This window comes from Iodobacter arcticus (genome assembly GCF_042664895.1).
GTDB lineage: Bacteria > Pseudomonadota > Gammaproteobacteria > Burkholderiales > Chitinibacteraceae > Iodobacter > Iodobacter arcticus.
The window spans coordinates 1-57,671 of record NZ_JBHTBQ010000004.1 but is presented as its reverse complement, the minus strand read 5'-3'; the positions used below and the strand labels follow the sequence as shown (position 1 = coordinate 57,671).

Sequence of the window (57,671 nt, the reverse complement as noted above, 5' to 3'; positions counted from 1 at the left end):
GCATCCAATGATCAATTACCGATTCTGGAGGGCCCGGAAGGCACAGAAAAAGTAATGATTGATGGCTTTGCAGAGCTCCACAAAACACTGCAGCCCTTAGGTAAAAAAGCCACCCATGTTTGGCTTTCTGAACGAAGGGCCTGGCGTTTTGAGCTGGATCATCAGCTGATTATTGAAGTAGGCAGAGATGAAGCCGTCGCCAGAACAGCGCGATTTGTAACGGCCTACCCCAACTCGCTGGCTTTGCTAAAGCAGCCTTTTGAATATGTAGATTTACGTTATCCCAATGGCTTTGCTGTGCGATTGCCAGAGTACAAGCCAGTAGAAAGTAAGCCCGTGGTGAAGCCAGCCGTACCGGCCAAACCTGCAGTAGCAAAACCGGCATAACCATGTCGTTTTTGAAAAATGGTAAGGCGGGTAAAACCTGCCACACACAGAAAATTCAGCGATACGATTTTCATATCAGATCGTTTTTAAAAAGTAAGACATTGAGTAAAGAGGTTGTCAGGTGACCAGAGATAGCAAAAACATCATTGTCGGGCTGGACATTGGCACATCCAAAGTGGTGGCTGTTGTCGCCGAGATCAAAGAAGACGGCGCACTCAATGTGATTGGTCTGGGCTCAGCTGCCTCACGCGGCTTAAAACGTGGTGTGGTCGTTGATATTGAAAAAACCGTTGCCGCCATTCAATCGGCACTGGGCGAAGCTGAGCTGATGGCCGATTGCAAAATCAGCCAGGTCTTTACCGGTATTGCAGGCAGCCATATCAAGAGCATTAACTCCGATGGCATGGTGGCGATCAAGGATAAGGAAGTCACCTCGGCCGATGTAGACCGCGTGATCGAAACCGCCAGCGCCGTCAATATCCCCACCGACCATCAGGTACTGCACATCTTGGCGCAGGAATACATGATAGACGGCCAGGAAGGCGTGAAAGAGCCGATGGGGATGTCGGGTGTGCGTTTGCATGTCAACGTGCATATCGTCAGCGGTGCTGTCAGTGCGGTGCAAAACATCACCAAATGCGTACGTCGCTGCGGTTTAGAAATCGAAGAAGTGGTGTTGCAGCCACTGGCGTCCTCTTATTCGGTACTCACCGAAGATGAAAAAGACTTGGGCGTTTGTCTGGTTGATATTGGTGGCGGGACCACCGATCTGGCGATCTTTATTGGCGGTGCAATCCGCCATACCGCGGTGATTCCGATTGCGGGCGACCAAGTGACCAACGATATCGCGATGGCGCTGCGTACCCCCACATCAGAAGCAGAAACGATTAAGTTGCAGCATGGCGTAGCGCTGCGCCATATGAGCGATCCAGCGCAAATGATTGAAGTACCGGGTGTGGGTGAGCGCGGTGCCAGACAAATGAGCCGTCATACCTTGGCGGAAGTCATTGAGCCGCGTGTTGAAGAGCTATATGGCTTGGTTCAACAAGAACTTCGCCGCTCTGGTTTTGAAGGCCGCCTATCCAGCGGCATCGTCATCACCGGTGGTGCCGCAATGATGCCTGGCATGGTTGAGCTTGGTGAAGAGATTTTCCATATGCCGCTCCGGATGGGCACGCCAAAGTATGTAGGTGGCCTTGCCGAAGTGGTGAAAAACCCACGTTATTCCACCGCCGTGGGTTTGCTGTTAATTGCACGTGAACAACTACTAAAGAACCCTGTAAACCGGGGCAAAGATGGCTCTATGGGGGATATTTTTGGTCGTATGAAATCTTGGTTTCAGAATACATTCTGACCTTTCGGGTAAGTGTTAAAAATCGGGTAATGCAAGGAGAGTAATCATGGCTTTAACTTTCGAAGTGCAAGAAGTTGCACATCACGTCAACATTAAAGTGATCGGTGTGGGTGGCGCAGGCTGCAACGCGATCAATAATATGATTGAGCACGCATTGAATGGGGTGCAGTTTATTGCTGCCAACACCGATGCACAGGTGCTGAAATTATCCAAAGCCACCGATGTTGTGCAGTTAGGCACCACCGGTTTTGGCGCAGGTTGCGATCCTGAAGTCGCTCGCGAAGCGGCCGAAGCCGATCGCGAACGCATCGGCGAGCTGATCAGTGGCGCAAATCTGCTGTTTATCACCGCCGGTATGGGTGGTGGTACCGGTACAGGCGCATCCCCTGTGATCGCACAAATTGCCCGTGAAAAAGGCATTTTCACCGTGGGCGTGGTCACCAAGCCCGGCCTTGACGAAGGCTCGCGCCAGAAAGTGGCTCAAGCTGGGATTGACGAGCTTTCACGCGCAGTTGATTCGCTGATTATCGTTTCCAACCAAAAGCTGGAAGAAGTACTCGGCGAAGACGTCACCGTCGATGAAGCCTTCCGCGCAGCTGACGATGTACTACGTAATGCCGTGGCATCGATCGTAGAAATCATCCAGTATCCAGGCTTGATTAACGTTGACTTTGCTGACGTTAAAACCGTAATGCAGGAAAAAGGCATGGCGATGATGGGCTCGGCTTTCGCTGCTGGCGAAAACCGCGCTATCCGCGCAACCGAAGAAGCCATCAGCTGCCCATTGCTGGATAACATCAACTTCAAGGGTGCGCGCGGTGTATTGCTCAATATCAGCGCCAGCCGTGCCAGCCTGAAGAAAAGCGAAATCACCCGCGCACGCGAAATCATCCAATCGCATGTGAGCGACGACGCCATGGTTAAACACGGTGTGGTTTACGACGAAACCTTGGGCGAGCAAATCCGCATTACGATTATCGCTACCGGTATGGGCAGTAATGCCAACAAACCACAGCTTTCTGTAGTGCAAACTCCGCAGCTTAAAACCGGCACAGACAACCACTCTGGCGAGCCAGATTGGGGCGCTTACGATTTACCTCCGGGCTTTCGCCCAAGCAATCGCAGCGCACGCGCAGGCGGTGATGTAGCAACGGCAACGCGCGGGGCCACATCCAATGTTGATATGGATATCCCGGCATTCTTACGTCGTCAGGCAGATTAAGCATGAAAAACATCCTGTAGGGTGGGCACAGCACATCGAGCCCGCTCTACAAGCTGCAAACGACTGTAAGTAGATGGAGATAAAGGCATTGCCTATTGGCAAGATTGCAAAGATCAATCCAGCACACTACCCGGTGCTGGTAAGATTGAGGTCTGTTGATTAACGAGACCAGCATGTTCCAACAACGCACTCTAAAAACGACTATCCGCGCCGTTGGCGTGGGCCTGCATTCTGGCGAGCGGGTTACCCTCGTCTTAAAACCGGCCCCGGTTAATAGTGGGATCGTGTTTCAACGTGTCGATTTGCCCGAGTCGACACCATTTAGAGTGACGCCATCGCTTGTCAACGACACGCGGCTCTCCTCCACGCTCGTCAAAGACGGCGTACGTGTCGGTACGATTGAGCACATCATGTCGGCATTTGCAGGGCTAGGCATTGACAATGTTATTGTTGAAGTTGACGCCCCGGAAATGCCGATCATGGATGGATCGGCAGCGCCTTTTATCTATCTGCTGCAATCAGCAGGTATTGTGGATCAGCAGGCGGCCAAGCAATTTGTCCGCGTGCTGAAACCCATCGAAGTCATCGACGGCGATAAATGGGTTAGATTACTGCCGCATGATGGTTATAAAGTGGCACTCACCATCGACTTTGCCCACCCTGCTTTCAAAAAGTCAGCCCAAACCATCAAACTTGATTTTGCTAACACCAATTATGTAAGCGAAATCGCCCGTGCCCGCACCTTTGGTTTTATCCATGAAGTGGAATACCTACGCATGAACGGCTTAGCCCGCGGCGGCAGTATGGATAATGCCATTGTGATTGACGAATACCGCGTACTTAACGACGGTGGTTTGCGCTTTGAAGACGAATTTGTACGCCACAAAGTACTCGATCTGATTGGCGATTTATATATCCTTGGTCGCCCACTCATTGCCGCTTTCGAAGGCTATAAATCGGGTCATGCCATGAATAACAAGCTGCTGCGCGCCCTGCTGGACGACGAATCGTCCTACGAGATTGTCAGCTTTGAAAACCGGAATGACGTGCCCAGCTCATTCCACGATCTGCCTGCCTTAGGAATCTGATGTTTATTGTCTTACGCCTGCTATTTGTCATCGCCGTCCTGGGCATCGCCTACTGCGCATTCAAATACCAGCGCAGCAAAGACCCCAGCTGGCTACGCATCATTAAATGGATTCTGTATTCCACACTAGGTTTGCTAGTGATATTTTTTATAGGGCTGGTGGTGGAGCGGCTGTGGGTAGGTTAGTGCCGTAGGTCAGGCGTCACCCCAACCCTATAAAAATTTAAAGGTAAATCGTCGCTTGAATTAGCAGTCTGCGTGTGAGGTTTGCCTCACTCAGCGATATATTACGTAACCCAACCTACAAATGCCTTCTTTCCCGAGTTTCTCCATGAAGCTCCGTATTCTCTGGCCCGTGGCTCAAAAATGGGTTTCACAGCTTAACATCACTCCTCCAAAGCCCTCAGTAGCTCTGCCATTCTGTCGTCTAATTCTTTAAGTTGCACTGCATCAATCGCAGCCAAAATCCTGTGCTCGTTCGCTACATGTGCCTCTACCGCTTTATCAATCAACTGAAGCCCTGTGCTGCTTAGCTGAACCAACATGCTGCGGGCATCGCTAGTGCTGGGCAGCCGTTCTATCCAGCCACTCGCCTCTAATCCCTTTAGCCTGTGTGTCATCGTGCCAGAAGTAATCATCAGCGATGAAAACAGCGCGGTTGGCGCGAGGCAATAAGGTGCGCCAGATCGCCTGAGCGTGGCCAGCACATCAAACTCCCAGCTTGTCATTCCAAACTCTGCAAAAGTGGCGTCCATCTTACGTTGCAGCAGGGTGGCACAGCGCCTAATACGCCCAATCGGCCCCATCGGGCTTACATCCAGATCCGGGCGCTCTTTGTGCCATTGCCCAAGAATGATATCTACCGCATCGGCCTGTTGCGTGCTCATATACAACTCCATCTATCTTCAACTCAAGATTAATTACCTTGAACTCAAGACATGTGTTATCTTCAATTCAAGGCATTCTGCTAAGCCTGCAGTTTGCCAGATTTCGGCAAGATAGGTTGGGCTAAAGGTTTATCAGCCCAACAATCACCTGCAGCAATGTATTGGGCCGATAGCCCTATGCCCTTATTTCTATTGAAGGAATCGCAATGAACGCCTCAAAAACCTGGATGGATAGCCTAATCACTGCCCTCGCTCCGGCGATTTGGGGCTCTACCTATATTGTCACCACCCAGCTACTTCCGCCTGATCGGCCCTTTACTGCCGCATTACTGCGCACCTTACCAGCAGGCTTGCTCTTGATTCTATTCAGCCGTGTGCTTCCCCCCAAAGCCATGTGGGGCCGCTTGCTCATCCTATCTGCGCTTAATATTGGTGCATTTCAAGCCCTGCTTTTTATTGCCGCATACCGGCTGCCGGGAGGGCTGGCCGCTGTTGTGGGTGCAACGCAGCCCTTAATAATCATGGGGTTGGTATGGATGCTAGAGCGCCGCCAACCTGCTCGCCTTGCTCTTTGGGCCAGCCTATTTGGCATTCTGGGCATGGCCGCCCTGCTTTTAGCGCCGGGTGCAAAATGGGATTCAATCGGCATGGCTGCAGCCTTAGCAGGAGCGATTTGCATGGCGCTGGGCACTTATCTGGCAAGACAATGGAAATCACACATCCCTTTGCTGGCCTTTACCGGTTGGCAACTCTTACTCGGTGGCCTGCTCTTGCTACCTGTTGCCTTGATGCTTGATGCGCCTTTGCCAAGCCTCAATACCACGCAAATCCTTGGCTATGCCTATCTGTCTATTGTTGGGGCGCTGATTGCTTATGTACTTTGGTTTCGCGGCATTGCCCGGCTCTCCCCTGTTGCTGCTTCGTCTTTAGGCTTACTCAGCCCCATCACAGCGGTGGCACTTGGCTGGATTTTGCTCGGCCAAAACATGACGCCATTATCCTTAGCAGGTTTTGTTACCGTACTAGCCAGCGTACTGGCCGTGCAATGGAGCGTCCTTCGCCAACCAATGACACTTTCCCCATTTTTCTCCAAGAAGAGTCCAGCATGAATCTCAACACCTTAATTGAACAACGCAGCTCCACCAGCCACTACGATGCCAGCAAGCCATTGGCAGACAGCCAAATTACCGAGCTAATGCGCTTAGCGACTCTCGCCCCTTCTGCCTATCATTTCCAGAACTGGAAGCTGATCGCCGTGCGCTCAAGTACAGCCAAGGCACGCTTAAAAGACATTGCCATGGGGCAAACACAAGTTGAGAGCGCGGCGGTTACCTTTATTATTTGCGGCACCTTAATGCCACATCAGCAATTAACCACAGCACTTCGCCCATCACTCGATGCAGGGGCTTTACCCCAGGAAATTGCAGATAGCTGGGTGACCTCTGCCAATGCATCCTACGCAGACAACCCACAACTGCAACGTGACGAAGCCATACGCTCGGCATCCTTAGCCGCCATGACGCTCATTCTTGCGGCCGAAGGCATGGGCTTATCCACGGGGACAATAGGTGGCTTTGATACACCAGCCATGATTGAAGCATTTGCACTTAATGCCGAGGAAATACCTGTGATTTTGGTGACCGCAGGCTATGCAGCAGAGAAAAGGCCTCAAAAACCACGACGACCACTTAGCGAGGTGGTTGAGCTGGTATAGATTGGCAGCAACAACTCAGCTGGCCAGCACAATTAGCTAAAATAAGCCCTCGGAGTTTTGCCGGTCCGGCTTTTGAAAAATGCAATAAACGCACTATCACTGGCAAAACCCAAGGCGCTGGCTGTCTCTGATAATTTTCCCTTTTCTGCCAGCATTTCTACTGCACGTAATAAGCGCCATTGCTGCCGCCACTCTTGATAACTCATCCCCGTTTCACGTTGAAATATACGGCTCACGGTTTTTTCACTGGCTCCGATCTGCTGCGCAAACAGATTGAGCGGTAAAGGCAATTGCTCTAAGTTTTCCCACAAACAAGACACGCGCCGGTCCAGCGGAAAAACCAGCAATAAAGGCTCTTGCCTAGCCTGATTCATCTCTTCAATACATACAGAGAGCAAATTGGCATAACGCACCTGCTGCCAATCGGTATCAAAATCCGCCATAGCCAGCCGCTCCAGTACAGCTCTTAATAGGGCATTAACCTCGATCACCTTCACTTCGCCCGGCAATGCAGGGAACTGGCCTAGATCAAAATAGAGAGAGCGGTAATCCACCACCTGCCGCATTTCTGCCCGGTGCTTTATCCCCGGCGGAATCCACGCCGCCCTTGATGAGGGCAATAAACAAAGTAAGCCATCCAAAGAGATGCGAATACACCCCTTCCTAGCAAACAGTAATTGCCCCATTTTATGCTGGTGCAGGCCCGAATCATGATTGCCCAGCAAAGAAGCAATCCCCACCATGGCAGCCCCAAGCTCGTCGGGGTTAAAAGCATCGTTCGGGGCTAAATAAGCCATATTTGTCCGATTTTAGATATTTATTGTTCTTATCATTGTAATGCGTCATTTGAATTTTTTATAACATCGCAGCAAGTTTAAGAACAAGGAAGAAAAAAATGTCTCGCCCATTTAGTTTAATACTCGCCACCCTGCTGATGATGTTTCCGCAAATTGCAGAAACTATCTACAGCCCAGCATTATCAGATATCAGCCACCATTTTGCAGTGAGCCCCGAGCTTGCTGCGCAGACACTCTCACTCTATTTTTTAGCATTTGCTGTAGGTGTGGTTGTTTGGGGAAGGATGTGTGACATCTATGGCAGACGCCCGACCATGATAGCTGGCCTGCTCATTTATGCTGTGGCCTCTTTGATCGCGCTTTGCGTAAGCAACTTTAGTTATGTTTTATTAGCGAGGATGCTCTCTGCCTTTGGCGCGGCAGTTGGTTCTGTGGTCACACAGACCATGCTCAGGGATCTATTTAAAGGTAAGCAACTTGCCCATGTGTTTTCATTAATGGGTATTGCACTAGCAATCAGCCCTGCCATTGGGATGTATAGCGGCTCTCTACTCAGCAGCCATTTTGGATACAAAGGCGTATTTACAGGCTTATTTTCTTTAGCATTCGTATTGCTTATCTGGGCGTTTCTAGCTCTACCAGAGACAAAGCAGGCAAAAGAAATTGCAGCGGCTCCGCTGCTAGCAACAGCAAAGATCATGCTTAAAGATCTGCAAATTTGGCAAGTTGCATTCTTGGTGGCCTCATTCAATGTCTGCCTGTTTGCTTATTACAGCTTAGCGCCATTTATGTTTGAGCAACTGGGCCTCAGTACCCGTTTATTCGGTTATACAGGGCTGATTTTGGCCTTGGGTGCAGGTGCAGGCTCGCTCTTAAATAAGCAACTACTCCAGCGTGGAGCCTGCTCACCTAAGCTGGTACTGCTGGCATCTGTGCTGACTATATTAGGTGGCATTGGGGTATTGCTATTACAACAGAGCGCCCTCTTTGTCTTGCCTATGCTCTTAGTCGTTACTGGTTTTGGAATCGCTATTCCAAACATTCTTAGCTCAGCGCTACATGCCTATCAAGACCGAACCGGCACAGCAGGAGCACTCCTGGGGCTGCTGTATTACATGCTGATTGGCGGTGGCTTAATGCTGGCAGCATGGAGCCAGAGCCTGGGCGGAGTGATTTTGATCTGCGGATCACTTGCTACGTTGATATCTATACAAAGGAGTTCAACTTAGATTTTATTCACGAGCAGCAAGGGCAACCTTGCCGCCCTCTTACTGCATCACCACCCGCCGCATTTTCTGCGCCGTGTAGCTCAGGCTTGCCAGCAAAATCACCACACAAACCAATACGGGAGTGAGCACTTCTGCAGCGCTTAAGGTTTCGCCATTCAGAATTTTGATAATCAGCTGGTTTTGCGCCAAGAGCGGCGTCCAGGAAAACCATACTGGATCTGCCCCCTGTTTTAACATGCCAATCACCAAGGCCAGCGGCGCAAGCAGCATCAGCATGGAGTTTCTGGCCTGTGCTTCCTTATGGCTTTTCCCATTAATCGCCACGGCGATTTGCAGGGCGGCAATGGCTAGCGCCAGCGGGCATAGCACGGCTAAAAACACAAAAGCATCTTTGATTGAAAATTGAAAAGCGATTTTTAATACTTCGTTTTTAATTAAAAATAGCGATGGGAAAATGCTCATTACATTAAAAAACAATACACAAACGGTGAGCGTACCCACCGCAGCCCATTTGCCCAAAGCAAAATGCCAGCTCGATACCGGATTCATCATTAAGGGCTCTAAAGAGCCGCGCTCTCTTTCCCCTGCCGAAGTATCAATCGCCGCATACATGCCCACGCCTAATAGCGTCATGATAAACATAAAGGGCAGCATTTCTTTAAGCCCCGCCCCCTGCTGATTTTGCGCCCGGCTTAAATGGCGCTCTTCTACTTTTAACACGCTAAGTATTTCGGCAGAAATACCACGCAAGCTTAGATTTAAACCTGCCTGCTCCTGCATAAAGCCTTGCAATAAAACCTTAATTGGCCGCACGCCCATTTGCGTATCTTTATTCGCCAGATCACTGACAATCTCTACCCTAGGCGCAATCCCTGCTGCATATTGACTGGCAAAATTTTTCGGCAATAGCAGCACTGGCTCGGTATATTCTTTGCTGTGTAATTTATTTGCATAATCTGCCCCTGCAGTTTTAATCTCAAAACCTTGCCGGGCAATATAATTGATTAACTCTGGTGCGTATTGGGCCCCAACCACGCGAATAAAGCGTTTCTCATTTTGCTCATCCATTCTGGAATAAGCTTCAGAGCTGATAAATAAAAAAAAGGGCATGCCCATTAAAGAAGACAAAATCACCACCAGCATCGTGCGCTTATCTCTTAATGAATCAACCCATTCTTTTTTAAATATTTCCCAAATCATCATGCGATATCCGAGTGATTGTCTAATTCTAGAAGTTCAAAAAGATCTGTAGACACAGAGCTAAATGAGAACACAAAGCACACAGAGAAAACCAAAACAAAAGGAATCCTGTAATTACTTATGTACCCTATGTCTGTGCAATCCTATCAATTCAAACAAAACGTTTTCCGTAGGGCGGGTGAAACCCGCCGTTTATTCGTGTTTGAGACATAAATCTGGCGGGTTTCACCCGCCCTACAATGATTCACTGCTTGTATATAAGGAGATAAAAAACATGAGATACAAGAAACGCATCTCTCATTCATTTTTCTCTGTGTGCTCTGTGTCTACAAATCTAGGCTATCAAGATTTAAGGTTTTCAAGCAAATGCCAATTTCACAAAGGCGTCTTCAAAGTTGCTTTCTGCGGCCTGATCTAATAGCTCGGCTACCGTGCCCTGTGCGACGGTTTCGCCGCCTGCCACGATCACGACATGATCGCAAAGCCGCTCTACTTCTTGCATGATGTGTGTCGAAAACAGGATGCATTTACTACCACCAGCTGGCGATTTTAGCCATGCCAGAAACTCGCGCAGCGCTCGGGTAGCTAGTACGTCGAGGCCGTTGGTGGGCTCGTCCAGAATGATGTTTTGCGGGTCATGCACCAGCGCCCTGGCCAGTGCCGTTTTCATTTTCTCGCCCTGACTAAAGCCCTCGCAGCGCCGCTCCATTAAGGCACGCATATCTAGCGCATCGGCCAGCGCCGTGGCTCGCTCATTAGCCTCATCCCTAGTCATGCCGTGCAGCACACCGTAGTAAGCAATGTTTTCACGGGCGCTCAGCCTTGGATACAAACCCCGCGCATCGGACAACACGCCCATCCGCGCTTGCGTGGCCTGCTTGCCTGCCTCCACCTGCACACCATCGACCAACACCCGCCCCGAATCCGCAGGCAGTAGCGCGGCAATCATGCGCAAAGTGGTGGTCTTTCCCGCACCATTCGCACCCAATAAGCCTGTGACCACGCCATCTGCCGCGCTAAAGTGAATATCCTTCACCGCCTGCACCACGCTTTTAGATCGGCGCGGCCAGGCGGATTCACGAACAAATTGCTTAGATAATTGCTCGACAATAATCATAAACAGCCTTTAAAAAACTTTTAAAAACCTAAGTTCTGTAGACACAGAGAACACGGAGAAGGGCAAAAACGAGAAAAAACTTCGAGATAAATGAATCCAAAACCATGCTGGATACTTGCTGCGAGCCTGGTTTTACTCCGCCTTTCTCGGTGTGCTCTGTGTTCTCATTTAGCTCTGTGTCTACAGATCTTTTTAACACCCCAGCTAAAACAGATCGAATATTTGCTGCGAGTCTGGTTTTACTCCGCCTTTCTCAGTGGGCTCTGTGTTCTCATGTAGCCCTGTGTCTACAGATCTTTTTAAGCTATTTAGGTAAGACCCACACCATAGGCCTTGGGATGGGTTTTACGCAGCTTAGGTCTACTTTCTGCGCGTCTTCTGCGTTCACAAAACGATACACCAGATCATCCACACAGCTCTGCATCAGCATGCCGTGGCCGGATTTGCCCAGCACCACGTGCCTCGCCTTAGCTCCCAACGCTTTGGCGACGTGTGTCGCGTGCTGGGGCGGCGTAACCGGATCAAGCCCGCCACTCAGTAGCAATACAGGCGCAGCGCTTTTAGGCAGAGTATAGAAAGCCTCAGGCACGGTGCCACGTGGCCAATGGGAGCAGACTTTGCGATAGGTTTCGCTGCGAAAGCGGCCAAAATCATCATCCACGACCGGCAAGCGGCCTGCTTCCTCGGCGCACCATACCGAGTAATGCATGCCTGCAAAAATCTTGCCCGCATTGGGCAAGACGGTCTGCCCGCTAAGCGCCAACAGCGGATTAAACCGCCCTGCCTTGGCCTCTGTAATGGCAAACGGTAGGCCTGCGCTATTCACTGGCGAATACAGCACGGCCGACAGCATGCCCAGCACACTGTCGCGGCTGATAGTCACATTGGCTTCGGTATTTAAACGAGGGTGTTTTAAAACGGTGGCTTTAGGTGTGCTCGCCAGCAAATCGCGCCAGCTCTGAGCCAGATTGGGATAAGCGCTTTGGCAACGCGCATCGCTTTTGCAATCGGCAAACAGGCTATCGAGCGCCTTTTGTATATCGCTGCCCGATATAGCGTAATCAGGTGGCAATACACCATCAAGCACCACACGCCGCACCGCTTGCGGATATTGGCGCAAATACTCCAGCCCCACACGTGTGCCATAAGAAACGCCCAACAGATTAATCGCCGGATAGCCCTCGCTTTTGCGTACCGCTTCTAAATCTTGCACAGCAATAGGCGAGCTAAAAAAGCGCAGATCGCCATAGGGGAGTTTTTGCAGCTGAGCCTTGCAGTTTTTAAGCTCAGCAATACCCCAATCAGCATCGGCAATCTTGTTTAAGTCCTGCGTTTCTGGGCACTCCAGCGGTGCAGAGCGCCCCGTGCCACGCTGATCGACAAACACTAAATCACGGCGGCGCTGCAATTTATTTAATGGCCCTTGCGCCCAGCTGGCGATATGAATTGCACTTTGGCCTGGGCCACCCGCCAGCATAAACACGGGATCGGCGAGTTTATTGCGGTCTTGAGCCCGCAAAACCATATAGTGAATCTGAATTTTTTTGCCGGAAGGCTGATTGGGATTAAGCGGACGTTCAATCTGCCCACACTGTACTTCGCTAACAAAGCCATCGATACGGCAAGGCTGAGTTGCCGCATGGGCAGAAAAGCTGAATAAGAGGAGGGCGAAGATTAATACCTGCATCGCTATCTTTCTATTAATAAGATTGGTGCAAGTATAACCTAGGGTCTGTTGACGTTTCATTCACAATTGCCCTGAGCCGCAAAACGGCCATGCACAAGGCATGCGACGCAGGTAATAAGGCGTTATTACCGAGGACCATAACGCAACAAATGGCATGGCAGTGTTCGCTAACGCACAGACCTTACTGAGATAGTCATACATCCTAAGTCCCATCATCGTGATAAATACTTGCCAAGTAGCCGATGAGGTTGCTGAATTGACAATATCGTCAATGGTGGCCAGAAGACACAAGGAATATTGCTATGAACTGGGATATCGCCGCCGGCAATTGGAAGCAATTTAAAAGCAAAGTAAAAGAGCAATGGGAAAACCTAGCTGCTGATCCCCAAGATGTCCTCGCTGGCAAACGAAACACGCTATCAGGCCAATTACAAGAACCCTATGGCGTGGGAAAAAATAATGCGGAAGAGCAAATCAAGCGTTTTGAAGCATCGCATCGAGTTTAAAAAGGGTGCTTTCCACGAGTAAGAGGGGCTGTAATGACCTCATCCTCAGTGACGCTACTGATTAATCTTAGGAGCTTTTATTGTGAATAAAACTTGCATCACTTTATCAGCTTTTTTTCTCCCTTTTTCATTATTGTTATTAGCCGCTTACGCGTCTGACACCAAGCAAGAAGATTCCAGCCAATACATGGGCGATAGCTGGATAACGACAAAAGTAAAAGCCGCTATTTTGGATGAGCCGAACTTAAAAGCAGCAGAAATTAAAGTTGGAACAATTAAAGGCATTGTGCAATTAAGTGGCTTAATCACATCAAATGCCGATAGTGCAAAAGCACTGCAAGCTGCCCACACGGTAAAAGGTGTTAAGTCAGTAAAAAATGACCTGATTATGCCTCTTGCTCAATGGACTCTGCGTAGATGAATTTCTTGAGTGCGGGATTTAGTTTTTGAATTTGTAGGTGGGTGAAACCCGCGAGCGATGCCGAATAAATACGCGGGTTTCACCCGCCCTACGATATTTATAATGTTGTTGAGCAAGCGGCATAATCAGGAAAAATGATATGAACATAAAGTGAATTAATAAAATCGAAACCACGCATTCTTAATTCAGATGTGGCTTTGATCTTGCTAAATCAAATTGCTAGCGATATTTATTCGATAAATTCTAAGCATTCTCTAATTGCCATTGGCTCGATCGTTTCTATTTTACGTTCGTAGGCTGCAAACCTCGAACTTGTGCAGCTGAATACGCTAGTCGCCTGCCAGCATGAGGCCGCCGACTAGCAAAAAGCATCATAAACGAAAGCAGATTTCGCCGGATTTGCAGACCAAAAATGCGTTACTGGTCAAAAAAGCGAGTCAAATGTGTGCCGTTTAGGTGTTTTTACAGCCGCCCGAGGCTCAGCCCAATAAGCGAGCAGCCACGATGGCTTTTTGAAATGCTTGTGTAAAAGGCACCTTTCAAATGGCAAATGGCAACCTATTGGGCAAATTATGGCAAATGGCTTTTAGCTCTTGGCAGCCTTGGCATCAAAACAATAATTCTTCTTCAGACCTAGAATTGCCATTGCGCGACGATTTATACAATGCCGATCAAATGGCGCAGCATGGTAAATCACTTGCCCTCTTGCACCAACTGGGCGGAACAAATGCGTCTGACATTTTATTATCACGATTAGATGAAAATAAAAAAACACTCATCAATGTATGCAATCTATTAACAGCAGAGCTTGCTAATCAAAGAGAGATTACGCCAGCGGGCGCATGGCTACTCGACAATTTTTATTTAATTGAAGAGCAAATTCATACCGCCAAAAACCATTTACCCAAAAACTATTACCGCCAATTGCCTTATCTCAAAGAGGGCCCATCTGCTGGCTGCCCTCGTGTTTATGATTTGGCTTTGGCGACGATTGCACACAGTGATGGGCGGATTGATATGGAAACATTAGCGCGCTTTATCAGCGCGTATCAAAGCATCAGCCCGCTCAAGCTGGGCGAATTGTGGGCCATCCCGATTATGCTGCGGCTGGCGATTATTGAGAATTTACGCCGCATTAGTGCACGCGTTGCCATTCGAACGAATGAGCGTCACCTCGCATGCGCATGGGCAATGGAGATGACCCAAGTTGCAGAAAAAGATCCAAAAAATCTTATTCTGGCAATTGCCGATATGGCACGCTCCAACCCACCTATGGTTAGCGCCTTTGTGGCCGAGTTGGCTCGTCGCTTACAAGGGCGCGGCACCGCGCTGGCGCTACCGCTAACATGGATAGAGCAGCATCTAACCGACTCCGGCCTCTCCATCGAGCATTTAGTTCAGCTAGAAAACCAGCAGCAAGCTGCCGACCAAGTATCCGTCAGCAATAGTATTGGCAGCTTACGTATTTTGGGCGCCGTGGATTGGCGAGACTTTGTTGAACAGATGAGCGTGGCAGAACAAATTTTTCGCCAAGACCCTAGCCAGATTTACTCCAACATGGATTTTGCTACTCGCGATCGTTATCGCCATGTACTTGAAGCTTTGGCTAAGCAAAGCCATCGCCAAGAAATCGAAGTAGCACAAACCGCGCTTCATTTAGCGCAAGCCGCAACGGGGCAAAATGATGGGGATAATCATATTGGCTATTTTTTGATTGGCCAAGGCGTGGATGAATTAGAGCAAGCCATCAATATCCCTTCCTTTTACCTCAAAAAATGGAAAAAACGCATCGCCCGCTCACCATTAAGTAGCTACTTATTGGGTGCGGCACTGATCACGGCTTTATTTTCATTGCTAATTTTGCAATCCATTGTGAGTGCTTATACATCGCTAGGTTTAGTGTTATTGATGGGTGTTTTAGTGGCTTTGTCTGCAAGTCAAAGTGCTATTTCGCTTGTGAATTGGTTGGTAACACTGTGGGTAGCTCCCCATACTTTGCCTAGAATGAACTTTTCAGAGGGTGTACCACAAAGCGCTTGCACCCTCGTTATCGTACCCACGATGCTGATGCACAGCGACGATATAGAAGATTTAATTGAATCAATCGAAGTGGCTTTCCTAGCCAATCGGGATAAGCATATTTACTTTGGGCTACTCACCGATTTTAGCGATTCAGCACAGCAAAATCAGCCTGAAGATGCCGCCTTACAGCAATTGGCGCAGCAAAGAATTAATCAGCTAAATCAGAAATATGCCGCAAATACGGCGAGTGCTGAAGGAGCACATTTTTATTTATTCCATCGTGCGCGCAGCTGGAATAAAAGTGAAAAAACTTGGATGGGCTATGAGCGTAAACGCGGTAAATTATCCTGCTTGAACGCCTTATTACGGGCTAACTCCCCCAAAATTGATGTGGCCGCTTATGGTTTTTCGCAAGTAGAAGGCGAATTACGCCATTTAGGCCAAGTGAAGTATGTGATTACCTTAGATACGGATACACAACTGCCACGGGATGCCGCAAAAAAACTGATCGCAACGATGGAGCATCCGCTTAATCGCGCAGTTTATGATACAAACAAACAGCGAGTTGTCAGTGGCTACGGCATTTTGCAGCCGCGCATTGCACTCAATTTAAACGCGAGTAATCGCTCACGCTATGCGCGCTTGCTAGGCGGAATGGTGGGCATTGATCCCTATACCCGAGCCGTTTCGGATGTTTATCAAGATGCTTTTGGTGAAGGCTCTTATATTGGCAAAGGTATTTATGATCTTGATGCTTTTGAATTGGCGCTGACAAAACGGCTCCCCGACAATTGCATTCTAAGCCATGACCTACTGGAAGGATGTTATGCCCGTTCTGGCCTCGTGAGTGATGTTGATTTCTATGAAGATTACCCAGTCACTTATCGTGCTGACATTTCTAGGCGCTATCGCTGGCTGCGAGGCGATTGGCAACTTGTAGGCTGGCTGCTATCAACAACACCCCATTTAAGCGCTTTAGCGGGTGTTACGCGCACGCCTAATCCATTGTCCATGCTGTCGCAGTGGAAACTCATCGACAATCTGCGCCGCAGTCTGGTTCCTATTGCGCTGACCTTAACCTTTATCTTTGCTTGGCTTTTGTCACCATCGCTATGGCTCTCAAGCGTGGTGCTACTCGGCGTTATCTGCAGCGCAACCCTTATAACTACGATGCATTCTTTACTGAAAAAGCCCGCGGAAATGAGCTTGAGCTTGCATATTCGGGAGCTTGCAAAGGCCTTATGGCAAAGGCTAGGTTTATTGGTTTTTGAACTTGCCTTATTGCCTTTTGAAGCCAAGCAAAGCATCAGTGCCATTGGTATAACAATCTGGCGCATGAAGGTTAGCCATACCCATTTATTAGAATGGCGCTCTTCACAAGAAACCCAAAGAGACAATCAAGAGGGCCAAGCGCACCAGCTGGGTATTTACTGCTCACTGATGTGGGCCGGTCCTGCGCTGGCATTGATACTCTTAATGACTCTGGCTAAGTTTAAAGCCGAATCATTATTAGTGGCTTGGCCCATCCTGCTGCTTTGGCTTGTTTCACCCGCAATTGCTTGGTGGATCAGCTTGCCGCAATCCCCCCAGAAAAGTGTTCTATCTGATGATCAGTTGCAGTTTCTAGGTGCACTATCGCGGCGAACTTGGGCTTTTTTTGAGCGTTTTGTTAGCGCTGATGATCATTACTTGCCGCCAGATAATTACCAGCCATACCGTCAAGATACGATCGCTCATCGTACATCACCAACCAATATGGGGCTGGCGCTCTTAGCCAATCTATCGGCCTACGACTTTGCTTATTTGCCACTCGAAGGATTATTAGTCCGCACCGAAAACACGCTCAAAACAATGAGCCGCTTAGCCCAGTATCAAGGGCATTTTTATAACTGGTACGACACCCAGACTCTAGAAATACTGACGCCTGCTTATATATCAACGGTTGATAGTGGCAATCTAGCCGGGCATTTATTAACACTGAAAGCTGGATTGCTATTACTGAAAGATGATTGCCTCATCTCGCCGCGCGTCTTTGCTGGGCTCAGTGATACGCTAAGCGTGATCGAGCAAGATTTCGCGCCGCAAATTGCTCCTGCGGAAGTCAAAGCATTACGCCAAACACTGCAATTAGTTCTCGCTCAATCCCCCACAATGCTCAGTCAGCTAAGACAATCATTGCTTGAATTGCAGCGTGGAGGTGTTGCCCTAGTGGCTGCACTTGAATCCAAAGAAGCGGAGACAGAGGAAATCGGCGCATGGTGGGCTCAAAAATTTGTACAGCAAGCAGACGCTGCGCTTGAAGCTTTAAACTTTATTGCCCCGTGGCTCAGTTTAAGGGCTAGCCCTGAGTCCCTTATGCGCTTGAATTCGGCCACTGAAAATCTGACTTTGCATGAACTCGCTCAGCTGACCGATGTAGAAGCAAGTGGCCTAACAGGCGGCACCCATACTCAATCTGAATGGATGCCATTACAACTAGCAATTCATGTCGGCGCTAGCCGTGCAAAAGCCATGCTAGATAAGGCGATGCGATTGGCATTGCAGGCCGAACAATTGACGCAAATGGAATACAACTTTTTATTTGATCCCACTCGAAATTTACTTAGCATTGGTTATAACGTCACCGAGCAGAAAGTTGATTCTGGTTGCTATGATTTACTCGCATCCGAGGCGCGCCTTTGTTGTTTTGTTGCCATTGCGCAAGGCCAAATACCGCAAGAAAGCTGGTTTGCATTGGGGCGTTTGCTCACCAACTCTGGTGGGGAAAGCGTTTTGATGTCGTGGACAGGCTCAATGTTTGAGTATTTGATGCCACTGCTGGTGATGCCTAGTTATGAAAACACTCTGTTAGAGCAAACCTGCCGAGTTGCCGTTGAGCGTCAGATTACATATGGCGCTCAAATGCGCGTCGCTTGGGGTATTTCAGAATCGGGATACAACGCCGTTGATGTTCATCAAAACTATCAATACCGTGCTTTTGGCGTGCCTGGTTTAGGCTTAAAACGAGGGCTTGCAGAGGATTTAGTAATTGCACCCTATGCCTCAGTCATGGCCTTGATGGTCATACCTGAAAAAGCGTGTTTGAATTTAATGCGTCTTGCGGATGAGAAACTACTAGGGCAATTCGGTTTATTTGAAGCGGTTGACTACACGCCTATACGCCAGCGCCGTTTACAAACATCGGCCATTGTCTACGCCTATATGGCTCATCACCAAGGGATGAGTTTGTTGGCGCTTGCTTATCTATTGCTTGATAAGCCCATGCAGCGGCGATTTGAATCTGATCGTTTATTTCAGTCGGTGCTGCTTTTACTTCAGGAGCGCATTCCTGTTTCATCCTCTGTTTACTCACACACGGAGGAACGCCCAGATATCAGCGATTTATCTTTACGCGCCACAGCGCCAATTCGAACGTTTGATAGCCCTGACACCCAAAGCCCAGAAGTGCAGTTGCTATCGAATGGTCGCTACCACGTCATGGTTAACAATGCCGGTAGCGGTTATAGCCGCTGGAAAGACATGGCGATGACCCGTTGGCATGAAGATAGTACCAGCGATCGCTGGGGTACTTTTTGCTATGTCAGAGACCACGCAAGTGGCGAGTTTTGGTCGAATAGCTCGCAACCCTGCAACAAATCTGCAGAAAGTTTTGAAGCGACGTTCACAGAAGGACGTGCCGAATTTCGGCGCACAGATGCTATCAATTCAAGCGAGGCCAGGTTTGAAACGCTGACAGAAATTGTTGTTTCGCCTGAAGACGATATCGAGCTGCGGCGCATCCGCATCACCAATCGCTCCAAACAAGCTCGCCTGATTGACGTAACCAGTTATGCCGAAGTGGTTATTGCACCTGCGGCGGCAGATGCATTGCATCCCGCATTTAGTAATTTATTTGTTCAAACTGAAATCCTGCCCGAGCAGCGCGCCATTTTATGCACTCGACGTCCGCGCTCGCCAACAGAAGCTGCGCCCTGTTTATTACATCTGATGATTGTGCACGGTGGCGAGGTCAGTGCAGCGTCTTACGAAACAGATCGATTACGCTTCATTGGCCGCACGCACACCAGCGCTAATCCGCAAACGATGCAGCAATGGTCTGAATTATCTGGAACACAAGGTTCGGTGCTGGATCCCATTGTGGCGATTCGCTATCGCATTAAGCTGGCGCCAGGACAATCGAGCACGCTCAGTATGATTACGGGTGGGGCCGATCATCGCGAAGCGGCATTAGGCTTAATTAACAAATACCAGGATTACTATTCAGCAGATCGCGTGTTTGACATGGCTTGGACACATAGTCATGTGGTACTCAGGCAGCTCAATGCCAACGAGGCCGACTCACAACTGTATGCGCAACTTGCAGGAGCAGTCATTTACGCACAGAGCGCTTTACGCGCTGATAAAGCAGAATTAATCAAAAATCGCCGGGGGCAATCTGGTTTGTGGGGATATGCCATTTCAGGCGATCTGCCCATCGTGCTATTACAAATAAGCGCTGCTGAAAACATCGAGCTGGTACAGCAATTAATACAAGCACATGCCTATTGGCGCTTAAAAGGTCTGACTGTCGATTTGGTCATTTGGAATGAAGATCATGCAGGCTATAGACAGCGCTTGCAGGAACAAATCCTCGGTTTAATCGCCTCAGGCATTGAGGCCAGTGTGCTTGATCGACCCGGCGGCATTTTTGTTCGCTCCGCAGAGCATATTTCAAGTGAAGACAGGCTGCTGTTTCAATCCGTCGCTCGTGTTGTACTCATAGACAGCAAAGGCACTTTGGAGGAGCAACTCACCGAGCTAGGCCCGTTGGTATTAAAAATGCCCAAGTTAATTGCAGACAAAATCAATGCGCCACCCGCTGCACGCCTTAATCTGCCTGCCAAGCCAAAGCAAAGTCGATTATTTGACAATGGCGTTGGCGGCTTTTCACAAGATGGCCGCGAATATGTTATCGAATTAAAACCAGAGCAAGTCACACCAGCGCCTTGGGTAAATATTTTAGCCAATCCTCACTTTGGGAGTGTTATTTCAGAGAGCGGCTCAGCTTATACCTGGAGCGAAAATGCACACGAATATCGGCTTACCCCTTGGAGTAATGACGCCGTTAGCGATAGCAGCGGTGAAGCGATTTATTTGCGCGATGAAGAAACAGGCCAAGTTTGGTCACCCACCCCGCTGCCTTGCAAGCGCGAAAGTGATTACACAATTCGGCACGGCTTTGGGTATAGCGTGTTTGAGACGCAAGTAGCCGGGGTTCATTCGCAAATGTGGGTTTACGTTGCGCTCGATGCGCCCATTAAATTCATCGTGCTTAAAGTTCGCAATGACACGCTACAACCTAGGAAACTATCCGCAACGGCCTATATGGAGTGGGTATTGGGTGACTTACGCAGCAAATCTGCGATCCATATTCAGAGCATGATTGATCCGCATTGCGGCGCCTTATGCGCTCGAAACCCCTACAGCACTGAGTTTTCAGATCGAATCGCTTTTTTAGATTGCGATAATGTTAATCGTTTTGTTACAGGCGATAGAACTGAATTTCTTGGCCGAAATGGCTCCTTAAAAAGCCCAGCTGCACTGCAGCGGACTCGATTATCTGGCAAAACAGGGGCGGGGTTTGATCCTTGTGCTGCGATGCAAACGCATTTTGAGCTGGCAGCGGGGCAAGAAAAAGAAATCGTCTTTAGGCTGGGGCTTGGGAAATCAGAAGAAGAAGTCAATCAATTGCTCTCGCGGTTTCGCGGGGTTTTAGCGGCCAAAGAGGCTTTGCTGGCCGTGCAGGCCTATTGGCAAAAAACATTAACGACGGTTCAGGTGCATACACCCGATCAAGGGCTTAATCTTTTAGCCAATGGTTGGTTAATGTATCAAACCTTGGCATGCCGAATTTGGGCACGCAGCGGTGCTTATCAATCAGGAGGTGCATTTGGGTTTCGTGACCAATTGCAAGATGTCATGGCATTGGTTCATGCCGAGCCAGCCATTGTTCGGGCGCATTTATTACTTTGCGCTAGCCGACAATTCAAAGAAGGCGATGTGCAGCATTGGTGGCACCCACCATTAGGCCGTGGCGTAAGAACACGTTGCTCTGATGATTATTTGTGGCTAGCACTGGCAGTGTGCCGTTATGTTGAAAGTAGCGCAGATTTGGCCGTTTTAGCCACCGAAATTCCTTTCTTGGATGGGCGCTTGTTGCACCCAGATGAAGAATCGTATTTCGATTTACCAACCCCTTCAGAACAGCACGCAACGCTGTATCAGCACTGTGTATTGGCTATCGAGCACGGCTTGCGGTTTGGTGAACGCGGCTTGCCTTTGATGGGTTCCGGTGACTGGAACGACGGCATGAATCTGGTCGGCATTCACGGCAAAGGGGAAAGCATCTGGCTAGGATTCTTCTTGTGCGAAGTGTTGCGGCAATTTAGCAAAATAGCCACAGCCTATGGAGATGCCCCGTTTGCTTTGCGATGCGATGAGCAATATACCAAGCTCCATCAAAACCTAGAGGCTCATGGCTGGGATGGTGAATGGTATCGCCGCGCCTACTTTGACGATGGCACGCCACTGGGAAGTCATACAGCAGACGAATGCAAAATTGATTCAATTGCGCAAAGTTGGTCTGTGCTTAGTGGCGCTTACGATGCAAATCGCTCACAAAGCGCGATGGCTGCGCTGGATACTCACCTTGTATGTAGTGATATCGGCGTGATTAAGCTATTCGATCCCCCCTTCAATAGTGGCGAACATAACCCGGGGTATATCCGTGGCTATGTACCGGGTGTGCGCGAAAATGGCGGCCAGTACACGCATGGTGCAATCTGGGCAGCGATGGCGTTTGCTGAGTTAGGAGAGCGAGATCAAGCCTGGAAGCTACTCAATATTATTAATCCGATCCTTCATGCCACTACGCCCGCTGAGGCACGCCGATACAAAGTAGAGCCTTATGTGATTGCGGCTGATGTATATGCACTGCCAAACGATCAAGGCCGAGGTGGTTGGAGCTGGTACACCGGCTCAGCAGGTTGGCTATATCGTTTGATCACTGAATCACTGCTAGGAATAAAGCTTGAAGGCAATCGGCTTACGCTACAGCCTTGCTTACCGGCCGATTGGCCAAGGATCACCATTGATTATCGCTACATGAATACGGTGTACCACCTTGGCATCACTCAAACCCCCGTTTCGTCTGTCCATAATGCTGGCGTGATCACTTTAAGCATTGATGGGGTTTTACAAGAGGAGGCGGTGATGCGTTTAGTTGATGATCAGCAGCCGCATTTATGTCAGTTCTCAATCACGATTGATCAAGGTATTACCAAGATTCAACCGCCCCACAATTAAACAAGGCAGGCCATTATTGGGAGCATAGATGGCCGCTTCCTTACAGATATTACGCAGCAAATACGGCTTGATAAGCCCGCACTGCTTAGCGGCAGGCGGGTTTAGCCCATCTGCCGCCCAACCCCAGCGATTTCGCACTTTTAAGGTCTGCTGTCGATTCATTCACAATGACGCTGAGCGAGGAAAAGCCCCAGGCAGCGAGCTGAGCTCAATGTGCGTATCAAGGGGTTAACAACGAGTCCAAGGTAATGATGAATAAGCGATCATTACTGGGCGTAAAGGGAGGTGATGCGGGGTTTAACGCGGAGGGGATTTTAGCAACTTGCGCTAAAGCAGCTTGTAAGTCAGTTGCTCAGAAGTGCTGCGTTTACAAACGACTGGTCGGCACAAATTGTGCCTAAATCAGGCCTACTCAAGCAAAGACGCACACAAGCGCCAAGCGGGAGGAAGGGATCAGAACTTGCGCGATAAGCCCAAGTAAATGCAATTTCGCGGCCTTTGACGCGTTGCAGCACGTCAATGTCACCTCGGTTTTCGATGACCTAGCCTTTTTGCACAAACTACACATCCAATCTCATCCCTATTGAAATTAGCCCCCCCTAAAAAAGGGAGGCCGTTTCAACTTATGTTTAAGGCTGACCGTTGACTCTCTTCGCTTCCTTGAGGCAATTGGCCTTGGTGTCGCCTGCCAACGCATCACATTTTTCCTTGGCTACGGCATAGGCGGCGTCTTGTTTGTCGGTTACCGCATCCTTACGAACGTCAGTGCTTTTTTCTCGTGCCGTAGTGTTAGCGTCCGAAGTTTTCTCAGCTACTTTTGCGTCTGCTTTAGCGGTTACGTAAGCGCTTTTTGCTTCCTTACGGCACACGTCTTTGGCATTGCCGGAGGCATCATCACATTTTTCCTTAGCGACATCGTATGCTGAATCCGCTTTCGCCATCCGCAACTCGTATCGATACTTGTCGCTAGGGCTGTTTTTCACTTCAAGCTCAGCTTTGGCGACTTTTTCGCGGCCTTTGGCTTCTTCGCTACACACATCCTTAGCGTTGCCTGTCTTCGCCTTGCAAGTAGATTGGTCCGACTTATACATAGCCGAAATACCCTCTTTGGCGGCTTTGTAGTCTGGCTTCGACATCTCGTCACCAATAGCGCTAGTATTTACGCCAAGAAATAATGCAACCGAAAGTGCGGTCAGATTCAACTTGTTCATGGTTATTCCTTTTTAATTAGCAAAAATAAATTTCAGCTGACTTAGAAAAATTGCGGCAGAAAAGAATCATTCGGTCACATCAACCGTAAGCAACCATACGCGGCCCCCGCAAGAGGGCAAGCCACTTGGATTGTTCTTAGCCCGCTGATAACCATACAGAGTGCACCGACCCAAACGGGCCACACGATGATTAACAATATGATTCATCGTGACATATCCACACCCTTACACTGCTTTAAAGCGCAGAATTCAAGTGTTGCTCGTAAGCACTTGCAATGTCTGTACGATTCCGCACATACAATAAAATCGCCACGAACGTCCAATCCCCATCACGGCCTCGAGCGCTCATCAGGAAAGCTCATGCGTGAGCGCAAGGAAAGCCGCTGAGAAATCCAATATTTATTTTTGAATCTGAGTAAGTTACGTAGTAAGAAGATGCAAATCAAAGTCTTGTGTACGGCAGCGCACAGATGCTTGGCACGTTTGCTACTACTTTCTTTTTAGTAACCTCAGTTTCTACACAACTTTCCCGTTAAAAAAACAATGCGAGCCATGAATATAGAAACATGAGGGATGTTGATCTCGATGATTTAATTGATGAAAAGGCGTTCCAGAATGAAAGATTTCCCCATCATTTGCATCGGCGGATCGGCAGGCGGGCTCGATGCCTATATACGGCTATTGAAGAACCTCCCCGTGAATACGGGCGCTGCCTTTGCCATCGTGAATCACATTACAAGGATGCCAACGCGGCTACATGAAGTTCTTCCTTACTACACAACGATGCCGGTTGAGCTCATCACGGAGCGCCTATCAATTGAACCCAACCACCTATATATCATTCCTGAAAATCGAGACTTGCATGTTTGTAATGGCGTGTTTCACCTAAAACCGATCTCAAAGCCACGGGGCTGGCCTGATGTCATCACGGTATTCCTGCGTTCACTCACCTGCTACTGGGATGGCCAGCTCATAGCCGTCATCGTCTCCGGCTATGACGGCGATGGGGCGGAAGCGCTTTGCGGTATTAAAGAAGTAGGCGGCATCACCATTGCACAGAAACTAAGTACGGCAATTCAGCCTGATATGCCGGAAAGTGCAATCAATAGCGGCTGCATTGACTTCGTGCTATCCCCGGAAGATATCGCTAAAGAAATTGTGCGCATTGCGGGCGCATTGAAGCCCAAATGACGCTTGTGCCAAATGCTCATTTCCACAAGCACCTAGCTGCCGCAATCCCCAGAACTAGGAAGCACTGATGGCAGCTATCCTTAAAAAAAGGCTGAAAACTTTAAATGAGAAATGGCCAGAACGGTGATTGAGCCGGGGCTCAATAGCAACAGGAGCCAGCTGAATTAGAGAAGGGGAAGAAGAAAAATACTGGGAAGATGACACTACCGAGCAATTCGGCGGAAGGTCAAAATATAAAAATAGATAATCTGTAGCCTAGCTTAGCGACCATATCGCGTTATAGGCATCAAGTTAGTATTACCATGCCCGTAGCCATTCATTTGCAAGCATTGCATCATTCGTAGGGCGGGTGAAACCCGCCAGACTTTGGCATGAAATGCTATGAAAACGGCGGGTTACACCCGCCCTACGAAAAAATCACCACATGCCATTGGATTAACTTAATACCCTAGGCTTAACAGCTAAACAGCTATATCGCGTAACCCAACATTCTTTTGCACCTAAATATTGGGTTACGCTGGTTTGTCCGCCCAGAATAGGCGAACAAACTAGCTACTAGCCAAGCGCCGAAAACATCACGCCTGCTGGTTTTACTTAAGATGGTAGTAATGGATGGCCCACAATCAGCTCACCATTTCCCTCGGATAAATCCTCACCAGCACAATCCTTGGCCCGTTCATTTTTTTGACCACGGCGTCGAAGTGGTCAAACTGAATCCGCTGGCCTTCCGTGGGCAAATCGCCCAGCTGCTGCATAATCAGGCCGCCTACCGAATCCACGTCGGTGTCTTCAATATCAATGCCTAAGGCGCGCTCTAGGGTAAAGATGGTTAAGCTTCCTTTGCCAATCATAGAGCCATCATCAAGCTTGGACCATTCATTCTGTGCCTGACGAAATTCGTCACGAATCTCGCCCACCAAAGCGCCGAGCAAATTATCTAAGGTGATAAAGCCCAAGGGCTGTCCATCTTGATAAGCCACCACGGCAAAATGCGGCGCGCCGTGCTGGAAGCGTTTAAATAGCTCTGATGCAGATAAACGCGGCGATACGGTTTGCACCGGACGCGCCAATTTATCCAAACGCGCCGGCATCTCACCCTTACGCATGGCAAAGAAAATATCTTTTAGATGGACCACTGATTGCACATGGCCGTTTTCATCCAGCAAGGGATAGCGGCTGTAGCGGTGCTGGACAATTCTATCCAGACTGCTTTCAATATCGGCACTGGCAGATAAAGCCACTGCTTCGCTAAATGGGTGCATTAAATCGGCAACATCCAGATCGCGGAAATCTAGCGCCTGCGCCAATACACGCCAATCGTCTTCAGAATATTGGTCATCGGACTGAGAAGTGCGCAAGATCAGCTTGAGCTCTTCAGAGGAGTAATGGCTATCGTGGCCAGGCGCTACATCCAAGCCCACTTTACGCAGTACCCAGTTGGCGCTGTGATTAAGCGCCCAAATTGCGGGATACATCAGCCAGTAAAAGCAATACAGCGGCACGGCAGTCCATACACTGACTTTACCCGGCATGCGGATCGCCATAGATTTGGGGGCCAGCTCGCCCACCACAATATGCAAATAGGAAATAATAAAAAAGGCAACAGCAAAAGCAATCGTGTGCACCAACGCTTGGTTTACAATACCAAGAGCGCTAAACAAAGGCTCCAGCAGCTGCACAAAGGCAGGCTCGCCAATCCAACCAAGGCCAAGGGATGAGAGGGTAATACCAAGCTGGCAAGCAGAAAGATAAGCATCTAAATCGCCATGCACTTTAACCAAAATACGCCCGCGCCAGCCCATTGTTTTAGCAATGGCTTTTACACGAGTAGAGCGTAATTTAACTAAACCAAACTCTGCGGCCACAAAAAAGCCGTTAAGAAGCACAAGAAGAAAAGCGAGAAGAATCAATAAGATACTACTACCCATATCCGGAGTTTCAAGAAACTCCTATCCTTTTTTGTTGTTGAGTTAATCCATATTATGCAGCAACAAGACCACTTTCGCCTTATTGCCTTGGTAAATGGCAAAATTATGCATCCCCTCAGCAGCCATCGGTCAGGCAAACACCTCAGCCAAATCCACGCTGGACGACTTGCCTAACTTTAGATAATTATTTGCCAGCCATTTCTGCCCCGCCTCCCGCCCCATATTTTTGAGTGTGGCAAAGAATTTTAGATTCACGGTTAATTTAGATTCGGCATCAAATTGTGCTAACTCCGCCTCAATCAAATGAAAATGAGTACGGGCAATATGCCGCTCCAATTTAGACCAGACAAACAATGGCCGACGTGCTTTTAGCCGAGTAAACATTTGCATTTCACGCAAAAAGCCCGATTGAAAGGTGATATCTAAAATTCTGCTCTGAATTTCTTTGACAGAATCAGGCGTGTCATTTAAATATAATGGCTGTAACAAAATCAGCAAAATATCACAGGCATCACACAGATCAAACAATGGAAACACAGCTGGATTAGCCGAATAAGCGCCATCCCAATAAGGCTCGTTATCAATTAATACACTGCGGTACATTGTGGGCAGGCAGGCCGAAGCCAGAATCACATCACTACTCATTTCATTATTTTGGAAAATTCTTAACTTACCCGAATTGGCATGAGTAGTCGCAATAAATAGCTTAACCGGGCTGCTCTTTTGCAAAGCCGCAAAATCAATTTGATGAGTAAGCAAATCACGCAGCGGGTTTAAATCAAAAGGGTTCATCTGGCTGGGTGATAAATAACGTGACCACTGCTGCATCGCCTTGGTCACCGAGCTAACCCCACCCCCGTCACTCTGCCCTAAATCCCCCGGCATACTATTGGCCAGAGCCAGCCAGAACTGATCCAGCGCCAGCCTTGCCCCATTAGCACCGCCATCCATCAAGCCCTGCGCCAGCACCACGGCATTCATCGCCCCTGCACTGGTGCCGCTAACGCCATCAAACTGAATACGTCCGTCTTCAAGCAAAGCATCCAGCACGCCCCAAGTAAATGCCCCATGCGCACCGCCACCTTGCAAAGCAAGATTGATCACTTTCTTAGTCATAGCCAGCCCTTTGCGGTTTAAACCTTGCAAGCACAGGGTTTAAACCGCTAGCGTTTGATGTAGCAAAACCTCCATAACTCATAGCTTAAAGCAGGGAGATTAAATTTATGCTGCAATGCAGCATAACAGGAAATACACTGACAACAACGGCATAAAGTCACTTACAATCAAGGCCATCCAATAAGAGTTCTCTCCCCATGTCATCCATCATTTTGATCGAAGACGAAGCGGCCATTACCGATACGCTACGCTTTGCGCTAGAGCGAGAAGGTTTTGCCGTAAGCTGCTACACGCTTGCACGCGAAGGCGAGGCGGCGATTCAGGCACAAAAACCTGATCTGCTGATTTTAGATATTGGCCTGCCCGACGATAGCGGGCTGGAAGTACTCAAACGGCTGCGCCGCTATAGCGAGCTACCCGTGCTGCTGCTCACCGCCAGAAGCGAGGAATTCGATCGGATTTTAGGGCTGGAATTAGGCGCGGACGATTATGTGCTCAAGCCCTTTAGCCCGCGCGAAGTGGCTGCCCGGGTCAAAGCCATTTTAAAGCGCAGCAGCCTAAGCACGGCCATCAGCCATTCGGCCATCAATAACGGGCTATTCATTCACGATACCCATGCCAAGCGCGTTCAATATGCAGCCCATAATCTCACACTCACGCCATCAGAATACCGCCTGCTGATCACCCTGCTCGCCCATCCCGGCCAAGTATTTAGCCGCTCCCAATTACTGGATGCCCTCGGTGAAGCCGCCGAAGATAGCTTCGAGCGCACCATTGATAGCCATATCAAATGCCTGCGCGCCAAATTGCGTGTAGTGAGGCCCGATCTCGATCCCATCGCCACCCACCGTGGCTTTGGCTATGCGCTGGAGCAGGTTTAATGCGCTTTTCATTGCGGATTTTCTTTGGCTACTTCTTGCTGGTCAGCCTGCTGGCAGCCTATGTGCTCAGCATAGTGAGGGATGAAATCAAGCCCGCAGTGCGCCAATCTAGCGAGGAAGTATTAGTCGATACCGCCAATCTGCTCGCCGAGTTGATCCAGCCAGATTTTGTGACAGGCCGGCTTGATGCGGGCCGCTTTGCCAAAGCGATTAAGCTGTTTGCCGAAAGAAATCCGCAAGCCAAAGTGTGGGGAGTACAACGCGATAAAACCTTTCTGCGCGTGTATGTCACCGATGCCCAAGGCAAGGTGGTGATGGATTCCACCGGCCAAGCGCTGGGGCAGGATTACAGCCAGTGGCGCGATGTTTACCTTACGCTGCGTGGCCAATACGGTGCGCGCAGCTCGCTAGCCGACTCCAAAGATGAGCTATCCACCGTAATGCACGTTGCCGCCCCAATTACCAAGGGCAAAGAGATTGTGGGCGTGCTTACCGTCGCCCGCCCCAATTGGGCCATGCAACCCTTTATTGATCGCAGCGAAAATAAGCTCTGGCGGGCGGGCCTCTTGCTACTGGCCGTTGGTTTAGTCATTGGTGCGCTGTTTTCATGGTGGCTGAGTCGAGGAATTAGCAAACTCACAGACTTTGCACTGGCTGTGAGCGAGGGCCAAACCGTGCCCGTGCCTACCTTTACCGCCAATCGCGAACTGACCACCTTGGCTACGGCACTCGGCACGATGCGTGAACGCTTGGAAGGCAAAGCCTATATAGAAAACTATGTGCACGATCTAACCCACGAGCTGAAATCGCCCCTAGCAGGCATTCGTGGCGCGGCAGAAATTTTATTTGAAGAAGGCTTAGCGCTTAAAGAGAGCGATCACAGCCGTTTTACCGGCCATATCCGCCAAGAAACCGCCCGTATGCAGCAAATTGTCGACCGCCTGCTGCAATTAGCCACCCTAGAAGCACGGCACGGCCTGAAAGACGCCGAGCCAGTGGATGTCGCTAAGCTGCTGGACGAAGTGATCAACGCGCTCAGCCCACAAGCCGGAACAAGACAAATTTTGCACGCACCGTGGCCCAGCGCCATCATCCACGGCGAAGCCTTTTTACTTGCCCAAGCCATCAGAAATCTGCTGCAAAACGCACTGGACTTCACCCCTGAGCAGGGCCAGATCCATATCGAGCTGGCGATTGAAGCGCAAAGCTTGCAAATTGCCATCCACAACCAAGGCGAACCCATCCCCGACTACGCCCTCACCCGCCTATTCGAGCGCTTCTACTCCCTACCCCGCCCTGCCACCGGCCAAAAAAGCACCGGTCTGGGGCTAGCTCTCACTCGCACCATGCTGGAATTACATGGCGGAAGCGTGAGCTTGGCGAATCATGCGGAGGGAGGTGTAGTGGCGAGGGTTTGCTTGCCGTTGGGTTAACTAAATAGCAAAAACCCAAATTTTGAACCACAAAGGGCACGGAGAACACGGAGCTTCACTGAGAACAACAAGGCTGAAGCGGTTTTCTCTGCATCCTAGTTTGTGGTTTACGGTTTAACCCTCTATTAAAGCCCGCCGATAGACCTTGCTAACTAAGAAATTCAATGCAAACAACATAAGCCATGTATTTCTCCGTGGAACTCCGTGCCCTCTGTGTTCTCCGTGGTTCAAGATTTGGGTTTTGCTGCACAACATCACCATCTCCACACAATCTCCACATTCCCCGCATTTTCCCTCCACATCAGCCCCTCAAAATGCCCCCATCACACAAGCGCACTGGGGAATATCATGAAGTTAAAGTGGAAAATCATCACCATCGGCCTGCTGATGTTGGGAATGCTATTTGTTTTAAATCTGGTGCGGCACTTGGTTTTTGAGCGGCAACAACGCGCTCAGGAAGTGCGGCAAGAAATCTCGCAATTTAGCGCTGGGGAACAAACGGTGAAAGGGCCCTTCTTGGTGCTGCCGCTCACCGAAACCACCAGCAAACTGATCGAGCAGACTACGCCGCAAGGCAAAACCAGCTCTTGGGAAGAAAGCACCAGCAGCCGCAATATCATCATCAGCCCCGAGCAGTTCTCGGCCAAGGGGCAATTAGCGGTAGAAAGCCTGAAACGCGGCATTTTTGAAGCACCGATTTACCGCAGCGATTTAATCCTCTCCGGGCGCTTTGCCCTAGCTCCGCTTAGTAGTTACGAGCAACACCCCAGCTCTAACCGTGAAAAAATCAGCAGCCGCTGGGGCAAGCCTTATCTGGTGCTCAGCTTATCGGATGTGCGCGGGATTCAAAATATGGGCGGCACGCTGGCGGCCGATACGCTGAACTTTGAGCCGGGCACCGCTCAGGCGGCAATCAGCATTCACACCCCAGTGAATACGGCAGAAGACAGCGCTGCAGTCGTTGCAGTGGCAGCGCCTGCTCCAGTTGCCAAAACAAATCTCGGCAATGGTGTACATGCCATGATTAAGCTACCTGATTCTGGGCAATCACTGGATTTCAAACTCAATCTTAAACTCAGCGGCAGCACGCAATTGCTGATCGAGCCGGTAGGTAAAGAAAGCCATGTGGCACTTGCTGGTAACTGGCCGCACCCTAGCTTTAGCGGCAACTTTGCGCCAGTAGAGCGCAGCGTAACGGCTCAAGGGTTTAGCGCACGCTGGCAAACCAGCCAGCTGGCTACAGGCGGCGCTCAAACCAGCAAATGCAGCGAATCAGAATGCTCTTCCGCCTCCTTAGGCCTGCGCCTTGTTGATCCTGTAGATAGATACGTCTTAAACGAGCGCACCATTAAATATGCAGAGTTGTTTGTACTGGTGATTTTTGGCGCAGTGTTTTTAATGGCGCTGATGAGACGAATCGAAATCCACCCCGTGCAATACGCTTTAGTCGGCGCGGCCTTAGCCCTGTTTTTCTTGCTGACATTATCGTTATCTGAGCATCTAGGCTTTGCCAAAGCCTATTTGAGCGCTGCTGCGGCATCGGTGTTATTGCTTGGCTATTACGTGAGTTTTGTCTTAGCCGCTTGGCAGCGTGGAATGGGGTTTGCTACAGTTTTAGCCGCGCTATACGGCCTGCTATATGGCATCTTACAATCAGAAGATATGGCGCTACTCATGGGCAGTATCACGCTATTTGGCTTACTCAGCTGCGTAATGATCCTTACCCGTAAAATAGACTGGCAAGCGCTGCGGCCAACAAGTACAGAGACTGTGGCTTAAAAGATTTGGGTGGGCAAAGCGTTTTACCGTGCCCACCCAAGGCTGCCAAAAAACCTACTATAGGTGTCAAGCTAAGCCTATGTCATAGACCGAATCGGCATTTTATAGGATGTACAACGACGTAGTCGTTGCGCACCAAAAAACGGTGCGCAAGAAAAACGACTTGCACACCCTATAAGAATCTTTTTTACTATGTTTTTGTCTTTAGTGATGCGTATAGGGGTGCCAAAGAGTTCTCCACCCCAAAAAATCTATGCATAGGCACACACTCCCTACATCAATCAGCCACCCACCGCAGTCGCCACCATGCCCGGCTTAATACCATCCATTTTTCTAGCCAGCACTTTGGCCCCAGCATTCAGGCCTGCGGTGATTTCTATTAAGCCGCTGCGCTCGTCGCTACTTCCCAACTTCACCTTACTTTGAGCGATTTTGCCGTTTTCCAGGCTGTAAACATAAGGATCGGTTGTGCCGCCCTGCACAGCGCTATTAGGAATAGTGAGCTTTGGCTGCGATTGCCCCAAAGCCAGCTGGCCTTTGGCAAACATGCCGCCGCGTAAAGCGCCGTTGGGGTTTTTCACCGCAATAAAAACAGTAATGGCGCGGGAGTTTTTTTCAACTTCCGGGTTAATACGCTGCACCGTGCCATTAAATACTTTGCCGTTAAATCCATCGACTTGAAACTCTGCCTGCTGCCCTGCCGCTACATGGGCGATTTGGCTGGCGGGCACCGCAACTTGCAGCTCCATGGCAGATAAATCGACGATATTAAACAGCTCGGAATTTTGATCGACCTTTTCACCGGGCTGAATCGAGCGCTTGCTGATCTGCCCACCAATCGGCGCACGCAGCACCATATCGTCCATGGCGTTTTTAGCCACGGCAACCTGTGCTTGCATGGCTTTTAATTTGGCTTGGCTGACGGTTAGGCTGCTGGAGCTGCTATCAAAGGCATTACCAGAAATAAACCCCTGCTTTTGCAAAGTTAGATTCTTGCCGTGGGTTTTTTCAGCCAAGCCCAGCTCAGCCTTGGCCATTTCCAGATTGCTTTGCCGCTCGTTTAATTGCGCCGCAATATTGCTGGCATCAAAGCGCGCCAAGATCTGCCCTGCTTTAACTTCCTCGCCTTCACGCACCAAAACGCTATCAACCTGAGCCGATACTTTAGAGCGCAGCGCAGCATAGTTCACCGCCTGCAAAGCGCCATTAATCAAAATGGATTGATCCAGCGGGCGCAACGACGCCACAGCTAAATCTGCGGCGGCAAATTCAAGTTTGCGCGGCGCTTTATGGTCTTCTGATTTATCCGCTTTGCCCTTACCCTGAGTAAATGCCACGCCACCAATAGCAAGCACAAGGAACAATACGCCCAGGCCAATACTTCTTTTTTTAAACACAGTCATCGCATTTATCCTGATTAAAGAGTTTTGTAGCATGGGCAGCGATGCCCATTGCGGCACAAACGTCTGGCTAAGCCGCGGCCAGCTTCAAAGCCTTGCGCGCTTTACGCTTAACGGCCCAGCCATCCAGATAGGCGTATAAAATCGGCACCACAATCAAGGTGAGCACCGTGGATGAAATCACCCCGCCGATAATTGCCCGGCCCATAGCGGCCTGAGTTTCCCCACCCTCGCCAAAGCCAATGGACATCGGCAACATGCCAAAAATCATGGCTGCGGTGGTCATCAGAATAGGGCGTAAACGCACTTGCCCTGCCTCCAGCAAGGCCTCTCTGACGGCTTGCCCGCTACGTTTGGCCGTGTTAGCAAAATCAACCAGCAAAATCGCATTTTTAACGGCCAGCCCCAGCAACATCATAAAGCCGATCATGGAGAATAAATTGATGGTGGTGCCGGTTAAGAATAAAGCCAGCAAAGCGCCTGTGAGTGAGAATGGCAAAGAAGCCATAATCGCCAAGGGCTGCAAAAAACTGCCAAATTGCGAAGCCAAAACAAAGTAAATAAAGATCACCGCCAAGCCAATTGCAGCTAAGAATGCAGCAAATGCCTCTTGCATCTCGGCCTGCTGGCCCCCTGCACCAAAGTGATAGCCAGGCGGCAATTCGGTTTTATCCAGCAGCGCCTGCACTTCTCCGCTAACCGTGCCGCTAGGACGGCCTTGCACATTGGCATAGAGCGAAATACGGCGTTGCATATCCAGCCGCTTTAACTGCTGGGCACTGCTGCTTGGCTCTAAAGACGCCACCTGACGCAAAGGCACAAGCTTGGGCGATCCATCCGCATTGCTTTTACTGCTACTTAAATATAAATCGCCTAAGTCAGCCGCAGTGCGCCGGTCGGCTTCTGCCAATTGCACTACCACATCATAATTTTGCCCATCACTGGCCAGATAATGACTAATGGTTTCGCCTGAAATCAATGAGCGCAATGCACTACCTATTTGAGCGTTATTCAGGCCCAAATCATTAGCAGCTTCATTATCAATTTTGATCGCCACCGTAGGGGTAAAGGCTTTTTCGCTGCTTTCCAGATCAACCACGCCTGGAATCTTGGCGATTTTCTTCATTAAATCACCCGTGATCTGGGTGAGCTTGCTTGGATCCGGGCCAAATACGGTAATAAAGATCGGCTTCCAGCCGCCCACCGATAGCTGAACGCCCGCCACCCGGCCAACAGTTTCACGAATTTCTTTTTCAATATCTTCTTGCGATCTGCGCTTTTTACGCTCCACCAGCTTGAGCGTTACTTCCGACATATTTTTACTATTTTGCACGCCGACTGCGCTTTGAATTGAAGCAATTTCCTTAAATGCTTTTAAAGAAACTTCAATCTGCTTTGTCTTCGCATCCGTGTAGTCAAGGCTAGAGCCGGTAGGGGTCTCCAGTTGCAAGTTAATCAAGCCTTTATCTTGTTTAGGCTCAAACTCGGTGCCAATCAGGGGCAGTAGAAACAAGCTGGCAATAAATGCGAGCATTGCCCCTGCCAGCACCGTTTTTCTTTTATGCAAAGACCAAGCCAAAAAGCGCCCATAGATATGGTGCAGCTTATCAATCTGGCGCTCAAAAGCAGCCATAAACCGAGCCATCAGCGGCCAGCTTTTAAAGCGATCACCTTCCGGATCGTGCCAAATAGACGACAACATTGGATCAAGCGTAAAGCTGACAAATAAAGAAACTAAAACCGCCACCGTAACGGTAATACCAAACTGAAAGAAAAAGCGCCCGATAATGCCATGCATAAATGCGACGGGTACAAACACGGCCACAATGGCAAAGGTCGTTGCCATGACAGCCAAGCCAATTTCTTCGGTGCCTTCATTCGCAGCGCGAAAATGATCTTTGCCCATACCCAGATGTCGGACGATGTTTTCCCGCACCACAATCGCGTCATCAATCAATAAGCCAATCGATAAGCTCAGCGCCATCAGCGTCAGCATATTCAAAGAAAAACCGCAGGCGTGCACCACAATAAACGTGGCAATCACGGAGATTGGCAGGGTTAAAGCGGTAATCACCGTGCTGCGCCAGGAATGCAAAAACATAAACACGATCAGCGTGGTCAGAATGCCGCCTTCCAGAATCGTAGTTTTGGTTTGGTTCAGCGCGCTTCTGATTTCATCAGAATTGGCCTGCACAATGGTCAGCTCGGCGCCTGCTGGCAAGGAAGATTGCATCTTCTCTACTACCGCTTTTACCCCATCGCCCAGCTCTACAATATTGGAGCCCTGAATAGGGAAAATATCCAAGCTGATAACCGATTGACCATCAAGGCGCGAGATCGAAGTGCGCTCTTGCTCGCCATCAATCACATCGGCCACTTGCTCCAGATAAACCGGTGTATTGGCTTGGCGCGCCACAATGATTTTGCCAAATTGCTTAGGATCTTTAATCTTGCCCTCAAGGCGTACCAATTGCTCGTGGTTACCATTCACAATGCGCCCGGCAGGCACATCCTGATTGGCTTCACGCACAGCATTAATCACCTGATCCACGCCCAGCCCGTAGCTGCTTAATGCATCACGGCGCAGGCGCAGCTGAATCTGGCGATTCACCAGACCATGGCTATTAATACTCCCCACCCCCGGCGCGGTACGCAAACGCTTCACGACAATCTGCTCAGATAGCATACTCAGCTCACGCAGGCTAAGCGTGCCAGATCGCAGCGCTAGCTGAACGACAGGCTCATCTTCACCGCTAATATCGGCCTTTAACACCAGCGGATCTTTCGCTTCCTTTGGAAACGTGGGCTTAATCAAAGCCACTTTATCGCGGATCTCCTGCAAGCCATTGGCCGAGTTTGCATCCATACGAAACTCTACCGACATAAAGGCCGAGCCTTCACGCGCGGTGGCCCAGATATGCTTTACGCCATTTACGGTATTAATCTGATCTTCTAAGGGCTTGATCAGATCATTTTCAATTGCCTCTGGCGACGCGCCCGGATAACTCAGCTGTACAAACACCTGCGGGCTGGCCACGGGCGGCATCCGCTCCACCGGCAGCAAGCCATACGACGCCATACCCAATACCAGCAGCGCCAACATCACCATCGTCGCAAAGACGGGATGCTTGATACTTACCTTGGTTATCCACATGCAGAGGCTTCTTTCAAAAGAGGTTAAACATTGAGCACCAGAATAATGCCACACAGCCCAGCAGCATATTCTGCTTCAATTTGATGTCATGAGGCTTATAAAGATTGTATTAAATTTGTACTTAATCAATACACCAATCCCATACACAGAGCATGCTTGAGGCGCAGCGTGATTTCTAGCCCCCTAAACCTCAGGCAAAATCCCGCCAGTACTTGAATCCACCCTCGCCTTGCGGTATACCAACTCCTCAAATGCACGAGGTGGATATGCCCAGATTTTTCCTTGATATGCCGCTGGCCGCTGGCCTTGGCTTTAACCTACCAGAAAGTGTTGCCCGCCATGTGCAAGTGCTGCGCTTGCAGCCCGATGACGACATCATTTTATTTAATGGGCAAGGCGGTGAATACGCCGCGCGCGTCACCGAAATGGGCAAGCGCCATGTTAGCGTCGAAGTACTCACATGGGATGAGCAAGATCGGGAGTCTCCGCTTGATCTCACACTAGTTCAGGCGATCTCATCAAGTGATCGTATGGATTACACCATCCAGAAAGCCAGCGAGCTTGGGGTAAGCCGTATTCAGCCGGTGATCTCGGAATACTGCCAGCAGCGCCTTAGTGGCGAGCGCGCCGAAAAGCGCCTCGCCCATTGGCAGGCCATTGCGGTGTCAGCCTGTGAGCAATGCGGGCGTACCCGTGTGCCCACCATTTTGGCCGCCATCAAGTTTGAACAAGCGCTGGCGCAGACAGCCGAACTCAAGCTACTGCTATCGCCCATTGGCGCAATCCAGCAAAGTGAACTACCAGCCAACGCCCGCAGTGCCGCCGTTTTAATCGGCCCGGAAGGTGGGTTTTCGGCGACAGAAGAAGCGCTGGCCGTAACCGCAGGTTACACCCCACTCATCCTTGGCCCCAGAATCTTTCGCACCGAAACAGTAGCGCCGGTGATTTCGGCGATATTGCAAAGCAGATACGGAGATTTGTAAGCGGCCAAATAAGCTGGGCGGGTAAAGCTAGCCATCATGGGCATTAAATACGCCCCCAACGCCTTCCGCCCATGAACAGCAAGCTACAGCGTATAATCCGCCCCTGTCTGTAAAACCCGAACCAAGGCACGCCGATGTCAGCGATGAATAATCGAGCTCTTTATATGCGCATTCTGGGCGAAATTCGCCCTTACTGGAAAGTCGTCTCCGTCTCGGTCATTTGCCTGTCGGTAGCGGCAGCGGTAGATGCGGGCTTAACACTCTTGTTGAAGCCTTTGGTTGATCAAAACTTACAAGCATCGGCCTTGGTACGTAGTCTGGCGTGGATCTTACCCGCGCAGATTTTGGGGCTAGCCCTGCTGCGGCTCATCTCTAACTTTGGCAATGAATACACCACTGCATGGGTTTCCTCCAAGGTTATGCACGACTTACGCGGTAAAATGTTCGCTCGTATGCTGAGCCTGCCCGTGCAGTTTTTTGATCAAACCTCGGTAGGTGTGTTGCTGTCACGCGTTACTTTTGATGTAAACCAAATCATGGATGCGGGCACCAAGGTGCTAACCGTGCTGATTAAAGACTCGCTGCTCTTGGTATTTTTACTAGCGTCGATGCTTTATCTGGATTGGCAGCTCACCCTGCTTTGCCTCATTTTGCTGCCCGGCGTAGCCATTAGCATCAGCGTAGTCGGTAAGCGCCAGCGCCGGCTTTCAAGAGAAACGCAGGCCGCGATGGGTAAGATGACGCAAATCTTAGATGAGAGCTTATCTGGCCAGCGCATTATTAAAATATTCGGTGGATTTTCTTACGAAACAAATCGTTTCGGCCAAACCAATAGCAATGTACGCCGCTTATCAATTAAACAAGCCATTACCTCCAGCACTAACTCAGGCCTGATTATGTTTTTAATCGGGATTACGTTGGCGGTGATTATTTATTACGCCAGCTTGCGTGCTCAAGATGGCGTGCTGACTGCGGGCGCTTTTGTCGCCTTTATGGTGCAAATGATGGCCTTGCAACAGCCCATCAAAAACCTAACCAAAATTAACGAAAGCCTTCATAAAGGCCTTGCTGCCGCTGAATCAGTTTTTGCCATTCTGGATGAAATCCCTGAAGCCAACCAAGGCCAGCATCAGCTCCCCCGTGTGCAGGGGGCGATTTCTCTGCAAAATATTCGCTTTGCTTATAGCGATGATGGCAAGCCAGCGCTAGACGGTATTTCACTGGAAATTCTGCCGGGTGAAACCGTCGCTTTGGTTGGCAGCTCAGGCAGTGGAAAAACCACACTGGCTAATCTGTTACCACGCTTTTATGAGCTGAATGCCGGGCAAATTTTAATCGATCAAGTGCCGCTTGCAGATTACCAGCTGGCTAATTTACGCCAGCAAATTGCACTGGTTTCACAAGATGTGATTCTATTTAACGATAGTGTGATGGCTAATATTGCTTACGGCAGTGAAGTGGATATCGACCGTGTGCGTCAGGCGGCAAGCGCTGCACACGCACTGGAATTTATCGACACCATGCCTGAAGGGATGAACACCCTGCTGGGCGAAAACGGCATGCGCTTATCCGGTGGCCAGCGCCAGCGCCTAGCCATTGCCCGTGCTATTTATAAAGACGCACCGATTTTGATTCTGGACGAAGCCACCAGCGCACTCGATACCGAATCCGAACGCAAGGTTCAGGACGCATTAGAAAACCTGATGCAAGGCCGCAGCACCATCGTGATTGCCCACCGCCTTTCTACCATTGAAAACGCCAACCGCATCGTGGTGATGCAGCAAGGCAAGATCGTAGAAAGCGGCACGCATCAAGCACTGATGGCGGCCAATGGCATCTATAGCAAGATGCACGCGGCACAGTTTGCCAGCGTGTGATAGACGAAAAAAAACGCTAGGTGGCAAGCCGCCCAGCGTATCAATTATTTGTGAATTACACGGTATATAACCGCGAAAACAGGATGCCTCAGAGCCTTATATTAGTCAATTTATTTATTAGTAAACACTAATTTATGTAAATTTTGTCTGGCAATCGCACTAAAGTACGGCTTTTGCACGTTTTTTTCATACCAAACATGCACCGCTACGTTATAAGGTAAGCGCAATTGAAACTGTGCCCACTGGCATTTTTTCGGTAACATCCATTCTTTACTCGGGGGAAACCCATGATTCAAGTCGGCGTTGTAATGGGTAGCAATAGTGACTGGGAAGTCATGCAGCATGCCGCTAAGCAACTAAAAGCCTTTGGTGTGGCATTTGAATGCCGCGTTGTCTCGGCACATCGCACCCCTGATCTCTTGTTTGAGTACGCCGAAACGGCCGCTAGCCGCGGCTTGCAGTGCATTATTGCAGGTGCAGGTGGCGCAGCACATCTGCCAGGAATGATTGCCGCCAAAACCACCATTCCGGTGCTGGGTGTGCCTGTTCCGTCTAAATACCTGCGCGGCGAAGATTCACTGCTTTCCATCGTGCAAATGCCTAAAGGCATTCCGGTTGCTACATTTGCGATTGGCGAAGCAGGCGCTGCTAATGCTGCGCTATTTGCTGTTTCTCTACTTGCGAATGCCATCCCTGAGCTGGCTGCCAAGCTAGCCACATTTCGGACCGAGCAAAAAGAAACCGTACTGGCGATGGTCTTACCCGAACTAGAGGATAGCTCGGAAAAACTGTAGTTTCTAAGCAAGACAAGGCGCGAGCAAAAAATATCGACGCGGCCTATGTTTGATAGGTAAGGAGATATTTTTTGGGAGCAACGCAGTATTGCAACGAAAATACGGTTTTTCGAGATGCCCTAGAATGAAACCCACCAAAGAGCTATTGGCAGAGCTAGAAGAAAAAGGCTTTTTATTCAGCGTTTTTTACCGGGGCGCCCTCTGCTGGGGGCTGCCTTTTGGTTTGCTTTCTTCTTTGGCTATCAGCTTTTTTGCACACACATCATATATCGCCGCCATGATCCAAATCCTGCCTATAGCGCTTATTTTTGGCGCTATCTTTGGCTGGGGCTTATGGGGTGTTGCCCTTTTGCAGGGCGTAAAACAAAGACAAGATAAGGATTGATAAGATGGCCATTAAGCCAATTCTGCCGCCTGCGATGCTTGGCATTCTGGGTGGCGGCCAACTGGGCCGCATGTTTGCCATGGCAGCGAAAACCATGGGCTATGGTGTAACCGTACTCGATCCTGATCCAAGCTCCCCCGCTGCCGAGATCGCCGATGTCCATCTTTGTAAGCCCTATACCGATCCAGAAGCACTCGCCGCACTCGCCCAGCAATGTGCAGCGGTTACCACCGAGTTTGAAAACGTCAACGCAGACAGCATGCGTTGGCTGGCAAGCCAAGGTGTAAAAGTCAGCCCATCGGGTGATTCAGTCGCCATCGCTCAAGACCGGACGAAAGAGAAAAACTTTATCCGTGATGCAGGCCTCGCTACTGCGCCTTTTCTTGTGATCGAGAATTCTGGCGATCTGGAGCAAGACCTCAGCCCCTACCTGCCAGGCATTTTAAAAACAGCGCGAAATGGCTACGACGGCAAGGGCCAAGTGCGAATCAAAAGCTTAGAAGAGGCCCGCTACGCCCTATCCGAGCTAAAGCATCAGCCCTGTGTGCTAGAAAAAATGCTGCCGCTGAAAGCCGAAGTTTCGGTGATTGTGGCCCGCAGTGCTGCCAATGAAATCGCCTGTTTTCCGCCAGCAGAAAACATCCATACCGATGGCGTGTTAGATATCTCCATCGTACCGGCCCGTATCAGCGCAGAAATCACTGAGCGCGCTCGTGCAATGGCCATTCAGCTGGCTGAAAAGCTCGATTACATCGGCGTGATTGCGGTTGAATTCTTTGTGCTGGAAGACGATACGCTGGTCATCAACGAAATGGCACCGCGCCCGCACAATAGCGGCCATTACACGCTGGACGCCACATTGAGCAGCCAGTTTGAGCAGCAAGTACGCACCATGTGCGGCCTCTACCCCGGCAAGCCCGATCTGCACACGCCAGTAGTCATGGTGAATCTGCTGGGAGATGTCTGGCACGATGATGGCAGCGATCCGCACTGGGAAATCATGCTCACTGCGCCGAATACCAAGCTGCACCTCTACGGCAAAAAAGAAGCCCGCGCAGGCCGCAAAATGGGCCATTACAATGTGCTGGCCAGCAATGTGGATGCCGCTTTAGAGCAGGCTTTGGCGCTAAAAGAAACGCTGTAATACAAAACCCAAGTCTTGAACCACGGAGTGAAGGAGAACACGGAGGATCACGGAGAAAACCTTAAAGACAGGCAATAACCATACAAATGAACGGCTCATGCAAAACCTGATGCACCGTTTTATTGCTTGGTGATTGTTATCCCCAAGGTTTTCTCCGTGGAACTCCGTGTTCTCTGGGGCCGAAGTGGTTCAAGACTTGGGTTTAAAAACCTTTGTCAGATCCAAATAAAATAAACCGGAGCAAGAGTGAAATGAATTTAATCAGCGATTTACAAGCACGTGGCCTGATCGCCCAACTGACTGATGGCGATGCGCTAGAAAAACGGCTGGCTGAGAAATCCATTACTCTTTATTGCGGCTTTGACCCCACCGCAGATAGCCTGCACATCGGTAGCTTGGTGCCAATTCTGGTGCTCAAACGCTTCCAGGAAGCGGGCCACAAGCCGATTGCTCTAGTTGGTGGTGCCACCGGCATGATTGGCGACCCTAGCTTTAAAGCCACCGAACGCAAGCTCAACACCCTAGATGTTATCGATAGCTGGGTGGGCAAAATCCGCAAACAAGTTGAGCCTTTCCTCAATTTTGAAGGTAGTAACGCCGCCATTATGGCCAATAACCATGACTGGTTTGGCAAGATGGACGTGCTGACGTTCTTGCGCGATATCGGCAAGCACTTCTCCGTAAACGCCATGATCAAAAAAGAAGCAGTACAACAGCGGATTAACCGCGACGATTCCGGTATTTCTTTCACCGAATTCACCTACAGCCTGCTGCAAGGTTACGACTTTGTAGAGCTGAATAAGCAGCACGGCTGCGAGCTGCAAATTGGCGGCTCTGATCAGTGGGGCAATATCACCGCCGGTACAGACCTCACCCGCCGCATGAATCAGCAGCAGGTGTTTGGCCTGACCCTGCCGCTGGTGACTAAATCGGATGGCACTAAATTTGGTAAAACTGAAAGCGGCACGATTTGGCTGGATGCTAAAAAAACCTCGCCATACAAGTTTTACCAATTCTGGCTGACCACAGCCGATGCAGACGTTTATAAATTCTTACGCTATTTCACCTTCTTAAGTACGACAGAAATTGATGCCATTGAAGCGGCAGATAAAGAAGCCGCTGGCAAACCGGAAGGCCAGCGCATTCTGGCCGAACAAGTGACCACCTTGGTACACGGCAGCGAAGCCGTAGTTGCGGCACAACGCATCAGCCAAAGCTTGTTTTCAGAAGATCAGAACTCACTGACGATCGACGATTTTGAGCAGCTGGCTCTCGATGGCTTGCCGCATATTGAAATCAATAAAGACCAAACCGGCCTACTCGATGCACTCGTTGCTGGCGAGCTAGCCACCTCCAAAAGCCAAGCCCGTGGCTTTATCGAAAGTGGCGCAGTGATTATCAACGGCGCTAAAATCACTGATGTGGCTTATAGCCTGAGCGATGCAGATCGCCGTTACGGTAACTACACCCTGCTGCGCCGTGGTAAGAAAAACCATTGTCTGGTGATTTGGAAGTAAGTACGCAATAGCCACGGTGCAATGCGCCGTGGCTTAACTGGCTGCCTGCCCTGCTTTCCAAGCCTCAAACTCAGAAATCCGTAAGCCATAGCGCGCCAACACGCCTTCGTGCAAGCGGCGTAGCTCTTCCACGATCAAAGCCTGCACACCAGAGCGACTCTCCTCAGCTACTTTTTCAAGCGCAATTTGCTGAATTACTGAAAAAGCATCTGCATTAGGCTGCCTAACTACATCCCTAATCGCCTCTCTAATCACATCCCGCCATGCCAGTCGAATAGGATCTGGCTCGACAAGATTTTGCTTAATCGCCAAATATTCCTGCGTTGATCGCTCGTAAGCCCAAACGTATAAATCACGCAGCAACTCTACCCGCGTCATTTCGTAAAGCCCAAGGGTGGCGCGGCTATAAGCTTGCTCAGGCACATCAAGGAAAGTAAGCGGGCAAAGATTGGCACGAAACAAAGGCAGATTAGCAGCCAAACGCGAGGTGCGTTTATTCACATCGGCAAAAGACTGCAAATACGGCAGTTGCACCATCATAAAAAAGGATTGCTCAAATGGATCATTAATTTGATTCACTTTATCGAGCAAAATATCCAGCGCTTCCTCAATCTGGGCGGAGGCGGATAAAGGCCGATACACGCTTTTGCCAATATCCACCGCATGCTGACGAATCCGGCCTTCATCGGATGGATTAGGCATTAAGTTTTCTGACAATGCGCTATGCAAATTCATCAGCGTATAGCGGTTAAACCCCACACTAGCGATATTCTCGACCAATAATTCAATCGCCGTTTTATGATTCAAAATCATCTGGGTTTCAATCGTACCCTTACCCTGCGCCACTTTGCCCTGCTCGATTAACTCGCGAGTATCAAGGCGGGAATAGGTGTTGCCTTCTAAACGACTCGAAGCCCAAGATAAATCAATCAGCAAGCGATTCAAAATCGCGCGGCTATATGTGCCAGCGGGCGACTCAGCCACCGCCGTTTTACCTATCTTATGCAGCTGTCGCCGTAAAGATTCAGACAAATACCATGATTGATTCGGCTGATAAGCATCTAAAAACTCACGCTGATAGCCTACAGGCTTGCGCGCCTCAACAGGCTGATCAATATAAGCAACAATATCCCGGCTATCGGCCGACAGCGGGATAAAGCTTGGAAAAGTATCCACTTCCCGCACATACACCGCAGCGGCTGCGACTGGGCTCTGATAATGGCGAGCAAAATACCGCCGAGCACGTCCCTCGCCCACCGCCGTCATTTGCTGATCGCTAATTAGCTGGCGAATCCAGCGCTGCGCAGTTCGGCGCGGCACATCTTGGTGCTGCGCCATAAGCTGCGCCAACGTTAAGCCCGCCTGAGATGCTTGAATACTTGTAAGCAGCTTGATTGCAGTAGACATACGAAACCTTTGGCGCAGTTTACTAAACTGCGCCACAATAATGGCGCGGTAAACGACGTAAATGCCGATCAGCGCCATATTGACTGAGCCAGATATAAAAAAACCACAACGAATCGCTGTGGTTTTCTGCATGCTTTTAGTAAGAAAATGACTAGAGTAGCCTAGAAATCAATCGATCCGCCCTAAAGCGTGATAGTCGGGTCAGTAACTTTTTAACCGGTGGCGGATAATCCAGCACGGTTTCCAGCTCGCGGTAATAAGCAATACGCGTAGTATTCTTAGCAATTTCAGCTTTTTCCTGCTGCAATTGCTCTTTTAATTCATGTTTTGGATCATGAATAAGCAAGGCGTTTTCTAAATCTAGACTAAACGCACGCGGGTTTAGATTATTGCCGGTAAGCAGAATATAATCATCATCCACCCAAATGCCTTTCAAATGATAACTATGGCCGGGATCATTCCAAAGCATTAAATTAAGCTGGCCACGGTGAATATCTAATTGATGCAATTTAGCAAAACGACGTAAATGCGTTTCGTATAAGTAGGGCAATGCACCAATCGTTTTAAATGGCTCGCTTTCGGGGATATAAAAATCATTAGCTTTTTTCTCGCCAACAATAATATCAACCTTAACGCCCTTTTGTAGCAAGCGATTGATTTCTTTGATCACCGTACGGGGCAAATTAAAATACGGGGTACAAATTTGCACATGCTGCTTGGCTGCGCCCAACAATTTAATAATCAGCCGATTTAATGAATTACGTTTGCCCACCCCTACAACCGGAGTAATGCCCAAGCCGGATACTTCATCCTGAGCATGATGAGTTGCATATTGAGCCGATTTAAGCCGCTGACGTAATTGTCGAATATCCGGGCTAATTTGTTTTGTGCTAGGGATAGGGTCTAAATCTAAACGATAAACAGCGCTACTATTTAAAAATTCAGTCTGCAAGAAATTAACCATGCTATCAGCTAAAGCAGAATTTTTAATTACCTGATATCGATCATAACGATAGCGATCGCCTACATTCAAATACACATTATTTAAACTGGCACCGCTATACACAACGGTGTCATCAAAAATAAAACCTTTCAAATGCAATACACCAAATAGCTCGCGCGTTTGCACTGGCACGCCATAAATAGGCACATTCAGCTCGTGATCAAATCTAATACGCTGATACCAAGCAGCATTTCCCGCCTGTGCACCTGCACCAATCAGCCCGCGCTGCGCACGATGCCAATCTACAAAAACACGGATATCTAAATCCGGGCAACGTGCACGAGCGGCGTATAAAGCATCTAAGATTTGCGTACCCGCTTCATCTTCCTGCAAATACAGCGCCGTAATATAGATTCGTGTTTGTGCCTTACTAATCAGATCGAGTAATTTCTGGCGAAATGCCTCAGTCGTCAGCAAAGTCTGAAAATGAGCTGGATCTTGTGCAAAACGCGGCAAAGATGCCAAATATGAGCGGTTAGTTTCAAAAAGCATAAATGATCTGCAAAAAGCAGTGTGACCTATCAAGCGGATTGAAGCCTAGTATCTTAGCACTATGCTTTCTAAGAAAGGAGATGTATTAATTGCAATAAAGGCATTGCACAATTTTAAACACACGCGATTACTGACGGGTAATTTGAAAAACATCGCAGAGATAATTAAGGAAATTTTCATCCTCACACATTCCCTTACCCGCAGTATCACTCACTTTGGCCACCGGCTGTCCATTACAAGACACCAGCTTCATCACAATCTGCAGTGGCACTTGGCCGCAATCATTAGATAAGTGAGTGCCAATACCAAAACCGGTACGGGTGCGCGGAGCAAAGTGGCGGTATAAAGCAATCGACTTATCCAAAGTTAAACCATCACTGAAAACTAATTGCTTGGTACCATAATCAATATTCATTTTTTTATAATGGGCAATCACCTTTTCGCCCCATTCAAACGGATCGCCCGAATCGTGGCGTAAGCCATCAAATAGTTTACAAAAATACAAATCAAAATCGCGTAAAAAAGCATCGGTTCCCACCACATCGGTAAGCGCAATACCTAAATCACCACGATACTCCCGCACCCAATGCTCCAGCGCATTGGTCTGAAAATCCCGTAAGCGTGAGCCAAAGCATTGAAATGCCTGCATATATTCATGCGCCATCGTACCAATGGGCGTTACGCCATATTGCATCGCCAATAAAACATTACTCGTACCACGGAAATAGGGTGCAGCCTCTTTGGCCAATAAACCGACCATTTCTGCATGCCAGACTCTGGAAAAACGCCGCCGTGTACCAAAATCAAAAAATACAAAGGGGTTAGCAGGCATGGCCCCAGCAGATAAATGCTTAAGAGTTGCTAATTTAGCCTGCAAACGCTCGCGGCCAATAGCAAATGCGGCTTGTGCAGGAAACTGCCTAAAGTAAATTTCATTCACAATAGATAAAACATAAATCTCAAATAACATGCAATGCAGCATAGGCCCGGCAACACGGATATCTAAATCATCCGGGTGAGCGTCTTGCACTGTAATGTGAATAAAACGCCGCTGCAGCTGGAATAAACGCAAGAAATCAACAAAATCTGATTTGATAAAACGTAACTTAGCTAAATAGGCTAATTCTGGCTCGCTAAAGCGCAAAGAGCATAAATGATCCAGCTGGGCCTCAATTTCACTTTTAAGCAAGGCCAAAGGTAAAGCGGGCGTATTGCGGCATTTAAAAGCGTAAGCAGCTTGAGTCTCGGGCTGATGATGCAATATTTCTTGCATCATCGTAAATTTATAAAGATCGGTATCCAGCAAGGATTCGATCACTGGCGTGCAGCCAAGCATGAAAAGCTCCATTAAATAAACATGCTCTAAGAACTCCCGGTACTCGCAACACTCAATCTCAAAGCAAGCACAGTAAACGACTTTGCCCAGCTCGCGTCAAGCTTGCCAGCCCGCAATAAATCCACCTTATGAGATACACGCATTCACGATAAGCCAACAAAACTTATACATACTACTGTCATGTTTCCCATTTAGCTTGTCAGCTTCTTTATCCTTATTTACTATCTGCTGCGGATTTCTTTATCTTATTAATCAAAAGCTTACAAATACGACAATATCTCTACAACTTCTTACAGCGAGTGGCGCAATGACCCAAACAACCTTTCCTTCTCCCTTGGCTCTTTTGGAACAGGCTTGGGAATATTGCTTAGACACCACTCAGCGCTCAACACTTTTCCTTGATGTCATGCGGGAGCGAGGCAATATTTCGATTGCCCATGCCCAAAATGGCAAACCGCCGCTACTGGCCTTTGACTATGAATTGCTCATTGATGCTCGCAGCTTAGCTACGCCTTGCAACTATATGCTGCTGCGCGTGCTCGCGCCGGTTGGCACGCCTATTGATGACACAAAACGCCCCTATATTATTATTGATCCAAGAGCGGGCCATGGCGCAGGAATAGGTGGCTTTAAAGCCGATTCACAAGTCGGCGTGGCCTTGCGGGCCGGGCACCCCGTTTATTTTGTGGGCTTTTATCCAGACCCGGTTCCCGGCCAGCGTTTACAAGACGTGATGCAGGCCGAGGCCTTATTTATCGAAGAAGTGATCAAGCGCCACCCCAAAGCCAGCGGCAAGCCCTGCATTATTGGCAACTGCCAGGCAGGCTGGGCGGTTGCGGGTCTTGCAGCAATGCGTCCAGAGATTATGGGGCCGATCGTGCTCAATGGCGCGCCACTATCTTACTGGGCAGGCTCGGACGAGCAAAATCCGATGCGCTATGCAGGAGGCGTCAATGGTGGCTCTTGGATGGCCGCACTGAGCGCAGATTTGGGCGGCGGTGTATTTGATGGCGCGCATCTGGTTAAAAACTTTGAAAAGTTAAACCCAGCCAATACGCTATGGGGTAAGCCTTACCATCTGTATGCCAATATCGATACCGAGGCTGCACGCTATTTGGAATTTGAACGCTGGTGGGGCGGGCATTTCCGGATGACAGGCCATGAAATTGAAGCCATCGTTAATCAACTTTTTATTGGCAATAAGCTAGCCAGCGGGCAAATCCAGACACCAGATGGCAGCACTCTCGATTTACGAAAAATCACCGCACCGATTATTGTTTTTGCATCTTGGGGCGACGATATCACGCCTCCGGCGCAGGCTTTAAATTGGATTATCGACCTCTACGGCCACGAAAGCGCCATCGTGAAAGAAGGCCAGATCATTGTGTATTTACTGCATAAAGATGTCGGCCATTTGGGTATTTTTGTCGGTGGCAAAGTGGCGCGTAAAGAGCATGCAGAGCTAGTAAATGTGATGGAGATGGTGGAGTCTTTGCCACCCGGCCTTTACGAAATGGCCATTGATGCCAAGACCGCTGATCTAGCTTATTCAGAGCTGGAGCAAGGTGACTACACCGTTAGTTTCGAAACCAGAAGCATTGAGCAATTACGCCAAGTTGACCCCGGTACTCGTAGCGATGAAGCCATTTTTAGCACAGTGGCGCAAGTTTCTGAAATTAACGATGCCATTTATAAAAATACAATACGCCCTGTTTTGCAGGCGGTGGTGACATCTGAAATGGGCGAATGGTCACGCAAGCTCAATCCGGAGACCTTACAGCGTTACGTGTACTCTGACTTCAATCCACTGATGGCAGGTGTCGCTATTCAGGCAGAGCAAATTCGCCAATATCGCAGCCCTGCATCAGCAAATAATTTTTTTCTGAGCTTGGAAAAACAAGCCTCCGAGCTGATTATCGAATCGCTCAATAATTATCGTGATCTACGCAACGCCACCACCGCCAACTATGTTAAAGCGGTGTACGGCCCACTAGGGCTGGGTGCATTTTTCCCTCCTGCAGCCCCGGTAGAAGAAAAAGTACGCGCTGAAGCTGAGCAGCGCCTGAATACGCTTCGTAGCGAGGCCGAGCCACAATTTGAACAAGGCAGCTTTACCGAAGGCCTCGCTCGGCTATTTGTACTTGCCATGCATCACACCGGCAATATTGAACGACGCTCTTTTTTAATTGGCGACAGTATTAAAGCAAATCTACCTGAGATTGATCCGATTGCGTGGCGACAAGCACTTGAAGAGCAAACCCTGCTCATTACCTTAGATGCAGAGCGCTCGGTGGCGACCTTACCTAAACTCTTAAAAAATCTGACTGAGCGTAAGCGTGCCGTAGAGATCGTCGCTAAAGTCACCATGCTAGCTCCCGAGCTGGAAAACCCCGCCTCCCCCCTCGCCATCAAAGCCAAAGAGCTACTAGGGATAAAAGCCAGCCGCGCTAAACCTGCCGCTAAAAACACCTAAGGGGCAGAATAAATGAGCAGCATCACCTTACAAAATCGCTGTTTTGATGAAATAGAAATCGGCGATTACGCCAGTGTGCAACACACTTTATCGATGCGGGATATTCAGCTTTTTGCCACGGTAGCGGGAGATTTCAACCCAACGCATCTAGAGGCGGCCTTTGCTAATCATGCTGGGTTTAGCGGGGCAACCGCCCCCGGCATGTGGATGGGAGCACAAATATCGGGGCTTTTAGGTAGTCAGCTGCCGGGACCAGGCACCGTTTATGCGGGGCAAAGTTTGCAGTTTCATGCAGCAGCCATTTTAGGAGACACCCTGGAAATCAGTATTACCGTGCGCGAGAAATACCCGGAGGGCCATATCATCAGTTTTGATTGCCAGTGCAGCAATCAGCACGGCCAAACCATGATGACCGGCATTGCTAAGGTCGTTGCACCCACAGAAAAAATTATCCTGACTCGACCTGATGCAGGCCTTGTCAGCGTGCAAACTCATCATGCCTTTGAAACTCTGCTCGAGCGCTGCGACGAGCTACCCGCCTTTACCGTAGCGATCGCCCATCCCTGCGACTTCTCTTCGCTCAAAGCAGCCATTGCAGTGGCAGCACAAAACTTAATGCAGCCGATTCTAGTGGGCCCACGCGCTAAAATCGAAGCCATTGCCACGCAAAATGCTCTGGATATCAGCGCATTCAGAATAGAAGACGTAGCGCATAGCCATGCGGCAGCCAGCCGAGCTGTAGAGCTAGTCACCAGCGGCGAAGCGCACATCCTAATGAAGGGCAGCCTGCATACCGACGAGCTCATGAGCGCCGTCGTTAAAAGCAGCCTGCGTACCGAACGCCGAATCAGCCATGTTTTTATTATGGATGTGCCGACTTACCACAAAACGCTTTTGGTGACCGATGCAGCGATCAATATCTACCCCGACCTGCTGGATAAACTCGACATTTGCCAAAATGCCATCGATTTAGCACACATCTTAGGAATTGCTAAGCCTAAGGTGGCTATTTTGTCTGCGGTAGAAACCATTAATCCTAAAATCCTCTCTACCTTAGAAGCCGCCAGCCTATGCAAAATGGCTGATAGGGGACAAATCACCGGTGCAATTCTGGATGGCCCGCTGGCATTGGATAACGCCATTAGCTATGAATCGGCTCGTATCAAGAAAATCACCTCGATGGTAGCGGGTGACGCGGATATTTTGCTCGTCCCCGATCTAGAGGCAGGCAATATCCTCGCCAAGCAACTCACCTTTATGAGTAATGCCGACGCTGCAGGCATTGTGTTAGGTGCTCGAGTGCCCATTGTGCTGACCAGCCGTGCCGATAACGACCGAACTAAGCTCGCCTCCTGCGTCATTGCCTGCTTAATGGCCAATGCCCGCATTACGCCAACATAGGATTAAAGCAATGACTAAGGCCATTCTGGTTCTGAATGCGGGCTCATCCAGCCTAAAGTTTTCTTTGTTTGAATATGAAGCAGCGAGTGATTTGCATCTGATGGCTAAGGGCCAAGTTGAGGGCATAGGCAATGCACCTCACTTTGTTGCTAAAGATCATCATGAGCAAATCTTGGCGGATGAACATTGGCAAGGAGAAGACAAAGATCATGACCATTGCCTGCGAGCCATTGCCACGCTCTTAAACCAGCACTATCAAGGACTCAAACTACTAGGGGTTGGGCATCGTGTCGTGCATGGTGGCGCACACTATGCGGCCCCTGTACGGCTCACACCCGGCATTATCAACGCACTCGATGCGCTCACGCCTTTGGCCCCACTCCATCAGTCACATAATTTGGCCGCCATTCGCGCAGTTGCAAGCGCTCTGCCCGGTTTACCGCAAATAGCCTGTTTTGATACAGCATTTCACCGCAGCCAAAACCAAATCAATCAGCTATTTGGGCTTCCCTATAGCTGCTACGAGCGCGGCATTCGGCGTTATGGCTTTCATGGTTTGTCGTATGAATACGTCTCGAGCACCCTCAAGCAGCGAGAGCCAGAAATTGCCGCTGGCAAAGTTGTAATCGCCCACTTAGGTAATGGTGCCAGCATGTGCGCCGTGCAAAATGGCAAAAGCGTGGCAAGCAGCATGGGGTTTACAGCATTAGATGGCCTGATGATGGGCACGCGCACCGGCAATCTGGATGCAGGCGTCGTTTTATATTTGCTACAGCAGGAGCAACTTAGCGTTCAGCAAGTAGAAGAGCTACTTTATAAACGCTCCGGCCTGCTCGGGCTATCGGGCATTAGCAGCGATATGCGTGTTCTACTCGATAGCCATGAGCCGCAAGCCGCACTGGCCGTTGATTATTTCGTACATCGCATCAGCAGGGAGCTGGGCTCGCTCGCCGCCAGCATGAATGGCTTGGATGCGCTGGTTTTTACCGCAGGCATAGGCGAAAACAGCGCCATTATCCGCCAGCGAGTGTGTGAGCAAGCACAGTGGTTAGGCATCGATATCGACCCCCATGCCAATGCCGCAAATGAATTCTGTATCAGTGCCATAGATAGCCCCACCACCGTATGGTTGATTCCAAGCAATGAGGAACTCATGATTGCGCGCCATACTCGCACCCAACTCGGCTTGTGATTGGGCAAGCTGCTCGCACAGTACGCCCCTCCCCACACTCAACCATTTAAGGACACAAGATGAACCAACTTAGCATCTCACCGCATGAAACACTGGCAGGGAAAAAAGGCATTATCATCGGCATCGCTAACCAGCACTCCATTGCCTATGGCTGCGCTAAAGCATTTCAGCAAAGAGGTGCCGAGTTAGCCATCACCTATATCAACGAAAAAGGCCGGCCTTTTGTGGAACCTCTGGCTGCCGAGCTAGAAGCCTCGATCTTTCTGCCTATGGATGTGCTGCAAGCAGGGCAAATGGAAGCCGTATTTGAAGAAGTCCGTAAAAAATGGGGCCGCTTGGATTTTGCCATCCACTCAATTGCCTTTGCCCCCAAAGAAGCCCTGCACGGCCGTGTGGTCGATGTCACCGAAGAAGACTTTCATACAGCAATGAAGGTCTCCTGCTACTCCTTTATCGAAATGGCCCGCCTTGCCGAGCCGCTAATGGATAAAGGCGGCACGCTGTTTGCCATGAGCTATTACGGCGCAGAAAAAGTGATCAAAAATTACAATATCATGGGGCCGGTAAAAGCCGCGCTAGAGTCCGTCTGCCGTTATACCGCAGCGGAGCTAGGCCCTAAGGGGATTCGCGTGCACGCTATCTCGCCCGGCCCGCTCAAAACCCGCGCAGCATCAGGCATTGCAGAGTTCGATGAATTACTCGATAAAGCCGCCGCCGAAGCACCTGCCCGCTCACTGGTAAGCATCGAAGATGTAGGAGCCGCCTGCGCAGGCCTTGCATCGGACAGCGCCAAGCTGATTACTGGCGGCACTATTTATATTGATGGTGGTTTTCATATCATGGGCTGATGATCTGCGCCCTGTTCCACGTGAAACGGCTTTGCTGCAATGACAGCAAAGCCGTTTTTGTTTAGCACAAGCGCTATTACAAGGACGTGATTAACGCCCCATTTCTTTCAGGTATTCATTACGAGCCACAACGGCAGTATCCGCAAAATCACTAAATACCCCATCAATTCCCAGACGGAAAAACGCTTTATATTCCGCTTTAGGATCATTTTTAAAATCAGCAGGAATACGGCGCTTTTCATTGCGGAAAGTATAAGCATGCACCATCAAGCCTGCTTTATGCGCGTCGCTAATCAAGGTAGAAGGCGCAATGCTTGAGGCATCTGAGTAATCAACTTTGCCATCGCCATTCACATCCATCACCTTACCATCAGCACCAAGCTGGCCTTTCACCGAAATAATATACGGCTTCCAAGGACCAATACCATCTGCATAGGTTTTGATTTCAGCAAGGCCTGCGGGTGTCAGCATATCGGTAAAAAACCGCTTATCACCCGAAGTATTCCAGTCAAATGGGCGATCATAGGGGTAGGCCAGTGTGACCTTGCCTGTTTTTAAATCAACATCATCACCATCCACCAGCTGAATCAGCTTGGTCTTTAAACCCTTCTCTTTCATATATTTCAAGCTACTTGGCTCAAAGCTTTGCACAAAAATCGGTGCCGTCTTGCTGTTCCAGCCTGCTTTATTAATGATTTCAATGACCTTGTCTTCCAAAGCCAACTTTAAATTTCTGTGGTAAGTCGGATTTTTAGTTTCAGGATAAACCGCGATACTGCGGCTGCTCGTCGATTTGAGCTTGGCCAAATCAATAATCTCTTGAAACGTTGGAATTGCATACTGCCCATTAAATTGCTGTGGACGTGTTGGATCCGTGGTGATTTTAGCGCGCAGCGTTTTGATCTCGGCCAAAGTAAAATCGCTGGCAAACCAACCATCAAACGCTTCGCCGTCTACCGTATCTTTTCGCTTACGATTTGCAAATTCTGAACGGCTAGCCACATCAGTACTACCGCTCAGCTCAGGATCATGACGTGAAATCAACACGCCATCTTTTGTCGAGATCAAATCAGGCTCAATCGCATCCGCGCCCATCTCAATGGCTTTCGCATAAGCCTCAATCGTATGCTCAGGCAAAACACCTGAAGCCCCGCGATGAGCCACCACTAAAGGCTGCTGGCCATCCAGTGTTAATAAAGCAGGCTTTACTGCCTCTGGTGTTGCATCATCACTACCACCACAAGCACTCAAAGCGAGAGCAATACTACAAGCGAAGATCGAAGGTTTTAACATGGCGTGTTGATCTGCAAATAGATAAAACACTCATTTTAGAAACAATTAATTGCATTATTAAGTCATAAAAATGACGTATAGATGAATTTTAAAAAGGATCTAATAAAGCAGCTATATTGCCTATGCCGAAGGCCCAAAGCAGCGGTCATCTGCAACAAAGCCCAGCTAGTATGGTCACTTTTCAACCCGTATTGTTTATAAAAGCAGGTGTTATGGCTGCAAATTTAGTCGGCAATTATGGCTCAGACCAAACAGGAATGATTTGTGGCTATTTATTTCTACCCGGCTTACCAGGCCAGCAAATTGAATCAGAACAAATCAAAGATTATCTAAAGACGGCAAATAGCGAAGCTTCAGAAGAATATTTATGGCTGCATTTTAATCTGACCAATATTGCGGCAGAAAAATGGCTTAAAACCAATCTCTGCCTGTCCGAGCAATTCTTCGAAGCCTTGTATGAAGGCACGCAATCAACCCGTATTGAATACGCCGATCACAGCCTGATTGGTGTAGTGAATGATGTTTTATTTGATTTTGCTTTCAACGCATCAGATACCGCCACCCTATGGATGAGTGCAGACCGGCATGTACTGATTACCGCACGCAGCAAGCCATTACGCTCTATTGATAAGCTTCGCGATCATGTGCGGGCCGGAGAATTGTTTCGCTCCCCCGTGGACCTAATGGTAAATCTCTTACGCGATCAGGCCGATGTCTTAATGACAATCGTGCGGGAAGCTGCGGTAAAAGTAGACAAAGAAGAAGACCGGCTGCTTACCTATCGCCCCAATATCAAACTGGCAGATTTAGGCGCATTACGGCGAGTACTAGTGCGTTTATGCCGTCTATTAGCCCCCGAACCAGCCGCTCTGTTCAGGCTATTAAACAGGCCTCCCGAGTGGATCTCTCCACACGATGTGCAAGATCTACGCCAATCTACTGAGGAGTTTTCAGCGGTTTTAAGTGATATCTCCGCACTGGTAGAGCGCATCAAGCTATTACAAGAAGAAGTAGCCGCCAAAGTAAACGAGCAAACCAATCGCAGCATTTATATTCTTACCGTAGTGACGGTGCTGGCACTGCCAGTCAATATTATTGCCGGCTTAATGGGCATGAACGTGGGAGGCATTCCACTTGCCGAACACCCACATGGCTTTTGGATGATTGTTGCGCTCATCTTTATTTTTTTAATATTCGCCGCAGCTTGGGCTTTTCGCAATAAAGACTAAAAATCATTACGTAATTTCTTTAACCTAAAACCATAAACTCAGCCTTTCGTTGGCACATCAGTTTATGCCAAGCTTTATACGCTTTTCTTATCAAAGGCTTTTTGATCTTTTTTTTATGCATAAATTGGGCGATTAATTCAGCATCATGCAATTTACCAATCGCTGTTTGAGCTTGTTTAAGCGGTATTTGCAATTGATTTACTCTATTAGGCAACCACTTAGCGGCAAGCAACGATAAATAACGCAGCCTCTTAATGGTCAACCGCCGCTCATGCCATTGCTCTAACGTTGGAGATCCATTCTTCGCGGCTTGATTCAGGCAATTCTCATAGTCTTTCGCTTGCGATTTAATCCGCCGCTTCAAAAGCAAAGGGCCGCAAGCCGATATTCTCAAACGACATTGCTGCAAAGAAATATGAGCAAGCTGCGCAAAATCAGGCCCCGCTAAGGCGGCTGAAATCGCGGCCAACCCTTCACGATGCGTTACAGCTAATGCCGCTCTTTGCGATGCACTCATCCGCTCACCCACCAAAGAGAGCAACACTTCGGCATCTCGCGTCGGCCCTGTAAATTGAGCCAAGGCCTTCCACGCAGCAAGAATTCTGCCATCCAGCCGCTTTGAGCGCTTAAGCACAATAGGCAACAAAGAGCGCAAACTACGCAATGCCACACGAAAATCATGCAACGCCTCAACATCCTGTCCATTCAGCAATCGCGTACGTGCAGCATCAAGCCGACTTAGCTGCACAGCAATAATCTGCAAAAACTCATTCTTTTTAGGCATAGCTATTCCAACACCCTATGAATATTAATCAGCAACCGCACGGGAAACTCGACACAAGCAAATAACACCATAAAAACATTAACAATGTTGCATCAGCCATCCTGAATTAGCCAATTAAACCCCTAGTTTACTTTCATAGCAAGAACTTGATCCTGAACATTCCCCCTCCATCAACCCAAAGCAAAACATAAGGTTAATACAGCGAGGTCAATCAATCCCAGGCTCACGTACGCTCTAGCTATTGGTGATGTAGATTTTGTAGGTCGGGTTAGCGGCTTTATCGCGTAACCCGACACGCGAACCACAGATGGTTGGTCATTACGCTAGGGCTGCGTTTCCTTCCGCGCAAAGCAAAACCCCCGCCTCTTTCGAGTACGGGGGTTTTGTTTACGGCTTAGGGTGTCTGGCAATGACCTACTTTCACACAGGTAATCTGCACTATCATC

Annotated in this window: 41 protein-coding genes (1 of these 41 running past the window's edge); 26 read left to right on the top strand and 15 right to left on the bottom strand. The window is 49.2% G+C overall.

Annotated elements, in window-relative coordinates:
• The 5 genes from ACFQNF_RS01790 to ACFQNF_RS01770 form a co-directional block, all read left to right on the top strand.
• Window positions 1-387: the 3' portion of a cell division protein FtsQ/DivIB gene (locus ACFQNF_RS01790; protein WP_046352525.1), read on the top strand. The gene continues 381 nt to the left of window position 1, outside the view; the window shows 387 of its 768 coding nt (coding positions 382-768); the start codon falls outside the window, past its left edge; its stop codon occupies window positions 385-387.
• Window positions 388-508: 121 nt separating this feature from the next.
• Entirely contained in the window at window positions 509-1,741 is a 1,233-nt protein-coding gene (ftsA, locus tag ACFQNF_RS01785; RefSeq protein ID WP_046352524.1) for a cell division protein FtsA, read from the top strand.
• 46 nt (window positions 1,742-1,787) lie between these two features.
• Complete coding sequence (gene ftsZ / locus ACFQNF_RS01780) at window positions 1,788-2,963, top strand: cell division protein FtsZ (protein ID WP_380185690.1); 1,176 nt, start codon at window positions 1,788-1,790, stop codon at window positions 2,961-2,963.
• A gap of 173 nt (window positions 2,964-3,136) precedes the next feature.
• Window positions 3,137-4,051 carry a UDP-3-O-acyl-N-acetylglucosamine deacetylase gene (gene lpxC, locus ACFQNF_RS01775; protein WP_380185689.1) on the top strand — a complete coding sequence of 305 codons (915 nt, stop codon included), beginning with the start codon at window positions 3,137-3,139 and terminating at the stop codon, window positions 4,049-4,051.
• A complete protein-coding gene (locus ACFQNF_RS01770) occupies window positions 4,051-4,236 on the top strand; it encodes a hypothetical protein (protein ID WP_380185688.1) in 186 nt (61 codons plus the stop codon). The genes lpxC and ACFQNF_RS01770 overlap by 1 nt, the downstream gene beginning before the upstream one ends.
• Window positions 4,237-4,436: 200 nt before the next feature.
• On the opposite strand, the gene ACFQNF_RS01765 is transcribed toward ACFQNF_RS01770, so the two are convergent.
• Window positions 4,437-4,937 (bottom strand): MarR family winged helix-turn-helix transcriptional regulator, encoded by a 501-nt coding sequence (locus ACFQNF_RS01765; RefSeq protein WP_380185686.1) that lies wholly within the window; start codon window positions 4,935-4,937, stop codon window positions 4,437-4,439.
• Between the two features lie 206 nt (window positions 4,938-5,143).
• Here ACFQNF_RS01765 and ACFQNF_RS01760 point away from each other — a divergent pair, with 206 nt between their 5' ends.
• Both ACFQNF_RS01760 and ACFQNF_RS01755 read left to right on the top strand, forming a co-directional pair.
• Window positions 5,144-6,046 (top strand): EamA family transporter, encoded by a 903-nt coding sequence (locus tag ACFQNF_RS01760; RefSeq protein ID WP_380185685.1) that lies wholly within the window; start codon window positions 5,144-5,146, stop codon window positions 6,044-6,046.
• The gene (locus ACFQNF_RS01755; RefSeq protein ID WP_380185683.1) at window positions 6,043-6,651 is read left to right on the top strand and encodes a nitroreductase family protein; all 609 of its coding nucleotides are present in this window, start codon (window positions 6,043-6,045) and stop codon (window positions 6,649-6,651) included. Before ACFQNF_RS01760 ends, ACFQNF_RS01755 begins: the two co-directional genes overlap by 4 nt.
• A 32-nt stretch (window positions 6,652-6,683) precedes the next feature.
• Here the strand turns inward: ACFQNF_RS01755 and ACFQNF_RS01750 are convergent, their stop codons facing one another.
• Window positions 6,684-7,448 (bottom strand): AraC family transcriptional regulator, encoded by a 765-nt coding sequence (locus ACFQNF_RS01750; protein WP_380185681.1) that lies wholly within the window; start codon window positions 7,446-7,448, stop codon window positions 6,684-6,686.
• Window positions 7,449-7,546: 98 nt separating this feature from the next.
• On the opposite strand from ACFQNF_RS01750, the gene ACFQNF_RS01745 reads away from it, so the two are divergent.
• Window positions 7,547-8,677: a multidrug effflux MFS transporter gene (locus ACFQNF_RS01745; protein WP_380185679.1), complete on the top strand. Its 1,131-nt coding sequence runs from the start codon at window positions 7,547-7,549 to the stop codon at window positions 8,675-8,677.
• Window positions 8,678-8,716: 39 nt separating this feature from the next.
• Here ACFQNF_RS01745 and ACFQNF_RS01740 read toward each other — a convergent pair whose 3' ends face one another.
• The 3 genes from ACFQNF_RS01740 to ACFQNF_RS01730 form a co-directional block, all read right to left on the bottom strand.
• Window positions 8,717-9,880, bottom strand: a complete 1,164-nt coding sequence (locus tag ACFQNF_RS01740) for an ABC transporter permease (RefSeq protein WP_380185677.1) — start codon at window positions 9,878-9,880, stop codon at window positions 8,717-8,719.
• Between the two features lie 355 nt (window positions 9,881-10,235).
• Complete coding sequence (locus ACFQNF_RS01735) at window positions 10,236-10,994, bottom strand: ABC transporter ATP-binding protein (protein WP_380185676.1); 759 nt, start codon at window positions 10,992-10,994, stop codon at window positions 10,236-10,238.
• A gap of 304 nt (window positions 10,995-11,298) precedes the next feature.
• A complete protein-coding gene (locus ACFQNF_RS01730; protein WP_380185674.1) occupies window positions 11,299-12,681 on the bottom strand; it encodes an alpha/beta hydrolase in 1,383 nt (460 codons plus the stop codon).
• Window positions 12,682-12,983: 302 nt separating this feature from the next.
• Between ACFQNF_RS01730 and ACFQNF_RS01725 the strand changes: the two genes are divergently transcribed.
• The 3 genes from ACFQNF_RS01725 to ACFQNF_RS01715 all read left to right on the top strand — a co-directional run bounded on the left by ACFQNF_RS01725 (window position 12,984) and on the right by ACFQNF_RS01715 (window position 22,974).
• On the top strand, window positions 12,984-13,187 hold the full coding sequence (locus tag ACFQNF_RS01725; protein WP_380185673.1) for a CsbD family protein: 204 nt from the start codon (window positions 12,984-12,986) through the stop codon (window positions 13,185-13,187).
• A gap of 82 nt (window positions 13,188-13,269) precedes the next feature.
• Window positions 13,270-13,608 (top strand): BON domain-containing protein, encoded by a 339-nt coding sequence (locus ACFQNF_RS01720; RefSeq protein ID WP_380185671.1) that lies wholly within the window; start codon window positions 13,270-13,272, stop codon window positions 13,606-13,608.
• A 543-nt stretch (window positions 13,609-14,151) separates the two neighbouring features.
• The gene (locus tag ACFQNF_RS01715; RefSeq protein WP_380185670.1) at window positions 14,152-22,974 is read left to right on the top strand and encodes a glycoside hydrolase family 94 protein; all 8,823 of its coding nucleotides are present in this window, start codon (window positions 14,152-14,154) and stop codon (window positions 22,972-22,974) included.
• Window positions 22,975-23,603: 629 nt separating this feature from the next.
• Here ACFQNF_RS01715 and ACFQNF_RS01710 read toward each other — a convergent pair.
• A complete protein-coding gene (locus tag ACFQNF_RS01710; protein ID WP_380185669.1) occupies window positions 23,604-24,185 on the bottom strand; it encodes a hypothetical protein in 582 nt (193 codons plus the stop codon).
• A gap of 615 nt (window positions 24,186-24,800) precedes the next feature.
• On the opposite strand from ACFQNF_RS01710, the gene ACFQNF_RS01705 reads away from it, so the two are divergent.
• Window positions 24,801-25,376 (top strand): chemotaxis protein CheB, encoded by a 576-nt coding sequence (locus ACFQNF_RS01705; RefSeq protein ID WP_380185667.1) that lies wholly within the window; start codon window positions 24,801-24,803, stop codon window positions 25,374-25,376.
• 623 nt (window positions 25,377-25,999) lie between these two features.
• On the opposite strand, the gene ACFQNF_RS01700 is transcribed toward ACFQNF_RS01705, so the two are convergent.
• Both ACFQNF_RS01700 and ACFQNF_RS01695 read right to left on the bottom strand, forming a co-directional pair.
• The gene (locus ACFQNF_RS01700) at window positions 26,000-27,304 is read right to left on the bottom strand and encodes a hemolysin family protein (protein WP_380185666.1); all 1,305 of its coding nucleotides are present in this window, start codon (window positions 27,302-27,304) and stop codon (window positions 26,000-26,002) included.
• Between the two features lie 129 nt (window positions 27,305-27,433).
• Entirely contained in the window at window positions 27,434-28,420 is a 987-nt protein-coding gene (locus ACFQNF_RS01695; RefSeq protein ID WP_380185664.1) for a patatin-like phospholipase family protein, read from the bottom strand.
• A gap of 197 nt (window positions 28,421-28,617) precedes the next feature.
• Here ACFQNF_RS01695 and creB point away from each other — a divergent pair, with 197 nt between their 5' ends.
• The 3 genes from creB to creD all read left to right on the top strand — a co-directional run bounded on the left by creB (window position 28,618) and on the right by creD (window position 32,513).
• Window positions 28,618-29,301 (top strand): two-component system response regulator CreB, encoded by a 684-nt coding sequence (creB, locus tag ACFQNF_RS01690; protein ID WP_380185663.1) that lies wholly within the window; start codon window positions 28,618-28,620, stop codon window positions 29,299-29,301.
• Window positions 29,301-30,734 (top strand): two-component system sensor histidine kinase CreC, encoded by a 1,434-nt coding sequence (gene creC / locus ACFQNF_RS01685; protein ID WP_380185662.1) that lies wholly within the window; start codon window positions 29,301-29,303, stop codon window positions 30,732-30,734. Before creB ends, creC begins: the two co-directional genes overlap by 1 nt.
• A gap of 348 nt (window positions 30,735-31,082) precedes the next feature.
• The gene (gene creD / locus ACFQNF_RS01680; protein WP_380185660.1) at window positions 31,083-32,513 is read left to right on the top strand and encodes a cell envelope integrity protein CreD; all 1,431 of its coding nucleotides are present in this window, start codon (window positions 31,083-31,085) and stop codon (window positions 32,511-32,513) included.
• 281 nt (window positions 32,514-32,794) lie between these two features.
• Here the strand turns inward: creD and ACFQNF_RS01675 are convergent, their stop codons facing one another.
• Together ACFQNF_RS01675 and ACFQNF_RS01670 are read right to left on the bottom strand one after the other, a co-directional pair.
• Complete coding sequence (locus ACFQNF_RS01675; RefSeq protein WP_380185659.1) at window positions 32,795-33,916, bottom strand: efflux RND transporter periplasmic adaptor subunit; 1,122 nt, start codon at window positions 33,914-33,916, stop codon at window positions 32,795-32,797.
• A 67-nt stretch (window positions 33,917-33,983) separates the two neighbouring features.
• A complete protein-coding gene (locus ACFQNF_RS01670) occupies window positions 33,984-37,067 on the bottom strand; it encodes an efflux RND transporter permease subunit (protein ID WP_380185658.1) in 3,084 nt (1,027 codons plus the stop codon).
• Between the two features lie 266 nt (window positions 37,068-37,333).
• On the opposite strand from ACFQNF_RS01670, the gene ACFQNF_RS01665 reads away from it, so the two are divergent.
• The 6 genes from ACFQNF_RS01665 (at window position 37,334) to tyrS (ending at window position 43,767) form a co-directional block, all read left to right on the top strand.
• Complete coding sequence (locus tag ACFQNF_RS01665; RefSeq protein ID WP_380185657.1) at window positions 37,334-38,050, top strand: 16S rRNA (uracil(1498)-N(3))-methyltransferase; 717 nt, start codon at window positions 37,334-37,336, stop codon at window positions 38,048-38,050.
• Window positions 38,051-38,193: 143 nt separating this feature from the next.
• Window positions 38,194-39,927 (top strand): lipid A export permease/ATP-binding protein MsbA, encoded by a 1,734-nt coding sequence (gene msbA, locus ACFQNF_RS01660; RefSeq protein ID WP_380185656.1) that lies wholly within the window; start codon window positions 38,194-38,196, stop codon window positions 39,925-39,927.
• 287 nt (window positions 39,928-40,214) lie between these two features.
• Window positions 40,215-40,721 (top strand): 5-(carboxyamino)imidazole ribonucleotide mutase, encoded by a 507-nt coding sequence (purE, locus tag ACFQNF_RS01655; RefSeq protein ID WP_380185655.1) that lies wholly within the window; start codon window positions 40,215-40,217, stop codon window positions 40,719-40,721.
• A 49-nt stretch (window positions 40,722-40,770) separates the two neighbouring features.
• On the top strand, window positions 40,771-41,106 hold the full coding sequence (locus tag ACFQNF_RS01650; RefSeq protein ID WP_380185654.1) for a hypothetical protein: 336 nt from the start codon (window positions 40,771-40,773) through the stop codon (window positions 41,104-41,106).
• A gap of 4 nt (window positions 41,107-41,110) precedes the next feature.
• Entirely contained in the window at window positions 41,111-42,250 is a 1,140-nt protein-coding gene (locus tag ACFQNF_RS01645; RefSeq protein ID WP_380185653.1) for a 5-(carboxyamino)imidazole ribonucleotide synthase, read from the top strand.
• A gap of 251 nt (window positions 42,251-42,501) precedes the next feature.
• Window positions 42,502-43,767 carry a tyrosine--tRNA ligase gene (tyrS, locus tag ACFQNF_RS01640; protein ID WP_380185652.1) on the top strand — a complete coding sequence of 422 codons (1,266 nt, stop codon included), beginning with the start codon at window positions 42,502-42,504 and terminating at the stop codon, window positions 43,765-43,767.
• 33 nt (window positions 43,768-43,800) lie between these two features.
• On the opposite strand, the gene ACFQNF_RS01635 is transcribed toward tyrS, so the two are convergent.
• The 3 genes from ACFQNF_RS01635 to pncB all read right to left on the bottom strand — a co-directional run bounded on the left by ACFQNF_RS01635 (window position 43,801) and on the right by pncB (window position 48,005).
• The gene (locus ACFQNF_RS01635) at window positions 43,801-45,306 is read right to left on the bottom strand and encodes a Fic family protein (RefSeq protein WP_380185650.1); all 1,506 of its coding nucleotides are present in this window, start codon (window positions 45,304-45,306) and stop codon (window positions 43,801-43,803) included.
• A 19-nt stretch (window positions 45,307-45,325) separates the two neighbouring features.
• Window positions 45,326-46,669, bottom strand: coding sequence for a CDP-diacylglycerol--serine O-phosphatidyltransferase (gene pssA / locus ACFQNF_RS01630; protein WP_380185649.1), 1,344 nt, complete (start codon window positions 46,667-46,669; stop codon window positions 45,326-45,328).
• Window positions 46,670-46,796: 127 nt separating this feature from the next.
• Entirely contained in the window at window positions 46,797-48,005 is a 1,209-nt protein-coding gene (gene pncB / locus ACFQNF_RS01625; RefSeq protein WP_380185648.1) for a nicotinate phosphoribosyltransferase, read from the bottom strand.
• 307 nt (window positions 48,006-48,312) lie between these two features.
• Here pncB and ACFQNF_RS01620 point away from each other — a divergent pair, with 307 nt between their 5' ends.
• From ACFQNF_RS01620 to fabI, 4 genes are read left to right on the top strand one after another with little or no spacing between them, the layout of a single operon-like run.
• Window positions 48,313-50,478 carry a DUF3141 domain-containing protein gene (locus ACFQNF_RS01620; protein WP_380185646.1) on the top strand — a complete coding sequence of 722 codons (2,166 nt, stop codon included), beginning with the start codon at window positions 48,313-48,315 and terminating at the stop codon, window positions 50,476-50,478.
• Window positions 50,479-50,490: 12 nt separating this feature from the next.
• Window positions 50,491-51,879 carry a bifunctional enoyl-CoA hydratase/phosphate acetyltransferase gene (locus ACFQNF_RS01615; RefSeq protein WP_380185645.1) on the top strand — a complete coding sequence of 463 codons (1,389 nt, stop codon included), beginning with the start codon at window positions 50,491-50,493 and terminating at the stop codon, window positions 51,877-51,879.
• A gap of 10 nt (window positions 51,880-51,889) precedes the next feature.
• Entirely contained in the window at window positions 51,890-53,071 is a 1,182-nt protein-coding gene (locus ACFQNF_RS01610) for an acetate/propionate family kinase (RefSeq protein ID WP_380185643.1), read from the top strand.
• A 59-nt stretch (window positions 53,072-53,130) separates the two neighbouring features.
• Window positions 53,131-53,919: an enoyl-ACP reductase FabI gene (gene fabI / locus ACFQNF_RS01605; RefSeq protein ID WP_380185642.1), complete on the top strand. Its 789-nt coding sequence runs from the start codon at window positions 53,131-53,133 to the stop codon at window positions 53,917-53,919.
• Between the two features lie 90 nt (window positions 53,920-54,009).
• Here fabI and ACFQNF_RS01600 read toward each other — a convergent pair whose 3' ends face one another.
• Window positions 54,010-55,212 carry a glycerophosphodiester phosphodiesterase gene (locus ACFQNF_RS01600; protein WP_380185641.1) on the bottom strand — a complete coding sequence of 401 codons (1,203 nt, stop codon included), beginning with the start codon at window positions 55,210-55,212 and terminating at the stop codon, window positions 54,010-54,012.
• Window positions 55,213-55,424: 212 nt separating this feature from the next.
• Between ACFQNF_RS01600 and ACFQNF_RS01595 the strand changes: the two genes are divergently transcribed.
• Entirely contained in the window at window positions 55,425-56,441 is a 1,017-nt protein-coding gene (locus tag ACFQNF_RS01595; RefSeq protein ID WP_380185640.1) for a transporter, read from the top strand.
• A 19-nt stretch (window positions 56,442-56,460) separates the two neighbouring features.
• Here ACFQNF_RS01595 and ACFQNF_RS01590 read toward each other — a convergent pair whose 3' ends face one another.
• On the bottom strand, window positions 56,461-57,225 hold the full coding sequence (locus ACFQNF_RS01590) for a CHAD domain-containing protein (RefSeq protein ID WP_380185639.1): 765 nt from the start codon (window positions 57,223-57,225) through the stop codon (window positions 56,461-56,463).
• Window positions 57,226-57,671: the final 446 nt, after the last annotated feature.

Coding starts and splice junctions, on each gene's coding strand:
- ACFQNF_RS01645 (WP_380185653.1), top strand. CDS start 41,111: ATGGCCATTAAGCCAATTCTGCCGCCTGCGATGCTTGGCATTCTGGGT.
- ACFQNF_RS01755 (WP_380185683.1), top strand. CDS start 6,043: ATGAATCTCAACACCTTAATTGAACAACGCAGCTCCACCAGCCACTAC.
- ACFQNF_RS01610 (WP_380185643.1), top strand. CDS start 51,890: ATGACTAAGGCCATTCTGGTTCTGAATGCGGGCTCATCCAGCCTAAAG.
- ACFQNF_RS01615 (WP_380185645.1), top strand. CDS start 50,491: ATGAGCAGCATCACCTTACAAAATCGCTGTTTTGATGAAATAGAAATC.
- ACFQNF_RS01750 (WP_380185681.1), bottom strand. CDS start 7,448: ATGGCTTATTTAGCCCCGAACGATGCTTTTAACCCCGACGAGCTTGGG.
- ACFQNF_RS01695 (WP_380185664.1), bottom strand. CDS start 28,420: ATGACTAAGAAAGTGATCAATCTTGCTTTGCAAGGTGGCGGTGCGCAT.
- ACFQNF_RS01725 (WP_380185673.1), top strand. CDS start 12,984: ATGAACTGGGATATCGCCGCCGGCAATTGGAAGCAATTTAAAAGCAAA.
- pssA (WP_380185649.1), bottom strand. CDS start 46,669: ATGCTTTTTGAAACTAACCGCTCATATTTGGCATCTTTGCCGCGTTTT.
- ACFQNF_RS01765 (WP_380185686.1), bottom strand. CDS start 4,937: ATGAGCACGCAACAGGCCGATGCGGTAGATATCATTCTTGGGCAATGG.
- creD (WP_380185660.1), top strand. CDS start 31,083: ATGAAGTTAAAGTGGAAAATCATCACCATCGGCCTGCTGATGTTGGGA.
- ACFQNF_RS01745 (WP_380185679.1), top strand. CDS start 7,547: ATGTCTCGCCCATTTAGTTTAATACTCGCCACCCTGCTGATGATGTTT.
- tyrS (WP_380185652.1), top strand. CDS start 42,502: ATGAATTTAATCAGCGATTTACAAGCACGTGGCCTGATCGCCCAACTG.
- creB (WP_380185663.1), top strand. CDS start 28,618: ATGTCATCCATCATTTTGATCGAAGACGAAGCGGCCATTACCGATACG.
- ACFQNF_RS01700 (WP_380185666.1), bottom strand. CDS start 27,304: ATGGGTAGTAGTATCTTATTGATTCTTCTCGCTTTTCTTCTTGTGCTT.
- ACFQNF_RS01600 (WP_380185641.1), bottom strand. CDS start 55,212: ATGTTAAAACCTTCGATCTTCGCTTGTAGTATTGCTCTCGCTTTGAGT.
- fabI (WP_380185642.1), top strand. CDS start 53,131: ATGAACCAACTTAGCATCTCACCGCATGAAACACTGGCAGGGAAAAAA.
- msbA (WP_380185656.1), top strand. CDS start 38,194: ATGAATAATCGAGCTCTTTATATGCGCATTCTGGGCGAAATTCGCCCT.
- ACFQNF_RS01620 (WP_380185646.1), top strand. CDS start 48,313: ATGACCCAAACAACCTTTCCTTCTCCCTTGGCTCTTTTGGAACAGGCT.
- creC (WP_380185662.1), top strand. CDS start 29,301: ATGCGCTTTTCATTGCGGATTTTCTTTGGCTACTTCTTGCTGGTCAGC.
- ACFQNF_RS01715 (WP_380185670.1), top strand. CDS start 14,152: ATGGCAAATGGCAACCTATTGGGCAAATTATGGCAAATGGCTTTTAGC.
- ACFQNF_RS01595 (WP_380185640.1), top strand. CDS start 55,425: ATGGCTGCAAATTTAGTCGGCAATTATGGCTCAGACCAAACAGGAATG.
- ACFQNF_RS01705 (WP_380185667.1), top strand. CDS start 24,801: ATGAAAGATTTCCCCATCATTTGCATCGGCGGATCGGCAGGCGGGCTC.
- ACFQNF_RS01760 (WP_380185685.1), top strand. CDS start 5,144: ATGAACGCCTCAAAAACCTGGATGGATAGCCTAATCACTGCCCTCGCT.
- ACFQNF_RS01770 (WP_380185688.1), top strand. CDS start 4,051: ATGTTTATTGTCTTACGCCTGCTATTTGTCATCGCCGTCCTGGGCATC.
- pncB (WP_380185648.1), bottom strand. CDS start 48,005: ATGCTTGGCTGCACGCCAGTGATCGAATCCTTGCTGGATACCGATCTT.
- ftsZ (WP_380185690.1), top strand. CDS start 1,788: ATGGCTTTAACTTTCGAAGTGCAAGAAGTTGCACATCACGTCAACATT.
- ACFQNF_RS01675 (WP_380185659.1), bottom strand. CDS start 33,916: ATGACTGTGTTTAAAAAAAGAAGTATTGGCCTGGGCGTATTGTTCCTT.
- ACFQNF_RS01635 (WP_380185650.1), bottom strand. CDS start 45,306: ATGCAGAAAACCACAGCGATTCGTTGTGGTTTTTTTATATCTGGCTCA.
- ACFQNF_RS01730 (WP_380185674.1), bottom strand. CDS start 12,681: ATGCAGGTATTAATCTTCGCCCTCCTCTTATTCAGCTTTTCTGCCCAT.
- ACFQNF_RS01740 (WP_380185677.1), bottom strand. CDS start 9,880: ATGATGATTTGGGAAATATTTAAAAAAGAATGGGTTGATTCATTAAGA.
- ACFQNF_RS01590 (WP_380185639.1), bottom strand. CDS start 57,225: ATGCCTAAAAAGAATGAGTTTTTGCAGATTATTGCTGTGCAGCTAAGT.
- ACFQNF_RS01665 (WP_380185657.1), top strand. CDS start 37,334: ATGCCCAGATTTTTCCTTGATATGCCGCTGGCCGCTGGCCTTGGCTTT.
- ACFQNF_RS01735 (WP_380185676.1), bottom strand. CDS start 10,994: ATGATTATTGTCGAGCAATTATCTAAGCAATTTGTTCGTGAATCCGCC.
- ACFQNF_RS01710 (WP_380185669.1), bottom strand. CDS start 24,185: ATGAACAAGTTGAATCTGACCGCACTTTCGGTTGCATTATTTCTTGGC.
- ACFQNF_RS01670 (WP_380185658.1), bottom strand. CDS start 37,067: ATGTGGATAACCAAGGTAAGTATCAAGCATCCCGTCTTTGCGACGATG.
- purE (WP_380185655.1), top strand. CDS start 40,215: ATGATTCAAGTCGGCGTTGTAATGGGTAGCAATAGTGACTGGGAAGTC.
- lpxC (WP_380185689.1), top strand. CDS start 3,137: ATGTTCCAACAACGCACTCTAAAAACGACTATCCGCGCCGTTGGCGTG.